At 62.5% G+C, this 57671-nt stretch carries 50 protein-coding genes (1 of these 50 running past the window's edge); 26 read left to right on the forward strand and 24 right to left on the reverse strand.

All coding sequences use genetic code 11. The features are described 5' to 3' along the window. From ACE3PP_RS13735 to ACE3PP_RS13765, 7 genes are all read right to left on the reverse strand, one after another. A partial coding sequence (locus ACE3PP_RS13735) for an SDR family NAD(P)-dependent oxidoreductase (protein WP_374383217.1) occupies window positions 1-647 on the reverse strand: 647 nt, incomplete at its 3' end. After that, window positions 644-1297, reverse strand: coding sequence for a TenA family transcriptional regulator (locus ACE3PP_RS13740; protein WP_374383219.1), 654 nt, complete (start codon window positions 1295-1297; stop codon window positions 644-646). The genes ACE3PP_RS13740 and ACE3PP_RS13735, both read right to left, overlap by 4 nt. Further along, window positions 1284-2819, reverse strand: coding sequence for an AMP-binding protein (locus ACE3PP_RS13745; RefSeq protein ID WP_374383221.1), 1536 nt, complete (start codon window positions 2817-2819; stop codon window positions 1284-1286). Before ACE3PP_RS13745 ends, ACE3PP_RS13740 begins: the two co-directional genes overlap by 14 nt. After that, a complete protein-coding gene (locus ACE3PP_RS13750) occupies window positions 2819-3442 on the reverse strand; it encodes a thermostable hemolysin (protein ID WP_374383223.1) in 624 nt (207 codons plus the stop codon). Before ACE3PP_RS13750 ends, ACE3PP_RS13745 begins: the two co-directional genes overlap by 1 nt. Before the next feature lie 232 nt (window positions 3443-3674). Then, window positions 3675-4826: an NAD(P)/FAD-dependent oxidoreductase gene (locus ACE3PP_RS13755; RefSeq protein ID WP_374383225.1), complete on the reverse strand. Its 1152-nt coding sequence runs from the start codon at window positions 4824-4826 to the stop codon at window positions 3675-3677. After that, a complete protein-coding gene (locus tag ACE3PP_RS13760) occupies window positions 4823-5497 on the reverse strand; it encodes a methyltransferase domain-containing protein (protein ID WP_374383227.1) in 675 nt (224 codons plus the stop codon). Before ACE3PP_RS13760 ends, ACE3PP_RS13755 begins: the two co-directional genes overlap by 4 nt. 41 nt (window positions 5498-5538) lie before the next feature. Then, the gene (locus tag ACE3PP_RS13765; RefSeq protein ID WP_374383229.1) at window positions 5539-6645 is read right to left on the reverse strand and encodes a type III polyketide synthase; all 1107 of its coding nucleotides are present in this window, start codon (window positions 6643-6645) and stop codon (window positions 5539-5541) included. Between the two features lie 157 nt (window positions 6646-6802). Here ACE3PP_RS13765 and ACE3PP_RS13770 point away from each other — a divergent pair, with 157 nt between their 5' ends. Next, window positions 6803-7090 carry a DUF1330 domain-containing protein gene (locus ACE3PP_RS13770; RefSeq protein ID WP_374383231.1) on the forward strand — a complete coding sequence of 96 codons (288 nt, stop codon included), beginning with the start codon at window positions 6803-6805 and terminating at the stop codon, window positions 7088-7090. Here ACE3PP_RS13770 and ACE3PP_RS13775 read toward each other — a convergent pair. After that, window positions 7087-8253: an MFS transporter gene (locus tag ACE3PP_RS13775; RefSeq protein WP_374383233.1), complete on the reverse strand. Its 1167-nt coding sequence runs from the start codon at window positions 8251-8253 to the stop codon at window positions 7087-7089. The genes ACE3PP_RS13770 and ACE3PP_RS13775 overlap by 4 nt on opposite strands. Window positions 8254-8367: 114 nt before the next feature. Here ACE3PP_RS13775 and ACE3PP_RS13780 point away from each other — a divergent pair, with 114 nt between their 5' ends. Further along, window positions 8368-8820: an Lrp/AsnC family transcriptional regulator gene (locus tag ACE3PP_RS13780; protein ID WP_374383235.1), complete on the forward strand. Its 453-nt coding sequence runs from the start codon at window positions 8368-8370 to the stop codon at window positions 8818-8820. On the opposite strand, the gene ACE3PP_RS13785 is transcribed toward ACE3PP_RS13780, so the two are convergent. Beyond that, window positions 8817-9602 (reverse strand): SDR family NAD(P)-dependent oxidoreductase, encoded by a 786-nt coding sequence (locus ACE3PP_RS13785; RefSeq protein ID WP_374383237.1) that lies wholly within the window; start codon window positions 9600-9602, stop codon window positions 8817-8819. The two genes, ACE3PP_RS13780 and ACE3PP_RS13785, sit on opposite strands and share 4 nt — an antisense overlap. Before the next feature lie 294 nt (window positions 9603-9896). Between ACE3PP_RS13785 and ACE3PP_RS13790 the strand changes: the two genes are divergently transcribed. The 5 genes from ACE3PP_RS13790 to ACE3PP_RS13810 all read left to right on the forward strand — a co-directional run bounded on the left by ACE3PP_RS13790 (window position 9897) and on the right by ACE3PP_RS13810 (window position 15018). Beyond that, the gene (locus tag ACE3PP_RS13790; RefSeq protein WP_374383239.1) at window positions 9897-10979 is read left to right on the forward strand and encodes a magnesium transporter CorA family protein; all 1083 of its coding nucleotides are present in this window, start codon (window positions 9897-9899) and stop codon (window positions 10977-10979) included. 148 nt (window positions 10980-11127) lie between these two features. Then, entirely contained in the window at window positions 11128-12492 is a 1365-nt protein-coding gene (locus ACE3PP_RS13795) for an aspartate aminotransferase family protein (RefSeq protein ID WP_374383241.1), read from the forward strand. A gap of 30 nt (window positions 12493-12522) precedes the next feature. Beyond that, complete coding sequence (locus tag ACE3PP_RS13800; RefSeq protein WP_374383243.1) at window positions 12523-13905, forward strand: glutamine synthetase family protein; 1383 nt, start codon at window positions 12523-12525, stop codon at window positions 13903-13905. Between the two features lie 203 nt (window positions 13906-14108). Next, the gene (locus ACE3PP_RS13805) at window positions 14109-14339 is read left to right on the forward strand and encodes a hypothetical protein (RefSeq protein ID WP_374383245.1); all 231 of its coding nucleotides are present in this window, start codon (window positions 14109-14111) and stop codon (window positions 14337-14339) included. A 19-nt stretch (window positions 14340-14358) separates the two neighbouring features. Beyond that, a complete protein-coding gene (locus ACE3PP_RS13810; protein ID WP_374383247.1) occupies window positions 14359-15018 on the forward strand; it encodes an O-methyltransferase in 660 nt (219 codons plus the stop codon). 12 nt (window positions 15019-15030) lie between these two features. Here the strand turns inward: ACE3PP_RS13810 and ACE3PP_RS13815 are convergent, their stop codons facing one another. After that, window positions 15031-15507 (reverse strand): DUF192 domain-containing protein, encoded by a 477-nt coding sequence (locus tag ACE3PP_RS13815; RefSeq protein WP_374383249.1) that lies wholly within the window; start codon window positions 15505-15507, stop codon window positions 15031-15033. Between the two features lie 144 nt (window positions 15508-15651). Between ACE3PP_RS13815 and ACE3PP_RS13820 the strand changes: the two genes are divergently transcribed. From ACE3PP_RS13820 to ACE3PP_RS13835, 4 genes are all read left to right on the forward strand, one after another. Further along, complete coding sequence (locus tag ACE3PP_RS13820) at window positions 15652-16296, forward strand: carbon monoxide dehydrogenase subunit G (RefSeq protein ID WP_374383251.1); 645 nt, start codon at window positions 15652-15654, stop codon at window positions 16294-16296. 293 nt (window positions 16297-16589) lie between these two features. Next, on the forward strand, window positions 16590-17069 hold the full coding sequence (locus tag ACE3PP_RS13825) for a (2Fe-2S)-binding protein (protein WP_374383253.1): 480 nt from the start codon (window positions 16590-16592) through the stop codon (window positions 17067-17069). Between the two features lie 3 nt (window positions 17070-17072). Next, complete coding sequence (locus ACE3PP_RS13830) at window positions 17073-19454, forward strand: xanthine dehydrogenase family protein molybdopterin-binding subunit (RefSeq protein ID WP_374383255.1); 2382 nt, start codon at window positions 17073-17075, stop codon at window positions 19452-19454. Between the two features lie 12 nt (window positions 19455-19466). Continuing rightward, complete coding sequence (locus tag ACE3PP_RS13835; RefSeq protein ID WP_374383256.1) at window positions 19467-20264, forward strand: xanthine dehydrogenase family protein subunit M; 798 nt, start codon at window positions 19467-19469, stop codon at window positions 20262-20264. 64 nt (window positions 20265-20328) lie between these two features. On the opposite strand, the gene ACE3PP_RS13840 is transcribed toward ACE3PP_RS13835, so the two are convergent. The 3 genes from ACE3PP_RS13840 to ACE3PP_RS13850 all read right to left on the reverse strand — a co-directional run bounded on the left by ACE3PP_RS13840 (window position 20329) and on the right by ACE3PP_RS13850 (window position 27505). After that, window positions 20329-21954 (reverse strand): bifunctional UDP-sugar hydrolase/5'-nucleotidase, encoded by a 1626-nt coding sequence (locus ACE3PP_RS13840; RefSeq protein WP_374383258.1) that lies wholly within the window; start codon window positions 21952-21954, stop codon window positions 20329-20331. A 79-nt stretch (window positions 21955-22033) separates the two neighbouring features. Next, window positions 22034-24118: a methyl-accepting chemotaxis protein gene (locus tag ACE3PP_RS13845; RefSeq protein ID WP_374383260.1), complete on the reverse strand. Its 2085-nt coding sequence runs from the start codon at window positions 24116-24118 to the stop codon at window positions 22034-22036. 150 nt (window positions 24119-24268) lie between these two features. Then, a complete protein-coding gene (locus tag ACE3PP_RS13850; protein WP_374383262.1) occupies window positions 24269-27505 on the reverse strand; it encodes an AsmA-like C-terminal domain-containing protein in 3237 nt (1078 codons plus the stop codon). 214 nt (window positions 27506-27719) lie between these two features. Between ACE3PP_RS13850 and ACE3PP_RS13855 the strand changes: the two genes are divergently transcribed. From ACE3PP_RS13855 to ACE3PP_RS13865, 3 genes are read left to right on the forward strand one after another with little or no spacing between them, the layout of a single operon-like run. After that, a complete protein-coding gene (locus tag ACE3PP_RS13855) occupies window positions 27720-30692 on the forward strand; it encodes a bifunctional [glutamine synthetase] adenylyltransferase/[glutamine synthetase]-adenylyl-L-tyrosine phosphorylase (RefSeq protein WP_374383264.1) in 2973 nt (990 codons plus the stop codon). Window position 30693: 1 nt separating this feature from the next. Beyond that, window positions 30694-31161 carry a thioredoxin-dependent thiol peroxidase gene (gene bcp / locus ACE3PP_RS13860; protein WP_374383266.1) on the forward strand — a complete coding sequence of 156 codons (468 nt, stop codon included), beginning with the start codon at window positions 30694-30696 and terminating at the stop codon, window positions 31159-31161. Beyond that, window positions 31161-31958 carry a ferritin-like domain-containing protein gene (locus tag ACE3PP_RS13865; protein ID WP_374383268.1) on the forward strand — a complete coding sequence of 266 codons (798 nt, stop codon included), beginning with the start codon at window positions 31161-31163 and terminating at the stop codon, window positions 31956-31958. The genes bcp and ACE3PP_RS13865 overlap by 1 nt, the downstream gene beginning before the upstream one ends. Here ACE3PP_RS13865 and dapB read toward each other — a convergent pair. Further along, window positions 31955-32770 carry a 4-hydroxy-tetrahydrodipicolinate reductase gene (dapB, locus tag ACE3PP_RS13870; protein WP_374383270.1) on the reverse strand — a complete coding sequence of 272 codons (816 nt, stop codon included), beginning with the start codon at window positions 32768-32770 and terminating at the stop codon, window positions 31955-31957. The two genes, ACE3PP_RS13865 and dapB, sit on opposite strands and share 4 nt — an antisense overlap. Window positions 32771-32945: 175 nt before the next feature. Here dapB and ACE3PP_RS13875 point away from each other — a divergent pair, with 175 nt between their 5' ends. The 8 genes from ACE3PP_RS13875 to ACE3PP_RS13910 all read left to right on the forward strand — a co-directional run bounded on the left by ACE3PP_RS13875 (window position 32946) and on the right by ACE3PP_RS13910 (window position 43274). After that, a complete protein-coding gene (locus ACE3PP_RS13875) occupies window positions 32946-34331 on the forward strand; it encodes an aspartate aminotransferase family protein (RefSeq protein WP_374383272.1) in 1386 nt (461 codons plus the stop codon). Window positions 34332-34338: 7 nt separating this feature from the next. Further along, window positions 34339-35556: a 5-aminolevulinate synthase gene (hemA, locus tag ACE3PP_RS13880; RefSeq protein WP_374383385.1), complete on the forward strand. Its 1218-nt coding sequence runs from the start codon at window positions 34339-34341 to the stop codon at window positions 35554-35556. A gap of 209 nt (window positions 35557-35765) precedes the next feature. After that, on the forward strand, window positions 35766-36860 hold the full coding sequence (locus ACE3PP_RS13885) for an ABC transporter ATP-binding protein (RefSeq protein ID WP_374383274.1): 1095 nt from the start codon (window positions 35766-35768) through the stop codon (window positions 36858-36860). A gap of 165 nt (window positions 36861-37025) precedes the next feature. Continuing rightward, window positions 37026-38075: an ABC transporter substrate-binding protein gene (locus ACE3PP_RS13890; protein WP_374383276.1), complete on the forward strand. Its 1050-nt coding sequence runs from the start codon at window positions 37026-37028 to the stop codon at window positions 38073-38075. Between the two features lie 100 nt (window positions 38076-38175). Further along, the gene (locus ACE3PP_RS13895; RefSeq protein WP_374383278.1) at window positions 38176-39414 is read left to right on the forward strand and encodes an ABC transporter permease; all 1239 of its coding nucleotides are present in this window, start codon (window positions 38176-38178) and stop codon (window positions 39412-39414) included. A 5-nt stretch (window positions 39415-39419) separates the two neighbouring features. Next, a complete protein-coding gene (locus ACE3PP_RS13900; RefSeq protein ID WP_374383279.1) occupies window positions 39420-40250 on the forward strand; it encodes an ABC transporter permease in 831 nt (276 codons plus the stop codon). Further along, the gene (gene ggt, locus ACE3PP_RS13905; RefSeq protein ID WP_374383281.1) at window positions 40250-42031 is read left to right on the forward strand and encodes a gamma-glutamyltransferase; all 1782 of its coding nucleotides are present in this window, start codon (window positions 40250-40252) and stop codon (window positions 42029-42031) included. The genes ACE3PP_RS13900 and ggt overlap by 1 nt, the downstream gene beginning before the upstream one ends. A 55-nt stretch (window positions 42032-42086) precedes the next feature. Further along, on the forward strand, window positions 42087-43274 hold the full coding sequence (locus ACE3PP_RS13910; RefSeq protein ID WP_374383283.1) for a class I SAM-dependent rRNA methyltransferase: 1188 nt from the start codon (window positions 42087-42089) through the stop codon (window positions 43272-43274). Here the strand turns inward: ACE3PP_RS13910 and ACE3PP_RS13915 are convergent. The 6 genes from ACE3PP_RS13915 to ACE3PP_RS13940 are packed head-to-tail and all read right to left on the reverse strand — an operon-like array spanning window position 43241 to window position 49624. After that, window positions 43241-43420, reverse strand: a complete 180-nt coding sequence (locus tag ACE3PP_RS13915; protein WP_374383285.1) for a hypothetical protein — start codon at window positions 43418-43420, stop codon at window positions 43241-43243. The two genes, ACE3PP_RS13910 and ACE3PP_RS13915, sit on opposite strands and share 34 nt — an antisense overlap. Window positions 43421-43479: 59 nt before the next feature. Continuing rightward, a complete protein-coding gene (locus tag ACE3PP_RS13920) occupies window positions 43480-44889 on the reverse strand; it encodes a sensor histidine kinase (RefSeq protein ID WP_374383287.1) in 1410 nt (469 codons plus the stop codon). Next, on the reverse strand, window positions 44886-46319 hold the full coding sequence (locus ACE3PP_RS13925; protein WP_374383289.1) for an NAD(P)/FAD-dependent oxidoreductase: 1434 nt from the start codon (window positions 46317-46319) through the stop codon (window positions 44886-44888). Before ACE3PP_RS13925 ends, ACE3PP_RS13920 begins: the two co-directional genes overlap by 4 nt. Further along, the gene (locus tag ACE3PP_RS13930; protein ID WP_374383290.1) at window positions 46306-47043 is read right to left on the reverse strand and encodes a TVP38/TMEM64 family protein; all 738 of its coding nucleotides are present in this window, start codon (window positions 47041-47043) and stop codon (window positions 46306-46308) included. Before ACE3PP_RS13930 ends, ACE3PP_RS13925 begins: the two co-directional genes overlap by 14 nt. Before the next feature lie 7 nt (window positions 47044-47050). Beyond that, on the reverse strand, window positions 47051-48988 hold the full coding sequence (locus ACE3PP_RS13935) for a CHASE2 domain-containing protein (RefSeq protein WP_374383292.1): 1938 nt from the start codon (window positions 48986-48988) through the stop codon (window positions 47051-47053). Window positions 48989-48994: 6 nt separating this feature from the next. After that, window positions 48995-49624, reverse strand: coding sequence for a FecR domain-containing protein (locus ACE3PP_RS13940; RefSeq protein ID WP_374383294.1), 630 nt, complete (start codon window positions 49622-49624; stop codon window positions 48995-48997). A 334-nt stretch (window positions 49625-49958) separates the two neighbouring features. Here ACE3PP_RS13940 and ACE3PP_RS13945 point away from each other — a divergent pair, with 334 nt between their 5' ends. Beyond that, window positions 49959-50576 (forward strand): hypothetical protein, encoded by a 618-nt coding sequence (locus ACE3PP_RS13945; protein WP_374383296.1) that lies wholly within the window; start codon window positions 49959-49961, stop codon window positions 50574-50576. A gap of 157 nt (window positions 50577-50733) precedes the next feature. Next, complete coding sequence (locus tag ACE3PP_RS13950; protein ID WP_374383298.1) at window positions 50734-51498, forward strand: hypothetical protein; 765 nt, start codon at window positions 50734-50736, stop codon at window positions 51496-51498. A gap of 104 nt (window positions 51499-51602) precedes the next feature. Here the strand turns inward: ACE3PP_RS13950 and ACE3PP_RS13955 are convergent, their stop codons facing one another. Further along, window positions 51603-52358 (reverse strand): SDR family NAD(P)-dependent oxidoreductase, encoded by a 756-nt coding sequence (locus ACE3PP_RS13955; RefSeq protein WP_374383300.1) that lies wholly within the window; start codon window positions 52356-52358, stop codon window positions 51603-51605. Window positions 52359-52451: 93 nt separating this feature from the next. On the opposite strand from ACE3PP_RS13955, the gene ACE3PP_RS13960 reads away from it, so the two are divergent. Both ACE3PP_RS13960 and gmk read left to right on the forward strand, forming a co-directional pair. Further along, on the forward strand, window positions 52452-53339 hold the full coding sequence (locus ACE3PP_RS13960; protein ID WP_374383302.1) for a YicC/YloC family endoribonuclease: 888 nt from the start codon (window positions 52452-52454) through the stop codon (window positions 53337-53339). A 66-nt stretch (window positions 53340-53405) separates the two neighbouring features. Beyond that, window positions 53406-54011 (forward strand): guanylate kinase, encoded by a 606-nt coding sequence (gene gmk, locus ACE3PP_RS13965; protein WP_374383387.1) that lies wholly within the window; start codon window positions 53406-53408, stop codon window positions 54009-54011. Here the strand turns inward: gmk and rsmA are convergent. The 3 genes in view from rsmA to ACE3PP_RS13980 are tightly spaced (at most 41 nt apart) and all read right to left on the reverse strand, a layout consistent with a single transcriptional unit that may run on beyond the window. Next, a complete protein-coding gene (gene rsmA, locus ACE3PP_RS13970) occupies window positions 53995-54882 on the reverse strand; it encodes a 16S rRNA (adenine(1518)-N(6)/adenine(1519)-N(6))-dimethyltransferase RsmA (RefSeq protein ID WP_374383304.1) in 888 nt (295 codons plus the stop codon). The genes gmk and rsmA overlap by 17 nt on opposite strands. Further along, window positions 54879-56162, reverse strand: coding sequence for a peptidylprolyl isomerase (locus ACE3PP_RS13975; RefSeq protein ID WP_374383306.1), 1284 nt, complete (start codon window positions 56160-56162; stop codon window positions 54879-54881). The genes rsmA and ACE3PP_RS13975 overlap by 4 nt, the downstream gene beginning before the upstream one ends. A gap of 41 nt (window positions 56163-56203) precedes the next feature. Next, window positions 56204-57671, reverse strand: the 3' portion of a protein-coding gene (locus ACE3PP_RS13980) for an LPS-assembly protein LptD (RefSeq protein ID WP_374383308.1). The gene runs 722 nt beyond the window's last position; only the last 1468 of its 2190 coding nucleotides appear in the window; its start codon lies beyond the right edge, outside the window — the gene reads right to left on this strand; it ends in the stop codon at window positions 56204-56206.

A 57671-nucleotide genomic window follows, 5' to 3' on the forward strand; every position in this document is an offset into this window, starting at 1 on the left:
ATGCGGGCAGCAACCGCTTCCGGCGCATCCATCTTCATGCCGGTCGCCTGCGCCATCAGATCGACCGCGCCGTTGTTGAAGGCCGTGCGCGTGTAGCGCGGCGCCACATAGACGATGTCGATATTGCTGCCCTTGAGCTCGCGCCGCAGACCTTGCGAAAAGCCGCGCAGTGCGAACTTGCTGGCGCTGTAGACCGGGAAGCCGGCGAAGGCGATGCTGCCGAAGACCGAGCCGATATTGACGATGCTCCCCTGCCCCGCCTGGCGCATATAGGGAATGACCGCGCGGCTCATATGAATGGGTGCCGCTATGTTGGTGTCGACCAACGCATCGATCTCGGCATGGGTCATCGTGGCGAAATGGCCGAACCAATTGACCGCCGCATTGTTGACGAGGATGTCGACGGCACCGGTTGCCTCGATGACGTGGCGCACGAGGGCATCGTAATCCGTGTCGCGGCCGAGCGGCATGGCGATTTCGACCACGGCCGTGCCTTGCCGGCGCAGATCGTCGGCGAGCGCCGCGAGGCGCGCGGGATCGCGGGCGACAAGGGTCAGCCGGCACCCTTCCCTGCCCAAGCGCCGACAAAGCGCCTCGCCGATGCCGCCGGTGGCCCCCGTCACCAGAACGTTGGTCGGATCGGTCATGCCGCCACCTCGTCAACGCCGCGGAAGATTTCCGCGTAGAGGCGGTAGAACATGCGCGCGGCATGGAGGATGTCGTGCCGGTCCTGCGGCGCATCCAGCCGGTTGACCAGGTTGGCGAAGGTCTTGGTGTGCTCGATGTCGAGCGAGCCGTGCGAGGTGAGATAAGTGAAGGCTTTCTGCGGCAGATCGAGCGCCGAGCGGAGAACGCCCGCCGCCTGGCTCGCCAACTGCACGCTGGTTCCTTCCAGCACATGCGCCATGCCGAAGAAGATGACCGGGTTGCGCCGCGTGATGCCGTCATAGGCATAGGCGACCATCAGCTCCGTGGCGGAAGACGGCATCCCGTCGCGGACTGACTTGGCGTTGCCGCCCGCCGCGTCGATGTCGTTCAGAATCCATTCATCGTGCCCGGCTTCCTCGTCGATATATTCGACGATCGCATCCCGCAGCCAGGACAGGCGATCCGGCATACGGGCGCCGCAGGTCATCAACAGCGGCACGGTGTGGCGCACATGATGATAGGCCTGGGTCAGGAATTCAATATAAGCGGCACGGCTGACCTCACCGCGCAGGGCTTTCTGGATGAGCGGCAACCCCAGGAGCGCGTTGCGCTCGGCCGTGGTGCCGGTGACGAGATCATCCATAAACATGCTGCTTGTCCTTTTCATAGAGCCGATCCAGCCGATCACGATAGAGCGCCTCGATTTCGCGGCGCCGCAGACGGCCGTTCCAGGTGAGAAGATTGTTGGTGGTGAGAAAGGGTTGGTCGGCGAGGATCCAACTGCGCACTCGGGCATAGTCGGGGAGCTTTGCATTCACCTCGTCGATCGCCGTGGCGATGAGGCGCCTGAAATCAACTTCCTGCTGCGCCATCAAGGCCGGACTCGGCACGATGATCGCTGCATTCCAGGGCCGCGCCTCGCCGTGAACGAAGGCCTGCGCGATGGCCGGCTGAGCCATCAGTTCGCTCTCCACCCAATCGGGCGCCACGTTGCGGCCGAAGGCGGTGATGAACATGTTCTTCTTGCGCCCGACCAAATGCAGAAAACCGTCTGCATCGATCCGACCAAGATCGCCCGTGGCGATGGCACCGTCCGGCGACAGCGTCAGCGGTTCGTCACCGCCCAGATAGCCGAGGGCCGCCGAACCGTAGACCAGCACTTCAGCATCGGGCGCCAGTTCGACCCGGCAATGCGGCAAGGGCTTGCCGACACTGTCCGGGCAATCGGCCGCGCGTGTATTGAGTGCCACCACCGAAGCGCATTCCGACAGGCCATAGCCTTCATAGGCTGGGAGGCCAAGGCTGCGCGCCTTCGCGATGGTGCCTTGGGCGAGGACGGCACCGCCCACCGCGACATGGCGCAAGTAATCCGGGCGCCATCCGGCACGCTCGGCCAGGGTCATCAGCACCGCGAGGATCTGGGGCACCGTGACGATGCTGGTCGGCCGGTAGCGATCAATCGCCGCCATCAACTGCGCCGGTTGCAGGCCAGAGGAACCCGAAAAGCCGATTTCGCCCAACGGCACCGGGTAGAACTCAGCACCGGCCAAGAGCGGAATATCGATCCCTGCGATATTCTCGAGCAAGGCCGCAAAGGGCATGATGCTGAGATGCCGGTCCGACATGGTCCCCTCAGTCGCCGCACAAAGCGCCCGCGCCACCTGATCGATGCCGGCAGCAGAGAGACACACGCCTTTCGGTCGTCCCGTTGTCCCGGATGTGAAGGTGATTTTCTGCGTGCCTTCCGGCAACGCGACCGTCGGAAGGTCCAACCGACAAAGCCGGATCGCCGCGATTTCTTCGGCCGCGCCGAGCGGAATACCGGGGCCTATTGCGAGCCGCCTTGTGCCGACATCATCGGTGATGATGGCGTCGGCGCCGGCCGTGCCCAGCGCATGCGCCATCTGTTCCGCCGAGAAGAAAAGCGGTATCGGCACGATAACTCCGCCGATACGGCGCAGTGCCAGATCGGCAGCGACCCAACCGGGGCCATTGTCGAGCAGAATCGCGCAACGCTGTACGCCGAGAGCTTCGAGCCTGGCCGCGATGTCGTCGACTACGTGGTTAAGGCGCGCATAGGTCATGGTCGTCGCGCCGCTCCGCAGCGCTACGTCATTGCCCCGCGCCGTTGCCCAATGACGCAGGGCAGCGTCTGCATTTTTCAAAATCATTATGCGGATTGCCAAGAGATGAGGTTGGCCCCATCTTCCGCCGAGAGCTTCTGGTAACCGTAGCGAATGTCACCGGCCATCACCTGGGGCATCGCGGCGAAGTAATTGCCCCATTTGACGAGATCTTCCGGCTCCAGTCGCGCCGGATCGGCTTTGGCGATGACCTGCGGCTTCAGCCCCAAGCGTGTAAAGGCGGCCCGCAACCCGGCAACACCGGTGAAGACCACCCAGTGAAAGCCTGCCTCGTATAGAAAGCGCGTCACGGTGACGATCATCGTGCGGGCATTTCCGGGAAGTGCCGCAAGATTGCCGACTTCGATCACCTTGGCCCGCTCAACCGATTCACCGGAGAGGCGCGAGATCGCCGCCTCGACCGGTTCGTCGAGATATTGTTCCATATAGAGACGATACGATGACGCCTCACACAGGCCGAAGGCACACAGCAGATCGCCGTCGCCACCGCGCAGCGTAAACAGCCGCGGCATCAATGTGTGTAGGTCGGCGCCGAAAGATTGGCGGAACCTTTCCTTGATCAAGCTTTCAGTCATGTTCCTGTCGGTCGGTAAGCATTCGTGCAGGTGCGCGTCGCGCACTGCTTCTGGCCATTTGGTCAAAACAGTCATTCCTCGCCTTCCCGTGTCAGCAGAGTCGTTTCTTTGCGCAGGCATATGAAATGTGGAATCAGCAATACCCGGCGGATGGGCAGTACCCTAAGCCCGCTCACTGACGTGGGACTGACGCGCACTGTGCGATGCAGCGTATAGAGAACCGAGATGCACGATATCTCGCGATATCACTGCTTCGTGATGGAAGCGGCGCGCTTTTCTTAATGATGCTGACGTGAAGCTGTCGCGGTCACGACGACAGAAGCGACGTGCCACTCATTCGCACCAATGACTCGCGCTGAGACAATGGCGCATTGAGACGCGTGTGTTGCATGGAGAGCCTTAGCAGAGACGGCAAGGCGTGCATTGATCGCAACAAGAGCCTCTGACCGAGAGAAGTTCGAATGAGCGAGCCGATGGCACGTCCCCAGATGAGCTGGGGCAGCAAATCGCGCCGTATCGATCGATGATAGGCAACGGCATCGCCGCCACGCAGATAAATGTCGGCGGCGCAAAAGGCGGAATGAAGCGCCACGGACATGCCGTCTCCGGAGAAGGACGGGACACAAGCCATCTGATCGCCCAGCCGGAAAATGCCATCGTCGGGCCTGGCAGCCAGGAAGCCGAAGGGCTGGCGATAGATCGCCGCCGGCTTTGCGAAGACAGGTACGGCGTCGGACAGATACTGATCGAGAAGTTCATTCTGCCGACGCAGCCCGATCATCAACGCATTCCAGTCATGATCGAATGCCGCGAAGTGATTGCGCGCGATCAGCAAGGATAGATTGGCTGCTCCGTCCCGGAGGCTCGTGAGGCCGGCATAACCACCGGCAAAGAGAAAGAGGACGATCTGGCCGTCGAGCATCTCTGCCTGTCGATCGGTCAATCTGAAATGCATCTTGAGCCCGACAAGATCTGCTCCCCTCGGCTGGGGCCGCTCGAGACCGCGAATGTCGTGCTTGCCGCTGGCGAGAAAGATCGTGTCAGCCTGCAAGACGTGCCCATCATCCATGATGAGCGCCGGTGCCGGCCCGCGCGTCACGTCGCGCACGATCCGGCCCCGCTGAACGTCCGCCCCGGTATCGATCGCAAGCTGAAGAATCGCCGCATCCAGCACGTCTCTTGAAAGACTGAGTCCGGTGAAAGGCAAGGTCGCCTCGACGTTTTCCGCCCCTCGGCCGATACGCAGGCTTCCGATTTTACTGCCACCGAGTGCCAATGGATCGAGTCCAAGACGGCCGAGATAGGCTTGGGCGGCGTGGCTCAGAAACTCGCCGCACACTTTTGGCCGCACGTTCCGCTCTCGCTCGAGCAACAAAACGGGATGGCCGGCCTGTGCCAGCAAAGCGGCCATCGTGGCACCCGCGATGCCACCGCCGACAATGATGGCCCGTTCCGTCATGCAAAGATTCCCTTGCGTCGGCCAACACCGTAGCGGAATGGGAAGTGCCACGCGATTTCGGCATCTGTTCCGGCCGCTGCCAAATAGGATTGCCAGTCTTCGCGACGGAAACTGCGGGCAATGGAAACCGGCCCATCATGCCGGACAAAACGATGCCAGCCGGCCAAGGCCGCCCAGACACGAAACACATGATAGGAAAGCGCATGGCGGTGGAGGTCGTTGATGAACCACCCGCTCGTCGCCTGCCGGTCCATGAGGCGGATGAAATCGACGATCTGGGTGTCGCTGAGATGGTGCGTGACGAGCGACGAGATGATGACGTCGAACTGCCGGTCTTTCGGCAGGGTAAAGACATCGCCGGTTCCGAAACGAATTTTCATCTGCGGCGGCGTCGCCGCCTTGGCCGCACTTTCACTCAAGGGATTGAGATCGATCCCTTCAAGCGCCACCTTGAGGCCGCGACGGTCGGCCCAGCGCCAGATGGTGCGCAGCATGTCGCCCTCGCCATAGCCGACGTCCAGCACCGAGAGAGGCCGGTTGGCCGGCCAATCGCGGGCAATCGTCTCAAGCCAAGCGAGGGTCGGGCGTGCGGCCAGGGTCAAGCGGTTGACCGAGGCAAGATCGCGGAGGCAGTGGGCAAAGTCCGCGGCACCAACGGGTTCGGTGTCCATCAGTTCAGACAAATTATTGCGCGTCACAAATTGCATGGGAGTCACGCCGCCATGCTGAAGCGCGCGGTTTCGGCGACCATGCCCGGTCCGAAGGCCATCGCCAGCCCACGCTCGCCTCCACCCCGTTCCGTTGGACGCGCGGCCCTCAGCATCCGCCCCAATACGAACATGATCGTGGCCGAAGACATGTTGCCAAAGGCCTTGAGGACAGCGCGTGAATGGTCGAGCGCCGAGGATGGCAGCGACAAGCCCGCTTCCACCGCGTCGAGGACCGACCGGCCACCGGCATGGACAGCCCAATGATCGATCGACTGCGTTCCTTCGCCATAGAGGATGCCGCCAGCATCGCTGCGCCCAGCTTCGTGCCGCAACGCCTGGGCGATCCGCCCGGGCACTTCGCCGGAAAGGAACATCTCAAATCCCTGGTCGCCAATTTTCCAGGTGATAAGGCTTTCGGTCTCCGGTATGACGACGACGCGAAAATCTTCGAGCGCAATTCCCTGTGCATCGGCTGTCACGAGCGCTGCCGTGCATCCGTCGCCGAAAAGAAGGAAAGACAGCATCGTTTCGAGATCAGCCGTTTTCTGCAGATGCAGGGAGCAGATTTCGACATTGACGACGAGGACACGCGCATGGGGATCGGAGCGAACAATATGATGCGCCGCGCGCAGGGCCGGAATGGCCGCCGAGCAGCCCATGAAACCGATCAATTGCCGCTCCACCTGCGATGGAAGGCCCAGCCGCGCCACCAGCTGCAGATCGATGCCAGGTGCGCTGAAGCCGGTGCAGGACGCGACAATGAGGTGCGTGATGCCGGAAACCGCATCACCCAAAGCAAGCTCGGCGATTGCTTTCTCGGCCAACATCAATGCCTGCGGCGCATATTGCTGCATGCGCTGAGCGGTCGACGGAAAGGCGTCATACCGATAGAAGCCGGCGGCATCGACGGCGGGAGAACCGAGCGTGGCGACCGGCAGATGCGAATAACGGTGTGCGATGCCGCTGCGCCGCGCAGCCCGGTCGAAGAGGCTTATGTCCCTGTCGCCGGAAAGCATATTGCGGGCATGGGCAATGAAGCCGTCGTGAATGTCATGCTCCGGCACAGCCATGCCGATGCGATTGATGTAAGCTTTATGAGTCCCCGTCACGCGCCGATCTCTCCTCGCACGTTTTGACCAGCAGACTGCCGGCGATTAATCTACGAGATAGACCTAATTCGCCGTGAGCGTTGAAAGTGTGACACGGTTCACAGCTTCGTGATCACGCCGTCAGGAATATGAAAGGTCCCAATTCAACGGAGGTAATATGGCCGCCTATTGCATCGTTTATGAACATGTTGACGATCCGGCGACGTTCGAGACCTACAGGTCACAGGTCATGCCGACCATTGAGGCCTTTGGTGGCAAATTCCTGGTCCGGGGCGGCAAGTTCACGACCCTGGAGGGCGAAATGCCCTTCCAGCGCATTGCCATGCTGGAATTCCCCGACCGACAAACGGCGGAGGCCTGGTATAACTCGCCGGAATATCAGCGCATCTTGCCCTATCGCCTGAAGGCGACACGCTGCCAGTTCGTCATCGCCGACGGGGTTTAAGCCGCGACGGCAACTTGACGCTTGAGCAAAAGGCCGACGATAGCGGCGGCAATCCACAACATTGCCGTCGCCGCGTAGGAAACGGCGGCAAAACCGAACTGGACATAGACGGTGCCGAAGACAGCGCCGCCCAAGCCGACGGCTACATAGGTGATGAAGGAGAAGAGCCCCATCGCCGTGCTGCGCGCGGCGGGCGGTGCCGATCCGATGAAGCTCACCAGCACATTCATGCAGAAATGGTTGGCTAGGCCCCAGAAGAAGGGGAAAGCCAAGGTCGACCACATGGCCAGGGTGGCTGTCGGCAGGATGAGATAGTTGGCGCCGACCCAGAACAGCGAGAGCGCCATGAGCCGGACCGGGCCCATGCGATCGAGCCAGGCATTGCCGAGGATGGCAGCACCAAAGCCAATGCCATAGGAACAGGCGACAGCGCCACCCAGCCACGCACCCTTATCGTGTAGATGCCGGACATGATCGCCGATGAAGGTGTAGGTCTGATAGAAGCCAATCATGTAGGCAAAGGTGGCGACAAAGCCGAGGATCATGCCGGGTACCTGCAGCACGCGGCTGTAGGGGACGCGCTCCGACGCAAGGATCGCGCTGCTGCGGGGAATGAGGCCGATCACCAGCACCATCAGGCAGCAGATCGCGGTCATGAGCGCAAAAGTGCTGCGCCATTCGATGAAATCCGACAGGAAGGCGGCGAGCGGGATGCCGGCGACCATCGCGACCGACCAACCGAAGATCACTTTGCCGATGGCGCGGGAACGCCGCTCCGGCGCCGAAAGGTCAGCCGCCAAACCGTAGGTCGCCGGCAGGATGATTCCGGCACAAAGACCGGTCACCGCCTGCCCCACCACCAGCACGCGCCAATCCCAGGCGAGACCGCAGAGACCAAGGCTTAGTGCCATCACCACAAAAGCGATGCGGATGGCGGCCGCCTTGCGCCATTGGCCAAGCTTGGGGGCCGCCAACAAAGCGGCGGTCGCGACGCCCAAACCATAGGCACCGGTCGCAAAGCCGATTTCCCGTGGCGTTGCCTGCAGATCGGCCGCGATATCGGGCAGCAGGGGCGAGAGCATGAGCGCCTGGATGCCGACGGCGGCGATCCCCGCCATGAGGATCGTAAGAGAGGTGGATTCGTTGAGGGGATGGTCAGTCATGACCTAACGCTCGCGGTAAATGGGCTTTGCATTTCGTATCAGGTTAGAAATATGATGGCAAATACCGAATTACGTTCGCCACTTTGCCTAACCTTGTTCCGTGGAGACCGGCTCATGGACGCCACCGACCGAAAGCTGTTAGCCCTCCTGGCCGAGGATGCGGAGACCGCCTATCGCGACCTCGGCGAGAAGCTCGGCCTCTCAGGCCCCACCGTGTTCGAACGGGTGAAGAAGCTCAAAGCCCAAGGGATCATCAAGCGGAACACCATCGCCATCGACGGCGAGGCGATCGGGCGGCCCTTGCTGGCCTTCGTTCATGTGAACACAGAGGGCTGGGGCAAATCGCCGGAACTGATGGCGATCGAAGACGATCCGCGCATCGAGGAAATTCATGCCGTCGCTGGCGACACCTGCCTCATCATCAAGGTTAGATGCGAAAGCACCAAGGCGCTGGAGCTGCTGTTGAAGCGCATCTATGACGTGCCGGGCGTCCAGGGCACCCGTTCGTATATCGCGCTCAACACCTATCTCGAACGCAATGCGCGGACCGAATTGGTCGAGGCCTAAGAAAGGCGGCCCTTGCCGGGCGGGCCTTTGAATTCCTGGAGCATGTTACCGCCATCCACCACCAGCGTCTGGCCGGTGATGTAGGAGGCGCCTTCGCTGGCGAGGAACGCGGCGGCGGCGGCAACCTCGTCCGGCCGACCGGGGCGTTTCGCCGGGGTATGTGCGCCGGCGATGATTTCCGCCTTCGAGGATGAGCCGGTCTCGATCCAGCCGGGGCAGACGGCGTTCACCGTCACGTTCTTCTCGGCGACCTCGATCGCGAGGGCCCGCGTGAGGCCGGTCATCGCGGCCTTCGCCGTCGAGTAGCCGGCGCTGCGCGGGTTCGTGACCATCGGCCCCGTGACCGAGGCAATGTTGACGATTCGCCCGTATTTGCGCCGAACCATCTGCGGAACGATGGCGCGGCTGACCAGGAAGCAGGTATTGAGATTGATGTCGAGGGTGCGCAGCCATTCCTCGGTCGGAATGTCCTGAAAGAGCCGCGCACGCTCCTTCTTGCCGGTCTGGATCATGCCGGCATTGTTGACGAGGATATCGATCTTGCCGAGGCGTCCATTGACCTCGGCCACCAGCTTGCCGACTGCCTTTTCGTCGGTGAGATCCGCCGCCAGCGCCATGTGACCGGCAACCTCGCCACCCAGTTCGCGCAGGCGATCCTGGATGCGCTTCGTGGTCGAGGTGATGGCCACCCTGTGACCGGCAGCCGCCAAGGCAACCGCCGTTGCAAAGCCGATCCCGTCGGCACTCCCCGCACCCGTCACCAACGCCACCCGCCCCGCCATTCTGGCCTCCCCAAACTGCCCTGTTTTGCCGGCGATACTAGCCGCACGCCTTTTCATTTGACAGGCTTCAAAGGGAGTCCTACGAACGCCCCAACCGGCCGGGCGGATGCGCCCCGCCCTTCCACAAGGAATTGTCACATGAACCGGGCACAATCCAGCTCAGCGGAGCCTCCCAGTAGGCGCTTCCGCAACGCCATTGACCCGGCTTCATCGGTAAAAGCAGGCCTTCTCTAGCCCCTGCCTTTGCCGATGCCTCCGGGTTGAACGACAACAACCGTTACCCAGGAGGCCGGCATGATCACCGCCTATTTCCACCAGGACGGCAGCTTCAAGAAAACCATCGTCAGCGGCCTCGGCACGCGCCCCGTCGTGGCCGACGTTCCAGCGGCCGAGGTATTGCCGAGCCGCATGCAGGCCGCGGCCGACCATGCCGCCGAAACCCTGCCACCCGACGCCATCTGGGTCGATCTCCTGGAGCCGACCGGCGCCGAGATCCATGCCATCGAAGCGGCTTTCGGCATCGAAGTTCCGACGCGCGAGGAGATGCACGAGATCGAGGCGTCGAGCCGACTTTATGACGAAGGCGATAGCCTGGTGATGACGGCCCCGATCCTCCACAAGGCGGCGACCGAGTATCCGGAAAGCGGTGCCGTCACCTTCATCCTGACGCCGAGTTCGCTCATCACGGTCCGCTTCGTCGACCCGTTGCCCTTCGCCGTCTTCGCCCGGCGCGCCTTGCGCCATGCGCATCTCGCCTCGGGCCCGCAGCAGATCCTGCTGGGTCTGCTTGAAGGTATTGCCGACCGTCTCGCCGACGTGCTGGAACTCGCCGCCGCTGACATGGAACAGGTGTCACGCGATATTTTCGCCAAGCAGGCACAAGCGACATCACAACGCCGCCCGCGCCGGGGTGTGGCGGGACAGAAAGGCGGCAGCCTGCAGGACGTGCTGCGCCGCATCGGCCGCAACGGCGATCTCGCCACCAAGGCGCGCGAAAGCCTGCTGGGATTGAGCCGCGTCGTACTCTTCCTCAATGCACAGAACAACATGAAGAAGGACGCCAAGCAGCGCATCAAGACGCTGTCGCGCGACATCGCCTCAATCGCGGACCATGCGACCTTTCTCGCCGGCAAGATCAACTTCCTGCTCGACGCGACCCTCGGCCTCATCAACATCGAGCAGAACGCGATCATCAAGATCTTCACCGTTGCCGCCGTCGCCTTCCTGCCGCCGACGCTGATTGCCAGCATCTACGGCATGAACTTCGAATTCATGCCTGAGCTGCACTGGCAGCACGGCTATCTGCTGGCAATCGGGATGATGGTGCTCTCCGCCGTGCTGCCTTTCTGGTATTTCCGCAAGCGCGGCTGGCTCTAAACCGCTGTTGCGGCACTGCAGCAGGTCTTTTGCCTCAAGCACTTAACGCCCGAGTTCCGGGCGCCCCTTGCGCATCCCCCAGGGCAGTCGCTATCAATGGCGCGCTTTTGCCCCGCGGGGCGCAACAAAGGAGCTGAGTGCGCGCATCATGGAATCATCGGAAGCCGGCCTGCCGAAGGCGCAGGTCGAGGCAATGACCAAGCGAGAGAAAGACCGCTACATCCAATCCAATCCCGTTTCCCAGAAGCTCGGCCAAGATGCCCGGGCGAACTGGTTGAAAGGTGTCCCGCATCACTGGATGCTGGATTGGTCGACTCCCTTCCCTCTCTTTGTCGCCGATGCCAAGGGCGCGACGCTCACCGACGCCGACGGGCACACCTACGACGATTTCTGCCTCGGCGACACGGGCTCGATGTTCGGCCATTCGCCGGAGCCGGTCGCCAAAGCGATCGCCGCGCAAGCCAGCCACGGCCTCACTTACATGCTGCCGACCGAGGATATCCTTGCCGTCGGCAAGCTGCTTGAGAACATGTTCGGCCTGCCTTTCTGGCAGGTGACGACGACCGCGACGGATTCCAACCGCTTCGTCATCCGCTGGTGTCGCGCCATCACCAAGCGCACCAAGGTGCTGGTGTTTCACGGCGCCTATCACGGAGCCGTCGACGATACGTTCGTCCGTCTCAAGGATGGCAAGGCGATCCACCGCCCGGGTCTCATCGGTCAGGTCTATGATCTCACCACCCACACCAAGGTGGTCGAGTTCAACGACGTGCCGGCACTCGAAGCGGCGCTGAAGGATGAGGACGTCGCCTGCGTCATCACGGAGCCGGCGCTGACCAACATCGGCATGGTGCTGCCGCAGCCGGGCTTCCTCGATGCGCTGCAGGCGCTGTGCAGGAAGACCGGCACGTTGCTGGTCATCGACGAGACTCACACCATCTCGACCGGCTTCGGCGGCTATACCCGCACGCACAAGCTGAAGCCGGATTTCCTGACGCTTGGGAAACCGGTCGCGGGTGGCCTGCCCACCGCCGTCTTCGGCTGCACGGCCGAGATCGCCGAGCGCATGCGCGCGGCTGAGAAGGAAGCCGGCCCCGGCTATAGCGGCATGGGCACGACCTTGTCCGCCAATGCCCTGCAGTTCAAGGCGATGCGCGCCAATCTTGAGCACGTCATGACGCCGGCCGCTTATGATCACATGTTGCCGCTTTCTGAAAAGCTCGCGCGCGGCATCGAGGGTGAGATCAAAAAGCGCAATATTCCCTGGCATGTTTCGAATGTCGGCGCCCGCGCCGAATTCGTCTGTGCGCCACAGCGGCCGCGCAACGGCACCGAAGCGCAGGCGGCGATGCATGGGCCGGTGGAACTCGCCGTCCATCTCTATTTGCTCAATCGCGGGCTGCTGATCGCACCGTTCCACAACATGACGCTGGTGAGCCCGGTCACGACCGAGGCGCAGGTTGTGCGCCTTGTCGCCACCATCGGCCAATGCCTGGATGAACTGGCTGCCTGATTGGCGCCGTCTAATGAATTGGGGGTTACCATGAGTACCAAGATTGCCAACGTCGCCGAATGCGATGCCTTCCTCGCCGCGCACCCGGAAGTGAAGTTCGTCCAGATCTTCTTCACCAACCAATCGGGCGTTCCGCGCGGCAAGAATCTTCTGCGCCACGATATCAAGCCGATCTACGAATATGCCCGCTTCCTGCCCGGCACCATGCTGGCGCTGGATATCACCGGCGAGGATGTCGAGGAATCCGGCCTGGTCTGGACCGATGGCGACGCCGATCGCCTGGGCAAGCCCGCGCCGGGCGGCCTGACGCTGGCACCCTGGCTGGGGCCGGATTTCGCACAGCTGATGCTGTCGGTCTACGAGATCGACGGCAGCCCGTGCGATGTCGACCCGCGCCATGTCCTGCAATCGGTGATCGACCGCTTCAAGGAATTCAACCTGACGCCGGTCGTCGCCTGCGAAATGGAGTTCTACCTGGTTGACCGCGAGGGCCGTCCGGGTGGCGGCAAGCAGCCGCCGGTCTCGGCCGTCACCGGCAACCGGCCCTGGGACATCCAGGTCTACGGCTTGCGTGAACTCGATGATTTCGAGCCCTTTTTCCGCGATGTCTATGCCCAGGGCGAGGCGATCGGCCTGCCGCTGGAATCCGCAATCTCGGAATATGCACCGGGACAGCTGGAACTGGGGCTGCGCCACCGCGCGGATGCTCTCCAGGCATGCGACGAGGCCGCCAAGTACAAGCGCCTGGTCAAGGGTGTCGCCGTCCGCCACGGGTTTGAGGCCACTTTCATGGCCAAGCCGCACAGTGATATTGCCGGCTCAGGCATGCACCTGCATGTGAGCCTCGCAAACCCCGACGGTTCCAACGCCTTTGCCAGCGACGATCCGGAAGGGAGCCCGCTCCTGAAGCAAGCCGTCGGCGGCATGCAGGCGCTGCTCAATGAATCGATGGCGATCTTTGCCCCGAACGCCAACTCCTACCGTCGCTTCCGCGCCAACTCCTATGCACCGGTCGCCCCCACCTGGGGTGTCAACAACCGCACGGTGAGCTTCCGCGTGCCGGCGGGGCCGGCCAAGTCGCGCCATATCGAGCACCGCATCTGCGGCGCCGATGCCAACCCTTACCTCGCCGTCGCGGCCATGCTGGCTGCGATCCACTGGGGCCTCAAGCACCGGCTCGATCCGGGTGCCGCGGTCGAAGGCAATGGCTATGCCAAGGCGCAGGAAATGGGGTTGACCTTGCCCACCAACTGGCAAGCAGCCATCGACCTGTTCGCACAGTCGGAGCGGATGAAGGATTATTTCGGGACCCGCTTCCACCATGTTTACCGCTCGGTCAAGCAGGCGGAGTATGACCGCTTCAATGCCCGCGTCACGGAACTCGATTACGCGTGGTATTTGCGCAACGCCTGAGCCGGAATAGGCGCATCGTCGCCATTGGCGCCGGCCGGTTCCGCCCAGGACCCGGCCGGGCGCGCTTGTTCGCGCCTCGTTCAGATGCTACGTTCCCGTCCCGAATCAAGGCCATAGTCGGTGCATGAGTCGGGGCTTTGTCGCCCCCCTCGACACAAAGATGACGGCCAAAATCGGATCGCTTCCAGACGAGCGTACAAGACATGGGCCTGTTCAGTTCCAAGAAAGACACAAGGGTTACGGTCGGCGCCCGCTATCGATCGGCGGACACCAACCTGATCACCTGGGAAGTGGCTTCCATATTCAACGGCATCGACGGGACCCCTTACGCCCATATTTTCTGCGTCCAGGACCAGTCCCGGCGCAAGACGGTGGCGCAAAGCTCGCTTGAGTCCGGCGTTCAGTATATCCGGCTGCCCAATCGCGGCGCCTGAAGGCGGGGGCCCCACGGCCATGAGCAAAGAGCCGCTCCAGATCACCCGCCGGCTCTATGACTATATCCTGGATGTCGGGTTTCGGGACGATCCGCTGCTGGCGGCGCTCCGCGCGGAAACGGCCAAGCTACCCAACGCAATGATGCAAATTGCCCCTGAACAGGGGCAATTCATGGCCCTCCTTGCCCAATTGACCGGGGCGCGCTGCGCCCTCGAGATCGGCACGTTTACCGGCTATTCAAGCCTGTCGGTCGCCCGCGCCTTGCCGGCGGACGGCAAGCTCATCTGCTGTGATATCAGCAAGGAATATACCGATGTCGCCCGCCGCTATTGGGCCAAGGCCGGAATCGCCGATAAGATCGATTTGCGCCTGGGACCGGCGCTTGAAACGCTGGCCGACCTCAGCCGCAGCAGTGCCGGCACGTTCGATCTAGCCTTCATCGACGCCGACAAGACCAACTATCCCAAATATTACGAAGCGGTCCTGAACCTGCTGCGGCCGGGTGGCGCCGTTCTGATCGACAATGTGCTGTGGGGCGGCGACGTCGCCGATCCGAAGGCTAAGGACGAGGAAACCACCGTCCTGCGCGATCTCAACCTGCGCATTGCCGCGGACGAGCGGGTCGACCATTGCCTGCTGCCGATCGCCGACGGGTTGACCATCGCCCGCAAGCGCTGAAAGGCCCGCAGATCAAGGCGTCGCCGGCGCCGGCTGGGCCGGCCATTCCACCTTGTCACCAGCCTCAATACCCAATTGCGCCGCCGATCCACCCAGGATCTCGAGCACCGCAATGGCCGCCCCTTTCGAACTGATCGGGCTGGTATCGAAGGGCTTCGCCATCGGCGCCACATTAAGAATGCGGCCGTCATCGGCAATGAACAGCATGTCGAGGGGAAGCGGTGTGTTTTTCATCCAGAAGGCAACGGGTTTGGCGACCGGATAGAGGAACAGCATGCCCTGATTGGGGTCGAGATGTTCGCGAAACATCAGACCCTGCTCACGCTCGGGCCCCGAATCTGCGATCTCCGCCAAGAATTTGTAGGTGCTGCCCCCGGCATGAATGAGCACGGGCACCTGGGGCGACGCCTGATCCTGTGCGGCGGCCGGCAACACAAAGAACACGGCCGCCGCCAGGGCGATCGCCCGCAACATTTGCTTGAACAACAAGATCGCCTCGCCTGCCCTTGACTTGCCCTGGAGATTGGCCACGACCATCTGGCAGCGTCAAGCGAGCCGGCGAAAATTTTCCCGCCGTTGACAAGTGCCCCTCCTCCGCCAACATTCGAGCCAATCAGTCAGGGAGAGAGCGACATGGAAATTTCCGGCGAATATCCGATCAAGGCCCCTCGCGCTGCGGTCTGGTCCGCCCTCAATGATCCCGAGATTCTGAAAAGCGCCATCGCCGGGTGCGAAGAACTGGTCCGCGACGGTGACGGCTTCACCGCGACCGTCGTCGCCAAGGTCGGCCCGGTCAAGGCCAAGTTCGGTGGCCGCATTTCCCTTTCCGACATCGACCCACCCAACGGCTATACCATCACTGGCGAGGGCCAGGGCGGTGCTGCCGGCTTCGCCAAGGGCAGCGCCAAGGTAGCCCTCGCCGATGACGGCAGTGGCGGCACGATCCTGAAATACTCCGCCGGCGCTCAGATCGGCGGCAAGCTGGCACAGATCGGTTCCCGTCTCATCGAGGGAACGGCCAAGAAGATGGCGGATGATTTCTTCAGCGCCTTTGCCGCGGCGGTCACGGCGCAGCCGAACGCCGCCATCGGCATCGAACCGGAAGCCGAGGCGCCGGGTGTCGAAGCGGTGATGGCATCGGAAAGTGCCGCCGCGGCGGCAGCCGCGCCGGTTGCCACCCCGCCTGCCACGGCACAGAAGGGCCTGCACCCAGCTGTCTGGATCACGGGACTCGTCGCCATTGTCGGCGGCGTACTCTATTTCTTTGCGCGCCGTTGAACGCACCCCACACGACCAACGTCTAATTGCATCCTTGTATTTATCTGCATGCACCGTGACGCATCGCAGCAATGAACAAAATTTGGGCAGAATTCCGGCGGCACTTCGCGACAAACAGGTGACAGCGCGCCGCGCGGCTACAGCATCCTATTCTCGCCTTGACATTCAATTGATCGGCCAAGCTTAATTCTCGCATCCATATTAGGAACGTCGGCGCCTGCATCAGGGGCAGGCCCGGTCGAACAACTAAGGCAGCCAGTGGCATCAAGCCACGGCAACTCAGGGAGGATAGAATGCCCACCGTTAAGATGACGGTGAACGGCAAGCCTGTTTCGGCGGATGTCGAAGCGCGCACTTTGCTCGTTCATTTCCTGCGCGAGACGCTGGCACTGACTGGCACGCATGTCGGCTGCGACACGGCGCAATGTGGCGCCTGCACCGTTCATGTGAACGGCAAGGCCGTCAAATCCTGCAACGTGCTGGCGGTCCAATTGGACGGTGCGCAGGTGACGACCATCGAAGGCCTCGCGACCGGCGACCAATTGCATCCGATGCAGGAAGCGTTCCGCGATCATCACGGACTTCAGTGCGGCTTCTGTACGCCCGGCATGGTGATGAGCGCCATCGATCTCGTCCAGAACAAGAGCGGCCTCAGCGAGGCTGACATTCGCGCCGGGCTCGACGGCAACATCTGCCGCTGTACCGGCTACCATAATATCGTCAAGGCTGTGAAAGCCGGCGCTGACGCAATGCAATCCGGGAAAGGGAGGTGAGTCATGGCTGGTGATTCTGGATCCCCCACGGGCATCGGCGCTTCGGTTAAGCGCAAGGAAGATTTCCGTTTCCTAACCGGCCGCGGCACCTATACCGACGATATCAACCGCCCGGGTCAGAGCTACGCCTATATTCTGCGCTCGCCCCACGCCCACGCCGAGATCGTCAAGGTCGATACGGCGGCAGCCAAAGGCATGCCGGGCGTCCTCGGCATCTTCACCGGCGCGGATTATGACAAGGGTGGCGTCCCCTGCGGCTGGCAGATCCACAGCAAGGACGGCAGCCCGATGATCGAGCCGCCGCACTTCCCGCTCTGCAAGGACCGCGTGCGCCATGTCGGCGACCAGGTGGCGATGGTTGTTGCTGAGACGCTGGCGCAGGCCCGCGATGCGGCCGAGGCTATCAACGTCACCTACAAAGAGCTGCCGGCCATCATCTCGACCGGCGATGCCGACAAGCCGGGCGCCGCACAGGTCTGGCCGGACGCCAAGAACAACACTTGCTTCGATTGGCATATCGGCGACAAAGCGGCTGTCGACGCGGCCTTTGCCAAGGCAGCCCATGTCACCAAGCTCGACCTCATCAACCAGCGGCTGGCACCCAACGCGATGGAGCCGCGCGCCGCGGTCGGCGATTATGACCGGGCGATGGGGGAATACACGCTCTATACGACCAGCCAGAACCCGCATGTCATCCGTTTGCTGATGGGCGCTTTCGTGCTGCAGATTCCCGAACACAAGCTGCGCGTCGTGGCGCCGGATGTGGGCGGCGGCTTCGGCTCGAAGATCTTCCATTATTCGGAAGAAGCGCTTGTCACCTGGGCTTCAGAGAAGGTGCGACGGCCGATCAAATGGACCTCCGACCGGTCGGAAGCCTTCATCAGCGACGCGCAGGGCCGCGACCATGTGAGCCATGCCGAATTGGCGCTCGACAAGGACGGCAAGTTCCTGGCGCTGCGCGTCAGCACGACAGCCAATATGGGCGCCTATCTTTCGACCTTCGCGCCCTGTGTTCCGACCTATCTGTCGGCGACGCTGCTTGCCGGTGTCTATACGACCCCGGCGATCTATGCCGAGGTGAAGGCCGTCTTCACCAACACCGTCGCCGTCGACGCGTATCGCGGTGCGGGCCGCCCGGAAACGACCTACCTGCTGGAGCGCCTGGTCGAAAAGGCGGCACGCGAGACGGGCATCGACCGTGTCGCCCTGCGGCGAAAGAACTTCATCCCGAAGGATGCCTTCCCCTACCAGACCCCGGTCGCGCTGCAATATGACAGCGGCGACTATGACGCGACGCTGGACCTCGCCTTGAAGATGGGCGATTGGGCTGGCTTCGAGGCACGTCGGGCGGAAGCGAAGTCGCGCGGCAAGCTGCGCGGCATCGGCATCTCGACTTATATCGAGGCCTGTGGCATCGCGCCCTCGGCCGTCGTCGGGTCGCTCGGCGCTCGCGCCGGCCTCTATGAATGCGGTTCGATTCGCGTTCATCCGACAGGCTCGGTGACGGTCTTTACCGGCACCCACAGCCACGGTCAGGGTCACGAGACGACATTCGCGCAGCTCGTTTCCGACACGCTCGGCGTTCCGTTCGAAAGCGTCGATGTCAGCCACGGCGACACCAACAAGATCCCCTTCGGCATGGGCACCTATGGTTCCCGTTCGCTTGCCGTCGGCGGTTCGGCTCTGGTGAAGGCGATGGACAAGATCATCGCCAAGGCAAAGCGCATCGCGGCTCACCTGATGGAAGCTTCGGTCGCGGATATCGACTTCAAGAACGGCGAGTTCACGGTGAAGGGCACGGACAAGAAGGTGAGTTTCGGGCAGGTCGCCCTCACCGCCTATGTCCCGCACAATTACCCGATCACGGAACTGGAGCCGGGCCTGGAAGAAACCGCCTTCTACGACCCGCTGAACTTCACCTATCCCGGCGGCACCCACATTTGCGAGGTCGAGATCGACCCCGACACGGGCACCACCAAGGTGGTGCACTTCACGGCGGTCGACGATATCGGTCGCGTCATCAATCCGATGATCGTCGAAGGCCAGGTGCATGGCGGTGTCGTCCAGGGCATCGGCCAGGCGCTGCTGGAAAACTGCGTCTATGACGCGGAGAGTGGACAGCTGCTGACCGGCTCGTACATGGATTACGCCATGCCGCGCGCCGACAATGTGCCCAGCATCAACGTGGCCACCCACAACACGATGTGCACGCACAACCCGCTTGGCTCGAAAGGCGTCGGTGAAGTGGGTGCCATCGGCTCGCCACCCGCCGTCATCAATGCGGTGCTCGACGCGCTGCGACCGGTCGGCGTTACCGATATTTCGATGCCGGCGACCCCGCACAAGGTTTGGCAGGCCATCCGGTCGGCCAAGGCCGCGGAATAAGGGAGGAGACCCATGCATAATTTCGCATTTCATCGTCCCGCTTCCGTTGCCGATGCGGCAAAGGCGCTGGGCAGCGCCGGCGACGGCAAGATCATCGCCGGCGGCCAAACCTTGCTGCCGACCCTGCGCCAACGACTGGCCCAGCCCAGCGATCTCATCGATCTCGGCGCCATTGCCGAATTGAAAGGGATCAAGGCCGAAGGCAACGGCCTCACCATCGGCGCCATGACGACCCACGCCGAGGTTGCGGCCTCTGCGATCGTGCAGGGAACCATCCCGGCCTTGGCCCATCTCGCCGGCCATATCGGCGACCGGCAGGTGCGCCATCGCGGGACCATCGGCGGATCGCTCGCCAACAACGATCCGGCGGCCGACTATCCGGCGGCGGTCCTGGGTCTCGGCGCCACGATCCGCACCAACAAGCGCGAGATCAAGGCCGACGATTACTTCCAAGGCATGTTCACGACCGCCCTGGAGGATGGCGAGATCATCACGGCGGTGCACTTCCCGAAGCCGGAAAAGGCCGGCTATGAGAAGTTCGACCAGCCAGCCTCACGCTTTGCCTTGGTCGGTGTCTTCGTGGCCAAGACGGCCGGCGGCGTGCGCGTTGCCGTCACTGGAGCGGGCCAGGAAGGCGTCTTCCGGGCCAAGGAAGTGGAAGCGGCCTTGGGCAGCAACTTCTCGGCCGATGCCGCGAAGGGCGCCACGGTTCCCTCCGGTCATCTCAACAGCGATCTGCATGGCTCGGCCGAGTATCGCGGGCACCTCATCAGTGTCATCGCCGCGCGCGCCGTTGCAGCGGCAAAATAGAATTACCTCCGACCGAACGGGGAAAGGGCGGGATTTCGGTCCCGCCCTTTTCTTTTGCGCCGACTCACCCCTTGCGGCAGATCCGGCCGGCGACATCGCCCTTCAAACCCGGCGCTGCCTCGACCAGATAGTCGCGCAGAGCATCGAGGTCACTGCCGCCCTGCACCTGATGACGCCCGTCCTTCAACACCACGAACCGGTCGCCGCCGCCGGCAAGGAAATTGTTGACGGCGATCCGGTAAGACGTAGCCGGGACGATGGGCTTGCCGTTGAGTTGCATGCTCGCAGCCAGAATGCGGTCGCCCTCCGGCCGGCTTGAATCATAGCAATAGGTGAACCCGCTGGAGATTTGCAGGATACGCGGCTTGCGATCCTCGGGCTGCCCCAGCCATTGCTGTTCCAGCAACAGCTTCAACTCAGCCCCGGTCACATCCATCGCCACCAGATTGTTGCCGAAGGGCTGCACGGCGAAGAGATCGCCCAGACTGACGCTCAACCCCTTGGCCGGATCGCTTGGCAGGTCCTGGCGGATGCCGCCGGGGTTTGTGATCGCCAGCTCGGCGCCGAGTTCACGCGCCGCCGCCAATTGTGCGTCGGCAATAACATCGCCCAAGGCGGATTCCCCGCTGTCGGCGGGCTTGCGCAACAGGGCGATTGGCAAGGTCGCCACTTTCTTGGCACGCATGGGTGCTGTCGCCGCGTCGGCTTGGCTCAATTCGGCCAGGACCTTTGCATCAGGCGTAAGGTCGCGGGTCACAGGCAGGTTCGATGCAGCCACCCCAAGGACGTCACGGCTGGCTGGGTCCAGCGTCAGGTCGATGACGCTCAGCATCCGGCCGTAATTGGCGGCCTGTGTCACCATGCGGCCATCCAGCTTGCAGGCGTAGTTCTGGTGCGTGTGCCCGGAAATGAAAAGGTCTATCGCGGGGTCCGACCGCTGCACGATATCGACCAGGGCGCCGGCGAGATCCTTGCAGTTGCTGCCATCCGTCGGCGTATCGGCACCCGGTGTCGCCCCTTCATGGATGACGGCCACGATAGCGTGAATTCCCTGCCGGGAAAGGTCGGCCGCATAGCGGTTGAGCGTTTCAGTTTCATCGAGGAAGCGAAGCCCCGTCACACCTCGCGCTGCAACGATATGGGGTGTTTCCTTGGTGACGACACCGATGAAGGCCACATCAATTCCGCCGACCTTCTTGACGACATAGGGTGGAAAGAGCGGCTGTCCGCTCGCCGTGTCGACGACATTGGCGGCGAGATAGGCGAATTGCGCCAAGCCGCTCTTGCGTACCAGCTCTTCGCTTCCGCTGTCGAACTCGTGGTTGCCGACGACATTGAGATCGAGGCCGATCCCGTTCATGACCCGGATCGTCGGCTCGTCCTTGAGCAGGCCAGAGAGCATGGGGCTCGCCCCGGTCAGATCGCCGGCGCTTACCAGCAGGGTATTCGGATGCCCCGCGCGCTCTTGCGCGATGAGCGGGGCCAGATAAGCAGCACCGCCGGCATCGACCAACTCGGTCTTGCCGTCCTTGACGATGGGGATGCGCCCAGGGCTCGGATCGGCGGACTGGATATTGCCGTGGAAATCGTTGAAGGCGAGAAGACGGAGCGAGACCGGCCCCGTTGCCCGATCCGCGCTGCAGCCCAACGCCAGCAATGCCGTTGCGATGACCCAGAACCTTCGCCGCACGGTACCAACTCCTTCTGCGAGACACCCTGATCGAAGGGTGCCTCGCAGCGGGACGTTATGCCAGTGTCAATTGCGTGGCTCAGCCGGCGCGGATCTTGGCGATGAAGGTATCGACCTCGCGCCGCAGCGCCTCGGATTGGCGCGAGAGCTCCGAAGACGCCCCCAGCACTTCGCCAGCAGCACCGCCAACCTCGTTGGCGGCCTGGTTGACGCCGCCGATATTGCGCGCCACCTCGTCAACGCCGGTCGCCGCCTGCTGGGCGTTGTTGGAAATCTCCTTGGTCGCCGCCGACTGCTCCTCGACCGCGGCGGCGATGCCGGATGCGATCTCGTTGATACGGGCGATGGTGGAACGGATGTGCCCCATGGCATCGGCGGCGGTCCTGGTCACCTGCTGCATGCCGCCGATCTGCACCGAGATATCCTCGGTAGCCTTGGCGGTCTGCGAGGCAAGGTTCTTCACCTCCGACGCCACCACGGCGAAGCCCTTGCCGGCCTCCCCTGCCCGCGCCGCCTCGATGGTGGCGTTGAGGGCGAGGAGGTTGGTCTGGCTCGCGATATCGTTGATGAGTTGCACGATGCCGCCGATGCGCTCGGCCGCTGAAGCCAAGCTCTCGACCGTTTCACCGGTCTTCGCCGCCTCATCGACCGCAGTCCGGGCGACGGTGGAACTGTCCGCCACTTGGCGGCTGATCTCGGTGATCGAGGAGGAAAGCTCCTCGGCCGCCGCCGCCACCGTGGTGACATTCGCCGAAGCCTGCGTCGTCGCCGCGGCGACAGCCGTCGACTGGCGCGTCGCTTCCTCGGCCGTGCCGGAGAGCGACGTTGCGTTCGATTGCAGTTCGGTGGCCGCCGACGAGACGCCCTGGACGACGCCCCTGATGGCGGCTTCGAAACTGTCGGCAAGGTCGAGCATCGCCTGGCGGCGTTCGGCCGTCGCGCGTTGCTCCGATTCCTTCTGCTCGGCGCGCAGGCGATCGACCTCGATCAGCTTCTCCTTGAAGAAATCGATGGCTCGCGCCATCACGCCAAGCTCATCGCGCCGGTCGGTAAGCGGCACATTGAGCGCCGTGTTGCCGCCGGCAAGCCCTTCGACCGCGCCGGTCAGGGCACCGATCGGCTTTACCGCCAGGCCACGTACCAAAAGGGCGATAATGATGCCGAGCACCAAAACGATGATCGCAGAGACCAGCAGCACGCGGTTACTGAGCGCCTTCACCGGCGCCTGCATCTTGTCCTGTGGCAGGTTGACCATCACCGACCAGCGCGACGGCGAGAGGCCCGTCGTCACCGGCATGAAGATGCGCGTCACGTTGGTCTGCAGAGACTCCGAGAAATCCTCGGCTTGGAACGTCTTTCCGTCCTTGATGGCGCCGAGCGCGTCGGCGAGGCTCTTCGTCGTTTCCTGGATCGGCTTGCCGAGTGCCTTGGCATCGCTATAAGCGGCCCAGGCACCAGCATTGGAAATGAGCGAGACCGAGCCGGTCTCGAACGGTTTCATTTCACCGAGCAGCGCGTTGAGGCCTTCGAGCAGGAGATCGATACCGGCGACGCCGATCACCTTGCCGTCCATGACGATCGGCACAGCCGCGCTGGTCATCAGCACTTCCTTGCCGTCGACGACATAAGAATAGGGCTCCAGCAGCTGTTCCTGGCCGCTATTGCGCGCCAGCAGATAATAGTCGCCGGCGACGGGCTTTTCGTAATCGGTGAGGGCCGTGAGCGGTGCGCCGCGCGCCAGATAGGGAACGAAGCGGCCGGTCGCATCATGGCCCTCGGTATTGGCAAACTCGGCATCCTTGCCGTCAAAGGCATCGGGTTCGAAGGCGACCCAGGTCGCCAGTAGATTGGGATTGTCGTCGAGCGTCTTTTGCAGCGACGCGAGCACACTGGCCCGGTCGGCCGTCTTGGTGGCGATCTGGCCAACGACATTGGCCGCCGTGGCGCGGGCCGAGGCGAAGGCCCCGGAAATCACGTTTTCCACTTTATCGGCAGCGTTGGTGGCAACTTCCTGCCCCAGATCGTTGCTGAGTGCGCCGACCGTCGACGAACTGTTCGACACGGTGATCCAGGTCGAAATTGCCAGTCCAGCGACCAATGCTACCAGGATCGGCAGCAATATCTTGACCGCGAGCGAACCACCCGCCGTTTTGCCGAATTTCATAATTTCACTCCCAGGACACTTTATTTATTGGGAGGAATATTCGGACTAGTTTCTTAACAAGTTGTGAAGGCCAATAGGAATGCGGCCATTTCGTGAGATCGCCGTGGGGCTCGGAACCCCTTCGGCCCAAGCGCGGACAACGCGGATCGATTACTTCGTGTGCTGCTCGGCCGGGGATTTCGGCTTCTGTTGCGGCTGCGGCTGCGGTTGTGTCTCTCCGTCACCGTCATCGGGCAACTCGGTCCCGTCATCGGTGAAGAGATCGCGGATGAAACCCGGGGCCAGCGCCGACCATTCGTTGACGTTGATCTTCGGATCGTCAAGGTTGCCGCTGATCGCATAGGTCGCGGCAAACAGCCCCTCGCCCTCACCGCCCTGGATGATGGCGCCGATCAAGGGAATGTTCCCCAGCACGCTGTTGATGGCATAGGCCGGAACCAGGGTCCCCTTCACATTGACCATGTTGCGGTCGAGATCGATCTGCCCTTGCGCCGTCATGCCGAAGGACGGGCCGGCGCTGCGGAACCTCTTCACCTCGATGAGACCTCGCGTCTTGGTGAAACGCCCTTCCGCGCCACCGAACAGGAAGCCTTCGCCCGTCACCGCATCGACCACCCCGGTGATGGTCGCGACCGTCAGGAAGCGTGCGACGAAGGGCGTGTTGATGACACGGAATGACGACATGGAAATCTTGCCGCGCAAGGGCCGCCAGGGCTGGTCGTCCTTGACCGTGCCGGTGATCGACAGGGTGCCGCCCTTGATCGAATTATAGAGATCGAGGATGCGCAACGCGCCGCCACCATCCTTCGTATTGATGTTGAGCGCGTGCTGCCCCGGCTTGCTGGGGCGATAGTCGAAATTGATCGGCTGACCGCTCGGCAATGTTGCCTGGAAGGCGACGACATCCCACCAATAGGGATCGTGAATGGCTTCGATCGCGGCATTGGTCAATTCGCGCCCCTCACCCAGGCGCAGATATTCAAGCCTGCCTTTGAGCGTGAAGGGCCTCTGCCGTTCCGGCCCGGTCTGGGCCAATTCCTCAGGTGTCGGCGGTGTATCGTCACTGTCGAGCCAGGCCTCGGCGTCCAGTGACCCACCCGACACGGTGACCAGCGTCCAGCCTTCCTTGAGTTCGGCGTCGAGGCCGGTGAGGTGCGATTTGCCCAGTTTGACGTCCGGCAGCGTCACGCGGGCAATGCTTCCGTCGGCCGCAAACTGCAAGGCGCCGGCCGTCACCAGATCACCGGCCGTCACCGAGAAGGACGGAATGGCCAACGGCTTGTCGTTCAGCATTTCCAGCGTCAAAGAAGCCCGCCCCGGCACGCCCGCATCCTTGCGCCACTTGGCTGCCGGCACGTCGAGGACCGCATTGGAGAGATCGAAATTCCCCTCCAAGGTCGCGCGGCCACCGGGCAGCTTGGTATAGGTGACATCGCACTGGCACGCCCCATCCACCCACGGCCGATATTCGAAGCCAAGACCCGCCAGCTGCGCCGCCGTGGCGCTGCCGTTCACATGGAGCTTTTCGTCAAAAGTCGCGTTGTCGGCGAAGGTCTGACTCCAATCCAGAATCAGCGGCATGTCGGCAAAGACCACCGGCCCGGTGATGTTCATGCCTTTTTCATCGAGATTAAGCTTCAGCACGCCCTGGGTCACGTCTTTGCCGAAGCGGATCTTGGCGACCTTCACGTCGTTCATCTCCGCCTTCACCTTCACCTTGACCTCGTCGAAGGTGAGTTTCTTGGCTGCCGGAAAGTCGAAAAAGATATTCGCGGTCGCCGTACCGCCAGCAGTTTCCGGGTCGATGCCGAGCTTCTTGGCATAGCCGAGGCGCGGATGATCAAGGAGCTCCAGCGCATCCTTCATCGGCGCTGCCACATCGCCGCCCACCTTGATGAATTGGTCCTCAACATCAAGACCGGTGATCAGCAAATCGCCCTGGGTGATCTTGATATTGCCGACCTCGCCACCCGTGATCTTGGCGGTAAAGGTCTTGGCATCGAACTCGGCCGTCGCCACCCCCTTGGTGATGGGCGGCATCGGTCGCAGATAGTGCACAGTGAGGTCACTGGTCTTCAGCAATCCCTTGACCGCTTCCACCTTGGCCCCCTCGCCGCTCAAAGGCAGACGCAGCGAAAGATCGGCGCTGGCCTCGTCGACCATGCCGTGGGGAATATTCGGAACCACCCAATTGCGCGTATCGGCGGCAACGTCTTCCGGCCAATAGGAATCAAGAAGTTCGGCGGCCAATCCGGTGACCTTCAGGCTCGCGGTGACCAGCGGAACGGCACCATCCTTGTCATGGCCACTGAAAGCCCCCTGCCAATCCGCTTTCGCCGTGATGCGTGGCCCGCCGATATCGATATCGAGGCTGCTGATCGACATGAGGTCATTGTCGCGGTCGAGACGCCCCACCACATTGAGGCTGGTGACGGGAACCGGCACCTTGGTGAAATCCGGCAGGTCGAGCGCACCGGCCCCGCTGCTGAGGCTGAAGTCAACGACGCCGATATCGCCCAGCTGCGCGTTGGCGATTTCGATCGATGTCTGCACTTTGGCCGTGACCGCAAGATCGGTCGTCGAGAGGTCAGCCAGTGCCGGTTCGATGAGCCCCAGCGACGAAAGCTGCAACGCCGCCACCGAGGCGTCGATACCGAGCTGGCGCGTGTCGCGCCGGTAGTCGATCTTGGCGCTGATGATGGCCGGATCGCCGAGCTGTGGCAGGGCAGCAAAGAGATCGCCGGAAAGCCCCCCCACCTCGCGACGCGCTTCGGCGCCGAAATTGTTCGCTTGCCAAGTTAGCCCGGTCACATTGTCGATAACCTGGAGACTGCCGTTGAGGACGGCGGCCGAGGTGAGATAGCCGGTGGGCTTGGTGCGGTCCGGGGGTTCCAGCATGTCGCTGGCCAGCAGCATCAAGGCTTCGAAGCTGCCGTTCGCATCCTTGGTCGTCGGCTCGCTGGTGACACCACCCGGCCCAAAGGCGAGCGAGCCATCCTTGTTGCGGATCAGGGTCAGCTTCGGGCCGATGATTTCGATCTTGCTGGGCGCCACCAGTCCTTTGAACATGGCCCTGGCGCTGAAGGTGATGGAGACCTCCGGCAGATTTGCCAGTTCGCGTCCATCAAGGTCGCGCACGCGCAAATTCATTGCCCGAACATCCAGGGCGCGGTCCCATCCGGCCCAAGTCAGGACCGTATCGTCAATGGCGATGCGGTAGGGCTGGTCGGACCGGATCAGGGCCTGTTCGACATAGGTGGACAGAAAGCGCAGATGGATCGGCCCTTCCTGCGTCAGGCGCCAAGTCAGGAACGCCAAGATGATTGCCGCCCCGGCAAGGGCGGCCCCCAGCAATTCCAAGGTGATGATCGTGGTACGACGTATCACGCGGGTTGCGCTCCGAACCGCCGGCTATAGCGCCGGAAATGACAATCCGTAGGAACAACACCCAGGGATATCAATGGTTTCCATTCCCGAGCAGAGCCAAATGCCGCCGCCATCTTCACGCCGGTTCTCCAATCCCATCCCGGCCGTGCATTGACTTGACCGGAACGGGCTGCTTCAGCAGTCTCTCGGTTTCCCCGCCGCCGACCAGCAGACCATGCCCAATTCGAACATCGCCACCATCGACATCGCCTCACTGCCGCGCCCGAGCGATCCGCGACAGGTTGATCTTCACCTCGAACAGCTGACGCAAACCCTTCAGGCAGATGCGCAAGCTCTTGTCAGCTCGCCACATGCCCAGGCGCTTCTTGCTGCCTTGTTCGGCAACTCTCCCTTCCTGAGCCGATGCCTCCTGGCGGAGACCGGCACTTTTCTCGAACTTTTAACGCAGGATGTCGATTCTGTCTTTAACAATGTCGTGACCGGCATCACACCCAAGGCATTGGAAAAACTGGACGAAGCGGGCCTGATGGCGGCCCTGAGGCGGGCTCGGCGACAGGTGGCGTTGATTGTCGCCACAGCCGATATCAGCGGGCTTTGGTCGCTGGAGCAGGTGACAGCTGCCCTCAGTCAGTTTGCTGACATTTGCCTGCAATCCAGCATCTCGTTCCTCTTGAGAAAGCTGGCGGAGACGGGCGAGATTGCCCTGCCCTATCCCGACGAGCCGGAGCGCGATAGCGGCCTGATCGTCCTGGGGCTTGGCAAACATGGGGCCCGCGAGCTCAACTATTCCAGCGACATCGACCTGATCCTGCTCTTCGAGCGTGAAAAGGTCCGCTATACCGGCCGCAAGACAGCGCAGGAGGCCTTTGTCCGCCTGGCGCGCAATCTGGTGATGATCCTGCAGGATGCGACGGCTGACGGCTATGTCTTCCGGATCGACTTGCGGCTGCGACCGGATCCGGCTTCCACGCCGCTGGTCATTTCAACGCTCGCCGCCGAGACCTATTACGAAGGCATGGGCCAGAACTGGGAACGCGCGGCCATGATCAAGGCGCGCGTGGTCGCGGGCGACATCGTTGCCGGCGATCTCTACCTCTATCGCCTGCGTCCGTTCATCTGGCGCAAACATCTCGACTTCGCCGCCATCCAGGACATCCATTCGATCAAGCGCCAAATTTACGCGGTGAAGGGCCACCGGCACGTGGCCGTCGCTGGTCACAACATCAAGCTCGGTCGCGGCGGCATCCGCGAGGTGGAATTCTTCGCCCAGACCCAGCAGCTGATCTGGGGACGCCGCGCCAAGGAGCTGCGCAAACGCGCAACCTGCGCGGCCATCGAAGGTCTGGTCGCGGTCGGGAAATGCAGCCGCCTCGTCGCCGACGAGTTGATTGCCGCCTATCGTTACCTGCGGCAGGTCGAACACAGGCTGCAGATGATCGAGGACCAGCAGACACAAACCCTGCCCGACTATGGCCCGGCACTCGACCGGGTGGCCATGTTCTGCGGGCATGCCGATACGACCGAGTTCGAGGCGGCGCTGCGATATCACCTCGGCCGTGTCGAAGATCATTACGCCGAACTGTTCGAAGAAGCCCCGACGCTGGGCGCCGCCGATGCCGGCGTTGCCGGCAGTCTGGTCTTCACTGGCACCGATGACGATCCCGAGACCGTCTACACGCTCGAACAGATGGGCTTTCCCAATGGCAGCGCCGTGGCGACCCAGATTCGCGCCTGGCATCACGGCCGCTACCGGGCCACACGCAGCGCCCGGGCGCGCGAATTGCTGACCGAATTGATGCCGCGCCTGCTTGGCGCGCTTGGCCGCACGTCCGATCCCGATACCGCTTTCCGCCGCTTCGATGATTTTCTGAGGGCACTGCCGGCTGGCGTTCAGGTTTTCGCCTTGCTCTATTCGAACCCGACCCTCCTCGACCTCATCGCCGAGGTGATGGGAACGGCACCCCTGCTCGCGGAACAATTGGCGCGACGACCGGCGCTCCTCGACGGGGTGCTCGCCGCCGGCCTCTATGATGCCAATGCCGACCGCGACATGCTGTCGGCGGATCTGGAGCGGCAGCTGGATCTTGCCGGCGACTTTCAGGACGCGCTCGATGTCCTGCGGCGCTGGACCAAGGATCAGCAATTCCAGATCGGCGTTCGTATTCTGCGCGGCACGCTGGACGGCGATGCGGCCGGGCCGCTTCTTGCCGATGTCGCCGATTGCGCGCTGGCGGCTCTCTTCCCGCGCGTCACGGCGGAATTCGAAGTGCAGCACGGCAAACTGCCGGGCCGCGGCATGGTGTTCCTGGCGTTGGGCAAGCTCGGCAGCCGGGAAATGACGATGACCTCCGATCTCGACCTGGTCTTCGTTTATGACATCCCGCCCGATATCGAAAATTGGGACACGACCCTTTCCAACGGACCGAAACCGCTGGCGCCCATCCAGTATTATGCGCGCCTCGCGCAGCGGCTCATCAGCGCCATCACCGCGCAGACCGAGGAAGGCCGCCTGTTCGAGGTCGACATGCGCCTGCGCCCCAGCGGCAATTCCGGACCGATCGCCAGTGGCCTGGGGCCATTCGAGAAGTATCAGCTGACCGAAGCTTGGACCTGGGAGCATATGGCGCTGACCAGAGCGCGCGTCATCGCCGGTAACGATGGCCTTGCTGCGGATACAATGGCCATGTTGGGGCGCGTCATTTGCCAGAAACGCGACAACGAAAAACTCCGCACCGATATTCTCGACATGCGCCGGCGTATGGGTACCCAATATCGCACCGACGACATGTGGGACCTGAAGCATGCCCGTGGCGGCCAGGTCGATATCGATTTCATCTCGCAATATCTGATCCTGAAGCATGCCGTCGATTTTCCCGACCTCGTTGCCGGCGATCCGGTCATCGCCCTGGGTGAGGCGCACCTTTTGGGCCTCATCGAGCCTGTCATCGGCGATCGGCTGATCGAGGCGGCGCGGCTGTGGCACAGGCTGCAGCAGGTCGTCCGCCTCATCGTCGGCGAGAAGCTGCAGGAGGCAAAGCTAGGGGAACCGGCCAGGAAACATCTGGCGCAGATCGTGAGCGAGCCTGATTTCAGCGCCCTCAAGGCTTTGATCACGCAGCAGCAGGCACTTGTCTTTGATATCTTCCAGACCATTTTTGAAATCGACCGAAATGAAGAGGAGAGCTGACATGGCACTCGAAAGCGGCAGCAAAGCCCCTGCCTTTTCCATGAAGACCGATGGCGGCGGCAAGGTGTCCTTGAGCGAACTCAAGGGCAAGAACGTCGTGCTTTATTTTTATCCCAAAGACGATACCAGCGGCTGCACCGCCGAGGCCTGCGGCTTCCGCGACAAGTTGCCGGCCTTCAAGAAACTGGATGCGGTCGTCATCGGCGTCAGCCGCGATTCCGTTGAAAGCCATGACAAGTTCAAGAAGAAGTATGACATCAACTTTACCCTGGGCTCCGACGACACCGGCAAGGTGACCGAGGCCTATGGCGTCTGGGTAGAGAAGAACATGTACGGCAAGAAATACATGGGCATTGAGCGCGCCACCTACCTCATCGACGGCAAGGGCATCATCCGCCAGGTTTGGCGCAAGGTGAAGGTGCCGGGCCATGTCGAGGAAGTCGCCAAGGCGATCAAGCAGCTCGATTGATGCAGGATCTCGCGACAGCGGCCATCGGCGTTCTGACCACGGCCGATGCGGCGGCCAAGGCCAAGGCCGCGCGCGACGCCGCTGTTGCGTGGCGTTCTGGAACACTTGCCGCCAATGGTATCAAGATGCCACCGGAACGCCCGGCACGGCCAGCGCGGCCGGAACTGCGCCGCCCTGGCGACATGCCCCGGCGCAAGGCTGGGGGCAATGCCGAGAAACGCATCGCCCTCCTCCACGCGCTCGCCCATATCGAACTCAACGCCATCGATCTCGCCTGGGACATGATCGCACGTTTCAGCACCGCCGACCTGCCGCGCGCCTTCCTGGACGATTGGGTGCGTGTCGGCGATGAGGAGGCGTTGCATTTCACCATGCTCTGCGAGCGCCTTGCTGAATTCGGCGCGGCTTATGGCGATCTCCCCGCCCATGACGGTCTATGGCTCGCCGCCGAGGAGACGGCGCATGACTTGCTGGCGCGCCTCGCCATCGTACCCTTGGTGCTGGAAGCGCGCGGGCTCGATGTGACACCGGCCACCATCGCTGATTTCAACCGTGCCGGCGATACCGCCTCGGCCGCGGCGCTCGAAGTGATCTATCGCGACGAGATCGGCCATGTCGCCACCGGAAAGCGGTGGTTCGACCATGTGGCCGGCATGCGCGGGCTCGATCCGGCAGCGACCTGGCAGGATCTGGTGCGGCGGCACTTCCGCGGGCGGTTGAAACCGCCCTTCAACCGCGTCGCGCGCGATGCCGCCGGATTTGCCGCCGATTATTACGAACCGCTCGCAACTGGCTAGTCCGGAATCGCCCCGAAAAGCAGGTTATCGAGCCCCCGAATCAACCCTTTCAGGGCGACCACCCGCCGTGCCGCGAGCAGGGTCCCGGCGACATAGGGTCCGGCCGAGCTCCCCGCATCATGCCGGATGGTGAGGCGCTCGCCCTCCTTGCCGAAGATCGTTTCGACCGCCAGCACATAGCTCGGCAACCGCACCGCATGGACGCGGCCGCCGCCGACATCGGCGCCGCGCGATTCCCTGGGTCCGATCACCTGGTCAATCGGATAGCCGGGAACGCTGGGCTGCACTGCGCCCATGCGTTCGGCAAGCTCCCGCGCCGTACCGGAGGGGACATCGGGCTTGGTCGATTTGGCATAGTCGATGATCTCGTAATCCGGCACATGCTTCGCCGCGAGCAGCGAGAAACGGGTCATGAGGCTGGCTGTGATCGAGAAATTACCACTGGCCACCACGCCGAGCCCTTGTCGTTCGGCCATTTTCGCAATCTCGGCATAGTCATCGGCACCAAGGCCCGAGGTCCCGACGACGACCGGCACGCCGAGTTCCAATGCTGTGAGCACGTTGGCCTTCACCGCGCCCGGATGAGTGTAATCGATATAGACGTCGGTCGGCTCGGCCTTAAGAGCTTCGGCGACGCTGCCGCTCACCGGCACGCCGATATGACCAATGCCGGCGACCGTTCCCGCATCTTCGCCCGCCGCTTTGCGCGCCACGGCGCCGGAGAGCGAAAGGTCCTTGGCTTCGGCGATGCCAGCGACGAGCGCCTTGCCTGTCCAACCTGTCGCACCCCCCACACAAATCCGCAGCGACATTTCCAACCCCTTTTAAATCATACGAATTTTGCCAGCAGCGAATGGCTGCCCTACGCCGGACGCAGGGCCAGCCCTTTGACTTGGCACAGGCAACGGAGGATATTGCGGGCGGTTCAATTTAACCAGCCGTCGCAGCCCGTGCGGCGGTCTTTTTATGTTTTGAATCAGGAACATCATGACCGCCAGACCCAACTCGCTCGCAGCTCGTGACGGCGCCTATCACTTCCACGGCTACACCAATGCCCTGAAGAACGAGCAGGAGGGTGGTTTCGTCGTCATGCGCGGTGACGGCCCCTTCATCTATACCGAGGAAGGCAAAGAGTATTTCGACGGTCTCTCCGGCCTGTGGTGCGCGTCGCTGGGCTTCGGCCCGCAGCCCCGCCTGGTCGAGGCGGCGAAGAAGCAGATGGAAACGCTGCCCTTCTATCACACCTTCACGCAGAAGGTGGCCTCGCCCGTGGTCGAGCTGGCCGAGAAGCTGGTGAAGCTCGCTCCCGTGCCGATGTCGAAGGCCTATTTCTGCAATTCCGGGTCCGAGGCCAACGACACTGCGGTCAAGATGATCTGGTACTTCAACAACGCGCTGGGCCGGCCGCAGAAGAAGAAGATCATCGCGCGCGTCAAAGCCTATCACGGCGTCACCGTGGCTGCGGCGTCGCTGACGGGTTTGCCCGCGCTGCACAACGAGTTCGATCTGCCGATCGCCGGCATCCTCAGGACCGATTGCCCGCATTACTATCGCTTTGGCGAGACGGGTGAGAGCGAAGAGGCATTTGCCACGCGCTGCGCCGACAATCTGGAACGCCTGATCCTCGCCGAAGGTCCTGAAACGGTGGCGGCCCTCTTCGCCGAGCCGGTACAGGGTGCGGGCGGCGTCATCATCCCGGCAAAGACCTATTGGGAAAAGATCAACGCCGTCCTCAAGAAGTACGACGTCCTCCTGGTCGCCGACGAGGTGATCTGCGGCTTCGGCCGGACCGGCAATTGGTGGGGCACCCAGACGTTTGGGCTGAAGCCCGACATCATCACGGCCGCGAAGCAGCTTTCCGCCGGCCAGTTGCCGATTGCCGCCATCCTCATCAACCAGCGCGTCTATGAGGGCCTGCGCGACAATTCCAACAAGCTTGGCGGGTTTGCCCACGGCCTCACCTATTCCGGCCACCCGGTTTCATCGGCCGTGGCGCTTGAGACGCTGAAGATCTACGAAGAGCAACGCATCATCGACCATGTTCAATCGATTGCGCCGCATTTCCAGCGTCAAATGATCGGATTTTCCGATCATCCGCTCGTGGGTGAAGTGCGCCAGGTCGGCCTGGTTGGTGCCATCGAGCTGGTGAAGAACAAAGCGACCCACGAAAGCTTCGACCCGAAGCTGGCCGTCGGTCCAACGCTTGTGAAGTTCGCTCATGAACACGGCCTGATCATCCGCCCGGTGATAGATTCGCTGTGCTTTTGCCCACCGCTGATTTCGACCGAAGCGCAGCTCACCGACATGTTCGGCCGGTTCGCCCGCGCTCTCAAGGACACGCACGATTGGCTGAAACGTGAAGGACATGCCTAAGCAAGCGATCGATTACGCCGCCATCTTCGCGGCGCGCCTAGAGGCCCTCAAATCCGAGGGCCGTTATCGGGTATTTGCGGATATCGAGCGCATTGCCGGCCGTTTCCCGCAGGCTCTTTACCGGTCGGCACCGGATGCGGCGCCGATCGAAGTCACCGTGTGGTGCAGCAACGACTATCTGGGTCAGGGCCAACACCCGGCGGTCGTGGCCGCCATGCAGGAAGTCATCGGCAAGACCGGCGCCGGTGCCGGCGGCACGCGCAACATTTCCGGCAACAGCCACGAACTTGTCGAACTGGAACGCGATCTGGCGGCCTGGCACGAAAAGGAAGCGGCCCTCACCTTCACCTCTGGCTTCGTCGCCAACGAAGCCGCCCTCAGCGTCCTGGCCCGTCAGCTGCCGGGCTGCATCGTTTTTTCCGATGCAGACAATCACGCCTCGATGATCGCAGGTATCCGCAACAGCCGGGCGGAATATCAGATCTTCCGCCACAATGACGTGGCGCATCTGCGCGAGCTGCTGGCGGCGGCACCTGCCGACCGACCCAAGCTCGTTGCCTTCGAAAGCGTCTATTCGATGGATGGCGACATCGCTCCGATTGCCGCCATTTGCGATGTGGCGGCGGAGTTCGGCGCCCTTACCTATCTGGACGAAGTCCATGCGGTTGGCCTCTACGGCCCCAAGGGCGCCGGTGTTGCCTCACGCGAAAGCCTTTCGCACCGGATCGACATCATCCAGGGCACGCTCGGCAAGGCGTTCGGCCTGATGGGCGGGTATATCGCCGGATCGGCATTGCTGGTCGATTTCGTGCGCAGTTTCGCGCCTGGATTTATCTTCACGACGGCACTGCCACCAGTAATTGCCGCCGGCGCGCGGGCGAGTCTTCAAGTTCTGATCGGCGCAGGCGCACTCCGCGCCCGACATCAAGCCAATGCGGCCCGGCTGAAGGAATTGATGGCCGAGGCTGGATTGCCCGTGATGCCCAGTGAAAGCCACATCGTCCCGTTGATGGTCGGCAACGCCGACAGCTGCCGGGAAGCTGCGCGGCGCCTGATGGAGCGGCACAGAATTTATGTCCAACCGATCAACTTTCCGACCGTACCACGCGGAACCGAGCGACTGCGCTTCACGCCGACCCCGTTCCACGACGAAAGCCTGATGCAAACGCTTGTTTCAGCGCTTTCAACTACGTGGCGCGAGCTTTTCCTGCCCCTCGCCGCCTGAACTGGCAGACGCCATTCCCACCCGCGCTTGGTGCCGTCTATGTGTGCATCAGTGTTTTGCATTTGACTCGTTAAGCTCGGTTGCTTTAAACGCGAATGGCGGAAAAACAAGCCGCTACGCCGGGCTTCTCTTTCGAAACGCCGGGCGTCGAAAAAAGTGGGATGTTGTGACCTGTCAGGGTTACACACGAGGGGCTAGGCTTAAGAACGATGGGCAAAACCAACGATCCGTTCGTTACATTCACGGATGTTCAAAAGACCTATGACGGCGAAACGCTCGTCGTCAAAAACCTGAACCTGACAATTGAGCAGGGCGAATTTCTGACGCTGCTGGGGCCCTCAGGGTCCGGCAAAACCACCACACTGATGATGCTGGCCGGCTTCGAAGTTCCGACGCATGGCAGCATCAAGATGGGCGGCGTCGAAATCAACAACATGGCCCCGCATAAGCGGAACATCGGCATGGTGTTCCAGAACTATGCCCTGTTCCCGCATATGACGGTGGAGGAGAATCTGGCCTTCCCGCTGCAAGTGCGGAAAGTGGCCAAGGATGAAATCGCCAAGAAAGTGGCGCGCGCCCTTGAGATGGTGCAGCTGCCGCAGATGGCGAAGCGCCGCCCCGGCCAATTGTCCGGCGGCCAGCAGCAGCGCGTCGCCTTGGCGCGCGCGCTGGTGTTCGATCCCAAGCTTGTGCTGATGGACGAACCGCTGGGCGCGCTCGACAAGCAGCTGCGCGAGCACATGCAGATCGAGATCAAGCACATCCACGAACGCCTTGGCGTCACCGTCGTCTATGTGACGCACGATCAATCGGAAGCCCTGACGATGTCGGACCGCGTCGCGGTCTTCAATGACGGCATCATCCAGCAGCTTGCGGTCCCGAGCGCCCTCTACGAGCAGCCGGAGAATTCGTTCGTTGCCCAATTCATCGGCGAGAACAACCGGCTTTCCGGCAAGGTCGCCTCGGTCAACGGCGGTTCCTGTGCCGTTGAAATTGCCAATTTCGGCACGGTCAGCGCCGTGCCCATCAGCGTCAAGAGCGCGGGATCTCCGACGACCCTGTCGCTGCGCCCCGAGCGGATCCGGATCAATCCGGCCGCCGGCACCTATGCCAACACGTTTGATGCCGAAGTGCAGGAGTTGATTTATCTGGGCGACCATACGCGCTGCCGCGTCTCGGTCCTCGGCAACCCCAACTTCATCATCAAGGTCGCCAACGCCGAAGGTGTTCCAAGCCTGACGCCGGGCCAGAAGGTCCGGGTCGGATGGAAACCGGAAGATTGCCGCGCGCTCGACGCCTATTAACGTGAATGTGTTTGGACGGCCGCCGCGTGCGGCCGTCATTCTTTTGGCTACCGGGCCCGAGCTCTCCGCTGCTCCGGCCGGGATCCGGTAAAAGGGAGCAGCAGGCTCAAGCAGTTCCGGGCCGCCCTGCGCGGACCGTGATAACAGGGAAGGGGTTCAACGATCATGAATAAGAAGCTTCTTACAACGGGCTTCATCGCCGCGGTTGCGACCGCCGGCGTGCTGGCCTCGGTCGCTTACGCCGCCGACGGCATCACCGTCGTCTCGTGGGGCGGTGCCTATCAGAAGGCGCAGCACGACACCATTTTCGAGCCGTACACGGCCAAGTCCGGCACGGCTGTAAAGGAAGAAGAGTATAACGGCGAAGTCGCCAAGATCCGCGCCATGGTGGAAAGCGGCACGGTGAGCTGGGACGTGATCAGCGTCGACACGCAGACGGCGCTGCAGGGCTGCGACGAAGGCGTGCTCGAGACCCTCGATTATTCGAAGGTCATCGACAAGGCGAAGGTCCTGCCGGGTGCGGCGCTCGATTGCGCCATCGGTTCGGACGTCTATGCGACGGTCTTCGCCTATGACACGTCGAAGCTGAAGGACGGTCCGACCAGCATTAAGGACCTCTTCGATCTCGCGAAGTTCCCTGGCAAGCGCGCCCTGCAGAAGAACCCGTTCGTGAACCTGGAATGGGCTCTCATCGCCGACGGCGTTGATCCGAACGAAGTCTACAACGTTCTGGGCACCCCGGAAGGCGTTGACCGCGCCTTCAAGAAGCTCGACACCATTAAGAAGGACGTGGTTTGGTGGGAAGCTGGCGCCCAGCCGCCGCAGCTGCTCGCCGATGGCGAAGTCGTCATGACCTCGGCCTGGAACGGCCGTATCGCCAACGCGATCAAGGAAGGCAAGACCTTCAAGATCGTCTGGGACGGCGAAGCGCCCGACCTCGACATGTGGGCGATTCCGAAAGGCACGCCGAACCTCGACAAGTCGTACGAGTTCCTGGCTTTCGCCAGCTCGGCCGAAGTCCAGTCGGCGTTGGCGCCGCACATCCCCTATGGCCCGACCAACCTCGACGCGGTCGCCCTGGTGGATCCGGAGCTCGCCAAGAGCCTGCCGACCCATCCGGACAACCTGAAGGCCGCCATTCCGCTCAACCCGCAATTCTGGGGTGACAATGGTGAAGAACTGCGCGCCCGCTTCAACACCTGGCTGGCGCAGTAACAGCCTCGACTGAACGAACTGGCGGGAAGCGTGCTTCCCGCCAGTATCGTTTCCGGGGGCTCCCGATCATTAACCAATAAGAAAAGCGACCACAGGCGAGATGAGCGTCACCACCGTTTCCGAAGACCGAGCCACACTGAAATCGCGGTTGCGCCGCGCCGAGCGTATGCAGCGCCTGCGCGCCCTGGGCCTGGTCCTGCCGCTGTTCCTTTTCATCCTCGTCGTCTTCGTCACGCCGATCGCCATCCTGCTGACGCGCGCTGTCGACAATCCGGAAATCGCCGACAATCTGCCGCTGACCACGACGGCCCTCAAAGATTGGAACGGGACGGACGTTCCCGATGAAGCCGTGTTTGCGGCCTTTGCCGAAGATTTGAAGGCTGCGCAGAAATCGAAGGCGACCGGCCTTCTGGGCAAGCGCCTCAATTACGAACTGCCGGGCACGCGCAGCAAGATGCTGCAAGCCGGCCGCGCCGCCGAAAGGATGACGGAAGGGCCGTTCAAGGACGCGTTCCTGAAGCTTGACCCGCTGTGGGGCAAGACCGAGACCTGGAACGTCATCGAACGCGCCAGCCATCGCACCACCAGTTTCTATCTGCTGAAAGCGCTCGATCGGCAATGGAGCCCGACGGGCTCGATCGAGCAGGTTTCCCCCGATCAGCGCCTGTTCGTCGACGTGTTCGTGCGCACGCTGGGCATCAGTGTCGGCGTGACGCTCGCCACCCTCATCCTCGGTTTTCCGCTGGCCTATATCCTGGCGACCCTGCCGCCGCGCCACAGCAATCTGCTGATGATCCTGGTTCTGCTGCCCTTCTGGACGTCGCTGCTGGTCCGCACCACAGCCTGGGTCGTCGTGCTGCAGACCGAAGGACCGGTCAATGACCTGCTGCTGTGGCTGGGCGTCACCAACGAACCGCTGCAGCTGATCTTCAGCCGTTTCGGCACCATTGTCGCCATGACGCACATCCAGCTGCCCTTCACCCTGCTGCCGATCTACAGCGTCATGAAGACGATCTCGCCCAACTATGTGCGTGCCGCGCGCTCGCTGGGTGCCGGTCCGTTCAGCGCCTTCTGGTCGATCTATTTCCCGCAGACCATGCCGGGGATCGCCGCCGGGTGCCTGCTGACCTTCATCCTGTGCCTTGGCTATTACATCACGCCGGCGCTGGTCGGTGGCCCCACGGACCAGATGATCAGCTATTTCGTGGCGCTCTACACCAACCGCGAACTGAATTGGGGACAGGCCTCGGCACTGGGTGCCATCCTCCTCGCCGCCACGTTGGTTCTTTACGCCGTCTACAACAAGCTGGTCGGCATCGACAAGATGAAGCTCGGATAACGCCCATGTTCAGCCTCCCTCCCTATGCATCACCGATCGAGCGCGTTTGGCGCGTGGCCCTGGTCGTCATCTGTGCGCTGGTTCTTTTGTTCCTGATTGCACCGATCATCGTGATCATGCCGCTGTCGTTCAATTCGGAGCCCTACTTCACCTATCCGATGCCGGGCCTTTCGATGAAATGGTACGCGGATTTCTTCCAGGATCCGCGCTGGCTCAATGCCTTGAAGGTCAGCACCATCGTCGGGCTTGCCTCGACGACATTGTCGATGACCCTCGGCACGCTGGCGGCACTCGGCCTCAGCCGCTCGAACTTCCCCTACCGCGCGGCGGTGATGGCCTTCCTCATTTCGCCGATGATCGTGCCGGTCGTCATCACGGCCGTCGGCATGTACTTCTTCTTTGCCAATCTCGGCCTTAACAACACCTATTTCGGTATTATCCTGGCGCACACAGCGCTCGCCACACCGTTCGTTGTCATCACCGTGACGGCAACCTTGACCGGCTTCGACCAGTCGCTGATCCGCGCCGGCGCCAGCCTCGGCGCCTCGCCGATGACGGTGTTCCGCAAGGTGACGTTCCCGCTCATCCTGCCCGGCATGATCTCTGGTGCCCTCTTTGCCTTCGTCACTTCGTTCGACGAAGTGGTCGTCGTGTTGTTCATCGCCAGCCCCGACCAGCGCACGCTGCCCAAGCAGATGTTCAGCGGCATCCGCGAGCAAATCAGCCCCACCATCACCGCTGCCGCGACCATGCTGGTCATCGCCGCCGGCGCGATGCTGGTGACGGTCGAATTGCTGCGCCGCCGCTCCGAACGGCTGCGCGGCGTCAGCTCATAATGATCCGGCCGCTGCGGCCGGCCATCGAGGCAACCAAGCAAGCGCGGGGGCATATCACCCTCGCGCTTTGCGCTTTCATTCTGGGTGGTTGCACATCCCCTGGCCTCGCACCAGCGCAATCAGCAACCGATGCAATCAGCCGCCAACAGGCCATCGCACAGCATGAGATGGTGGCGGTTGGGCACCCCGATGCCGCCCGGGCCGGGCTCGACATTCTGGCGCGCGGCGGTACGGCGACCGATGCCGCCATCGCCATGCAGATGGTCCTCACCCTGGTCGAGCCGCAATCCTCGGGCATCGGTGGCGGCGGCTTCCTGCTGCACTACGATGCCGGCAAGAAATCGATCGAGAGTTACGACGGGCGCGAGAAGGCACCGGCCTCGGCGACGAGCGACATGTTTCTGGGGGCGGACGGCCAGCCGCTGCCGTTCTCGGATGTGGTCCCCGGCGGCCTCTCCGTCGGCGTCCCCGGCATCTTGCGCATGCTGGAATTGGCGCACCAGGAACACGGCAAGCTGCCCTGGCGCGACCTCTTTGCACCGGCTATTCGCCTTGCCGAAGAAGGCTTCATTGTCTCACCGCGCCTCGCCCAGGAGATCGCCGAGGATGCGGCGCTGAAAACACAGCCAAGTGCGCGCGCCTATTTCTTCGATGCCGACGGCGCGCCGCTTGTGGCGGGCACGCGGCTGCGCAACCCGGCGCTCGCCCGCACGCTCCGCGCCATTGCCGATCATGGCACCGCCGCCTTTTACGAAGGCAAAGTTGCCGCCGATATCGCCCTGACCGTCAACACAGCCAAGCCGCGGCGCGGCCAGATGACCCTGGCCGACATTGCCGGCTATGCGCCTGAGAAGCGGCCTGTGCCGTGCCTCGACTACCGCAGCAGCCGGATCTGCAGCATGGGGCCGCCATCGTCGGGCGGCGTCGCCGTCCTGCAGACCCTCGGCATGCTGGAACGTTTCGATCTCGGGCGGCTGTCGCCCGACGGTATCGAGGCGGTGCACCTCATCGCCGAGGCAAGCCGCCTCGCCTTTGCCGATCGCGAACGCTATCTGGGCGATCCGGACTTTGCCCCCATCCCGGTCGACCGGCTGCTGGCACCGGAATATCTCGCCAGCCGCTCGGCGGAAATCGACCCCACGCGGTCGATGGGCGAAGCCAAGCCCGGTCGGCCCACCGATGCCGCCCTGATCGGCGCCCTACCAGCACCAATGCCGGCCGAGCCGCCGTCGACCAGCCACATGGCCGTGGTCGATCGCGATGGGAACGCGGTCAGCTTTACGACCACGATCGAAGGCGCGTTCGGCTCGCATCTCATGGTGGACGGTTTCCTGCTCAACAACGAGCTCACCGATTTCGCCTTTGCCCCCGCCGCCAAGGGGCGCGCCGCCGTGAACCGGGTGGAGCCCAGCAAGCGGCCGCGTTCCTCAATGGCCCCGGTCCTCGTCTTCGACCGCCGGAGCGGCCAACTCACGGCGGCCCTTGGTTCGCCGGGCGGGGCCAACATCATCGGCTATGTGACGCAGGCCCTGATCGGCCTCCTCGACTGGCAGCAGGATCCGCTCACAGCCATTTCGGCACCGCATTACCTCAACCGCAACGGCCCCACCATTCTGGAAGAAGGGCATGATTTCGGCACCCTGCCCGAGGCTCTGTTGGCCCGTGGCCACAAGGTCAAGGTGCAGGAACTGAATAGCGGTGCTAATGTCATCGTGCTACGCGATGGCCAGTTGATCGGCGCCAGCGACCCGAGACGCGAAGGTATCGCGCTGGGCAACTGACGGCGACAGCGCGGGTCACCCCCCGCACCCAATGCCCAACAATGGAAATCAGATCATGTCGAAGCGGCCCAATATCCACCTGAAATCGGGCGAAGAGCGCCGTGTCCTCGGCGGCCACCCCTGGGTCTATTCGAACGAATTGCAGGCGAGCCCTGAGCTGAAAGCGATCAAGCCGGGCAGCATCGTTACCCTGCGGCAGGCGGACGGACGCCCGATCGGCATCGCTTTCTTCAACCCCAAATCCCTCATCAGCGGCCGTGTCATAACCCGCAACCCGGAGACCACGATCGATGCCGGCTTCTGGCAGCGGCGGCTTGAGCGGGCGCAGCGCCTGCGCGACCGGCTGATTGGTGTGCCCTTCTATCGCCTCGCCCATGCGGAGGCGGACGGATTGCCGGGCTGCGTCATCGACCGCTATGGCGATGTCGTCGTGGTCGACGTCTCCAGTGCCGGCATGGATGCGACGATTGACGACCTCTGCACGGCGATCGATGCGGTGCTGGCGCCGCGCGTCATCCTCATCCGCGGCGATGGTCCGGCGCGGGAGCTCGAAGGGCTCGAACCGGTGAACCGCCTGTGGAAGGGCGACCTCGACGCGCCGATCGAGATCATGGAGAATGGCGCCCGCTTCCGCTGCGATCCGCGCGCCGGGCAGAAGACCGGCTGGTTCTTCGACCAGCGCGACAATCGCGCCCTCATCGCCCGCCTCGCCAAGGGCGCCAAGATGCTCGATGCCTATTGCTATATGAGCGGTTTCGGCAATCAAGCGCTGATGGCAGGCGCCGCCCAGGTAACGGCACTCGACCGCAGCGCCCCGGCGCTTGAATTTGCCAAACAGGCGGCCGAACTCAACGGTGTCGCCGACCGCTTCACAACGCGCATCGGCGATGCCTTCGATGTGCTGCCGGAAATCGCCCAAGGCGGCGGCCGCTTCGACATCGTCGTTGCCGACCCGCCGGCCTTCGTCAAATCGCGCAAGGATTTCCATCAGGGCGCCCGCGCCTATCGTAAGCTCGCGCGCCTCGCCGCCACCTGCGTTGCCTCAGAGGGCATCCTGATGCTGTGCTCCTGCTCGCACAACATGCCGGCGGACGAGCTGGTCAAGCAGGCCGCGCGCGGCATCCAGGAAGCCGGCCGCACCGCCCGCATGCTCTATCACACAGGCGCGGCACCGGATCACCCGGTGCATCCGGGACTGCCGGAGAGCGCTTACCTGAAGGCCTTGACCTTCGCGATCGAATAGAAGAGGCCACCCACGCAAACGGCGCTGAAGAGGAGGCCACCCCAATAGGGCGTCCCCTCGCTCGCGCGCGACGCCACGAAGAGGCCGGCCACGGCAAAGAGCGCCAGCACGCCCATGAACACGCTGCGCTCGATTTCCGCCTTCATGATCTTCATCCCCCGATAAATATGATCTGGCGGCAGTATCGCCCGCCCGGCGGCGCTTTTCAATGCGGCAGCGCTGCCACCGGCGGCAGGGAGAGCGCGAAGACGGCACCGTCGGCGGAACTCCGCACCAGCTTGAGATCGCCCCCCTGCCCGCGCATCAACTCGCGCGCAATCGCAAGGCCCAGCCCCGTGCCGCCGCTCCGCGCCGACCCTTTGAAAGCGACAAACAGGTTCTCCAGAGCTTTGGGAGGCAGACCTGGCCCGTCATCGGCGACTTCGATTTCGATGCCGGTCGCTGCCTCAAATGCCCGCACCTCGACCCGCTGCGCGCCCATCTGCAGCGCGTTCTCCCCCAGATTGCGGAGGATGCGATAGACCTGCCCCCGGTCAGCGCGGATACGCAGATCCGCCGCCACGCCGCTGACCCAGCTCTTCTCCGTACCGAGCAGCTTGGCAAGTCCCTCGCCCACCTCGTCGACCAATTCGGCCAGGAAAAAGGTTTCGAACTCCGGTTTGGGCGGTCCTTCGCGCGTGAAGTTCAGTGTGTCGGAGCAAAGATCGACGGCGCGGTCGAGCGAGCGCAGCAAGGCGGGTGCCGCCTTGCGTACCTCCGGATTGTCGCTCTCGGCGAGGCGGTCAGTAATGAGGCGTGCCGTCGCCAGGATGCCGCGCAGATCGTGGTTGATCTTGCTCACCGCAGTCCCAAGCGCCGCGAGGCGTGCGCGCTGCATCAAGGCTTGGCGCACCTTCTCCTGCATTTCGGCAAATTCGCGTTCGGCCAGGCCGATCTCGTCGCCACGGCTCGTCCTGCCGAAATCGCCGCTTTGATCCTCCGGCGCCTGCCGGAAATTGACCATCTCGCGCGTCAGGCGTCGCATCGGACGGATGATGAGCCATTGCAGGGCGGCAAAGAGCAAGGCTGCGGTGATCAGCGAGATCACGATGGAAAAGCCGAGGATGCGCCAGGAATAGGCCAGAAGCGCCTGCCGCAGCGGCCATTCGTCGAGTACCACGTCGACCACCACATCGGCCGCACGCGGCGAATAGCCTTTCACGCGCAGGACGCGGTTACGCGACTGCACCAGCGTGTCGAGCCCATCCTCAAACAATCGCACGAAACCGCGATCGCTGAGATCGACGGTTACGTCGACCAGAAGCGGTGGCGTGGAGCCACGCAGAATCAGGTTCTTGCCGTCGCCCGAACGCAGGCCGATCACCCTGGCACCAACATGATTGAGGAGGCGTACCTCCAATTCGGGATCGATCATGTAGTCCGGCGTCGCCTCCAGCGCCAGAATGGCAAGGTGGGCGGTGTTGAGTTTTTCCTCCAGCCAGTCCAGACGGAAACGAGCAATGCTCGGCACATAGATCAGAATGCCGCTGACCAGCACGAAGAGAATCGTCAGGATCAGCACCCGCGCCGACAGGCCACGGCCGAAGCTCGGAAGTTTGACGTCGATCTCACTCATGGCAGCTTCAGCAGCCCGCGCACCAATGCGCGGACACCGGGGCTGAACAGCCGGGGGGCGTAATAATTCCCGGCAACGCGCTTGGAAATCTCGGAGAGCGTCGGATAGGGCAGCAGCAGTCCCGCGATCGCCGACAGCTTCAACCCGCGCCCGATGGCCAGACACCAAGGCGCCAGCAATTCGCCGGCCTGCGGGCCGACGATGCCGACCCCCAGGATCTGACCGTTGGCGCGAAGAACAAGCTTGATACGACCCTCGGTGCGGCGTTCGGCTTGGGCCCGGTCATTGGCGCCAAAGTCGAGCTGCTCGATGCGCACATCCTTGAAGCGCGTGCGCGCCACCGTTTCCGAGAGCCCCACCTGCGCCAGTTCCGGATCGGTGAAGGTCACCCAGGGAATGATGTCGGGATTGATCTTCGCCGGCAGGCGGAAAAGGACGTTGCGCAGCACGATGCCACCCTGATATCCGGCGACATGGGTAAAGGCATATCCACCCGTGCAATCGCCGACAGCGTAGATCTTGCGATTGCCGGTCCGCATGCGACGGTCGACCTTGATCGCCGCCCCATCGACAGCGACACCGGCCTTTTCGAGCGCCAATCCATCGCTGTTCGGAACACGCCCTGCTGCCACCAAGACATGGCTGACCGTAACCGATTCCTGCGATCCATCATTGCGCAGCAAATGCGCTTCGATCCCGGCGTCGACCTTTTCCAACCTGACGATGCTGCTGCCCTCATGCACAACGACCCCGTCTTCGCGCAAGACTTGGCGCAGCGGCTCGACCAGATAGGCATCATCTTTCGGCAGCAAACGGGCCATCTCGACCAGAGTGACACGGGCGCCCAACCGAGCCTGTGCCTGAGCCAGCTCAACGCCGATCGGACCGCCGCCGATCACCAGCAGATGCTCGATCGGGTCAGTTGCTGCAAAAATCGTCTCATTGGTGAAATAAGGTATCTTGTCGAGGCCGACGATCGGCGGCACGGCGGGCCGCGAGCCGGTCGCGATGACGAAGCGCTTGGCTTGGATGCGCTGTACTCCGGCCACAACGCAGTCAGGCCCATCGAACACCGCACGTGCACGCAGCACGGTGACACCCATGCTCTCGAAACGCTCGACCGAATCGTGCGGCGCGATTGCCGAGATCACGCCGGCGACATGGCGTGCCACGGAGGCGCGATTGATCTTCAGTGTTCTGAAAGGAAGTCCGAGGCGACGCGCCTGCTTCGCCTGCCCGGCCGCATGCGCAGCCGCCAACAGCGCCTTCGACGGCACGCAACCGTGGTTCAGACAATCTCCACCCATTTCACCGGCTTCGATGAGAACGACACTGGCGCCCAACTGCGCCGCGCCAGCGGCGACCGTCAGACCGCCGGAACCGGCGCCGATGATGCAAATGTCGGGCGTCAGAAGTTCAGGTTCGGTCATCGGGTCGGCCGTTGCTCAGGCGCCGCTGCAGGCGCTTCCATGCGATCGGAGTTGCAGCAAGTGCGCCAAGACCGACAAGCCCCACCCATACCGATGGTGAAACGGAAAGGTTCACGCCATCGCTCGCCGCCAACGTCTCCCCCAGGCCACTGCCGATGGCGGCATAGATGAAGGTCGCCGGAATGATGCCGAAAAAGGTCGTCACGGCAAAGCAGCGCAGGGAAACACCTAGAAACGCCGGCACCAGATTGACGACAAAGAAGGGAAAGACAGGCACCAGTCGAAGGATCAACATATAACTCCAGGCGTCTCGTTCAAAACCGTCGGCCAGTCGCGAAAACCAGGGCCCTGCGCGTGCCCGGAGCAAGTCGGCCAGGGCGGACCGCGCCGCTAGGAACACCAGCACCGCACCCATCGTGGCAGCCGTCACGATGTAGCATGTGGCGGGAACGGTGCCAAATAGGAAGCCTCCGGCCAAGGTCAGCACGACGCTACCGGGAATGGAACAGGCAACCAGAGCCGTATAGGCCAGCATGAAGCCGAGCACGGCTAAGAAATAGTGGTTTGCGGCCACGGCTTGAAGATCTGCCTGGCGCGCCTTGAGAATTTCGAGATTGAGAATTTGCGTTCCGCCGAGCGCGAAAAACAGCGCGAATCCGATGCCCAGCGGCAACAGCGGCCATAGGCGGCGCCACGTTATATTGCTCGACTTTCTCCCAACCATTGGTCGCTCACGTCAATCCGGCATAATCAGCAGTCGACCAGAAGGAGATCGGTTTGTCACGGCCGCGCACCGGCTGATCGGGCGACGGCTGCAGCCCATTGATAAGATCCTCGCGCCCCAGTTGTTTCACAGCCTGAATGAGATCGTCGGACACAACCAGTACTGCGCCAACCGATTTGGCGGCTGCTTCAAGGCGGCTCGCCACATTGACCGTATCACCGGCTGCGGCGAGCTGTGCCTGATGCCGACCGCCGAGCTGCGCCATCGCAACCGGGCCGAAGTGTAGCCCAATCCGCGCCCGGTTCTCCGGCCGCCAGTGATGCAGCCTCAGCAGCATGGCGCGGGCACACGCCAATGCGTCGGCCGGATCCGAGTCATTGGGTTGCGGCAAGCCCCAAAGGATCATGGCGCCATCGCCGAGGAATTGCGCGACGATACCGCCATGAGCTGCAACCTCATCTTCTATCTGGCTGTGAAAGGCCTTGAGAAAATGGGCCGTGTCCGCAGGAGAACGAGCCTCACTGGCATGTGTGAAGCCCTGCAGGTCGATGAACATCACGGCCGCCTGCTGCTCCCGCTCATCGAAACTGGGGGTCGCGCGATCGGCCAAGGTTTCAACGAGGCTTGGCGGAACATAGCGGGCAAGGTTGCCCCGATGCCTTTCCGCCTCCCAGCGCAGGCGTCGTTCCTGCAAAGTGCGCGACAGGAGGCCGATGCCCCCGCCCAGAGCGATAGCTGTAACGGGTCCGGCAACGGCGATCAGACGATCATTCATCGTGAAGGCAAGCTGGCACAGGGCGAGCCAGCCAATCAGCAACGCCAGATTCATAAGCAAACCCCAGCGCGGGCCGCCCGCACGAAAGGCGAGGAGCCAGGCCGACAGTGCCAGCAGAACGATCATTGCCGCCTCAATAAGGCGCTGCTCCGGCGTACGGATGAGACTGTCGCCATGCAGAAGATTGGCCGTTGCGGTCGCCAGTACTTCGACACCAGGCAGGCTTAAGGCAAACGGCGTGACAAAATTATCTCCGAGGGATGTCGCCGAAACGCCGACAAGAACAATGCGCCTGTCGAGCAGCGCCGGCGGAATGCGGCCTTCGACCAGATCGAGAGCCGAATAGGTTCGAATGGTTCCCGCCGGTCCCAGATAGTTGAGACCCAGCCCATACCTGTCATCCAGTGGAAGGCGGTCCTTTCCCATGATCAGCGTGCCGGCATAGTCGAAGCCGATCGCACCCACCGGAAGATCTTTCTGCGCCGCCGCCAAGAGCAGCGGAAAGGAGGGTATTACCCAGTCGCCGTACCCCAGGACTGGATATTGCGCCCGTGTCTGGCCGACATCGAGGGATTGCTGATTGACATGTCCGACCTCGGTTCCCTGGTCGAACTCGGCCAGGGGGAGCAACAGGCTGTCCGCTTTGACAAGTCGATCGGTACCACGGTTGGCGTTCTTCACGGCTTTGAGAGAGATGGCGCGCCCATCCGATACCGGCCCACCGGACAGAGGCCCATTGTTGAAGAGCATCGCCCCAGCCAGAATTACATGCCCATGCAGGCGCAAGGCATCGGCAAGGCGCTGGTCACCTTGACCGGTTGCCTCCGGCTCACGTTCCGACAGCAGGATGTCGAGGCCAATCGTTTTGGCGCCCGCAAGACGCAGTTGATCCACCAATTGCGCCAATGTCGCCCGTGGCAGGGGCCAGCGGCCAAGCTTGGCCAGCGAGCGGTCGTCGATGACGATGATGGCGATATCGTTGGGCGACGGCAGGGATCCGCGCATCCGGAAGCGCAGATCGAGCGCCATGCCTTGGTCGATCGATTCAAACAGGCGATCGTTGGCCAGATGCAGCCAGGCGACGACCAGGCTGAGCGTCACCACCAGGGCGAGGCTTAGCCAACCACGCCGTATCTTGCCGCGAGCCGGTATGTTGAGCGATTGCGCCACCGTGGATCAGGAGAAGGTGACGCGGGCCAATGCTTCGTCACGGCGCTTCGCACCCCAACGTTTGACGACCAGCGGCGCTTTTTCGGCAGGGATGTCGACGCCCTGCCCTTCGCGCAGGATCACCGTACCTGCCCCGGCCCGGCTCGATACCGCGACACGGCCCTCGGCAACGAAGACCGCACTCTTTCCAGCCGTCGCTTCGACCAGGTAGTCGGTGCCGCGGACTGAAGCAACTGCCGTGGCGGTCCGCACCTCGAACCGGCCCCAGCCGGTCGCTTTGTTGACCGTCAGCCGAGCGATACCCGAAAAAAGGTCCAAAACGGCATTCGATTCGGCTTCTTCCGGGGCAAAATAGGAGACGGAAATGTCGCTTTCGGGGCCGACCGTCAGGATCGATCCGTCGCTGAAAGTGATCTCGGCCCGACTGTCGGCGCCACTGCGGATCTGGTCATCGACCAGCACCTCGGCGCCGATGGCGGCCGCCGTATCCATCCCGTTCCTGACAATGGTCACCGTACCAGCAAGCCGCGACACTTGGCCCACCGATCCGGCTGCGGCAACCTGCCTGGGAAAGGCCTGCGCCATGAGGGCCGCCACCGGCAGGGCCAGCAGAAATTCTCGTTTGGTCAGCGCCATCTTGATCTCCTTGCGATCTGCCCGCATTTGGCGGAGCCCTAGCTTTGCAGGCCGTGGCCGCCCCCGCAACGCCTCTGGCAGGCTCCGTGACAGTGATTTGGCCCGGGCCTGGCATGGGTGCTGTGAACTGGATCACCAAAACAAGCTGGTGCCCCAGACCGGCCTTTTGGGCCGCCAGGGCTTGAACCGGGGCGTCAATCTGGCAGCAGGCCGCATTTTTGCTGGCCGCAATGGGTACGAATCGGTCGCTCCATGCTTCTCAGCCAGGATTTGGGCGGCTAAACTGCGACAGGACCGGGCCCGATTGGCGGGCTGCGATCGGGGGAGATTGAACATGAAAGTACGCGGCCTGCTCATCTCGGGTCTGATGAGCGCCTCATTGCTGGCTGGTTGCCAAGGTGCCCTGATGCCGTGGGAAGGCGGCGCCAGCGAACCCGTGCAGCCGGTAGCCCCCGTGGCGACGCCGACGCCCCCGAGCCCGGCCCGGATGAACGTCGCCCAGCCCAACGAGATTATTGGGTCCTGGCAGCTGGTTCAGTTGCCGCCCACCTTCATCCAGCCGACCCGGCCGACGGCCCCCTTCACCAATCCGTGGCAATGGTTCATCGTCAGCCCGATGGACCAGACCGGCACGGGCCGTATCGGCTTGGTGACCCGCGCCGACCCGCCCAAGGTTCCGGTGAACGACCAGATTCTGGCCGACGCCTGGTCTGAGGCACCCATGTATGACACTTACCGCATGGCCGGCGGTGTAATGTCGATTACCCCGGTTGCGGTTACCGGCTGGTCGGCACAGGGCACGCAGACCTGGCGCCTCTATACCGTGACCAATGCCGGCCTGATGCTGGGCATGCTCGCCCAGCCCGGCGACCTGCTGATGACCCTGACCACCCCGGACAACAAGCCGCTCTATTACCGCATGCTGCGGCGCGTTCCCCGGGTCCTGCCCTGAAACACACGCCCATTTAAGAAGAATCGCCAGCTATTACAAAGCTGTGACGTCCGGCTCGGGGTGATCGCGCCCCGGAATAACCGAATTCTTTGCTTCGTTGGTTTCACGACACGCCGTCATCGCCTGACGGGTCCGTGCAAAGCAAACGGAGCAGATCATGGTTATTCCCAACAACCTATCCACCCTACGCACGCTGCTGCTGGCCAGTACACTCGTCCTGGCCAGCGCCGCCCTGACGACCCTGCCCTTTGACAATGTCGCCCATGCGAAGAACGGCAATGGTGGTGGCAATGGGGGCGGAAACGGTGGTGGGAACGGCGGCGGACATGGCGGCGGTCATGGTGCGGGACACGGCAGCGACCATAGTGGCGGAAATGGTGGTGGGAATGGGAATGGGAATGGCAACGGGAACGGCAACGGCAGCAAGAGCACCGATGCGACGACAGATCCCGATGACGACGCCGTTGCCGCCAATGCGCTTGGCAAGCTGAACGGCTTCGTCCACGCCTCGCCGAACGCCCTCGACAACGCCTCGCCCAACTCAGCACCTGGACAAATCAGCCAGACATTCCGCGACCTCCTGCACGACTATACTGAGCAACAGGCGACGACCGACGAAGGCACCACGCCGACTGACGTCGATCTAGACGATCTTGCGGAGGCGCTGGCGAATGCGACGAACAAGCCAATGTCGCCGGAAATCGTGGGCAAGATCCTCGACAAGCTGACGGACACGTATGGCGATGATTTTTCCAGCCTAGACCCGGATGAAGCCGACGACAGTGGAACCAATGATGGCACGACCAGTGACGCCGAAGATGGAACGCCGAGCGAGCCAAGCTTTGCCGAAGCGCTGTCAGAGCGCGTAAACGAAATCAAAGGCTTCGAAAATCCGGGTGATGCCGAGCAGGACAATCTGTAGCAGATCCGATATCGACGATAGGAGAGGCGCCTCGTTCACCGAGGCGCCTCTTCGCATCTAAATAGCGATGCGTTGTCGAGAGATGCTACGGCCGCCCCAACGCGTCAGCCTTTGCGCGGCGCCGCCGCCAGCAACCGATCGGTCAAAGCTGGCGAGAGGGACCCCAGCAGCCACGCCACGAAAGCGGTCGGCAAGGGAAAGGCGATACGGGCTTTGTTGCGCGCCAAGCCTCTTTGAATGATAGCGACCGCCCGTTCGACCGGCATCATGAAGGGCATGGGAAATTCGTTGACGTCTGTCATCGGCGATTTGACGAAACCGGGCATGATGACGCTGACGCCAACGCCACTCGGCGCCAGGGCGCCACGAAGCCCCTCGCCCCACACTTTCACCGCCGCCTTCGATCCACAATAGGCCGGCGCGCCGGGAAAACCGCGTTGGCCGGCCAGCGATGCCATGATGCCGATCTGTCCTCGACCAGCCGCCACCATCAGCGGAATGGCTGGGAGAACGGTATTGAGAACACCATCGACATTGGTGGCGAAGATCGCACGCACCTGCGCATCGCTCTCGATGCCGCCATGCGTGCCGCCAGAGATGCCGGCGTTGGCAACCACCAGATCAAGCGGCCGCGCCGCATGTGCGCCAGCAACCCAATCGCCGGTTGCCGCGCGATCCGTCACATCGATCGCCGCAACCGAGACATCGGCACCAAGCGCACGGCACGAACCGGCCAACTCGTGCAGGGCCTCAATCCGCCGCGCGCCTAGGAAGAGATGAACCCCGGGAGCGGCATAGGCACGGGCCAAGGCATTGCCGATGCCGGAGCTGGCCCCGGAAATCAGGATCGATTGGTACATTCCGGACACTGCATACACCCTTCTTCCGCCCATCGCGGCTTGCCAGTCGGCGCAGCATCCGGGATGATAGCGCCGATCTGCAAGGGGGATATTGTGTCAATTGCCAGTATGACCGGATTCGCCCGCACAAGCGGTGCGGTCGGGGAATTTTTATGGACCTGGGAGCTGAAGTCCGTCAACGGCCGCTCGCTGGACGTGCGCTGCCGGGTGCCGCAAGGTTTCGAGGCATTGGATGGGATCGTGCGCCAGACTGCCGCCGAATTGTTGAAGCGGGGCAATCTCACGGTCAATCTCAATGTCGACGAAGCGGCGGCCCGCGGGCGCCTCTCCGTCAATCGTGGCGCGCTCGACCAGATCATGTCGTTGATCGCGGAAATGCAGGGAAAGGTCGCCGGCAGTCCTCCCAGCATCGATGGCATTCTGGGACTGAAGGGCGTCCTCGAATTGGAAACGCCACCGGTCAGTGAAGAGGTGCTCACACAACGCCAGCAGGCGGTGGAGATCGGCCTGCGCCAGGCGATGACGGAACTGGGCGCTATGCGCCGTGTGGAAGGGACACGCCTTGCCGGCATCGTCCTTGCCCACCTTGATGAAGTCGAACGGCTGCGTGTCGCAGCTGCGGCCAGCGCAGGCGCGCAACCCGCCAATATCCGGCTGCGCCTTGAAGACCAGCTGAAGCAACTGATGCCGGAAGGCATACCGGTCGATCCCGACCGCCTGATCCAGGAACTCGCCATCATCGCCGGCCGTGCCGATGTGCGAGAGGAGATCGACAGGCTTGCAGCCCATGTCGAAGCGGCGCGCGACCTTATCAAGAAAGGCGGCGCGGTGGGACGCAAGCTCGACTTTCTCTGTCAGGAATTCAACCGGGAGGCCAATACGCTCTGCTCCAAGGCGGCGGATCTGGCCTTGACCAACCTGGGCATTGAGCTTAAGGCAGCGATCGAACAGCTGCGCGAGCAGATCCAGAACATTGAATAGAGGCGGCAGGTGTCGCACGCATCCACCAGTTCATCCGCCTTCGTCGAGGTTCGCCGCCGCGGCCTGATGTTGGTCCTTTCCTCGCCTTCAGGTGCGGGCAAGACCACGATTTCGCGCCGACTGCTCGATTTGGAGCCGCAACTGGCCTTGTCCATCTCGGCAACCACCAGACAAAAGCGCCCCGGGGAAACTGCCGGCGTTGACTACCATTTCGTCGATCCGACCGAATTCAATCTGATGATCAACCGTGGCGAGTTTCTGGAATACGCCAAGGTGTTCGACAATTACTACGGCACCCCCAAGGCGCAGGTAGCGCGTGAGATCGCCCAGGGCCGCGATATTCTGTTCGATATTGATTGGCAAGGCACACAGCAATTGGCACATAACGCGCGCGAGGATCTGGTCAGCATCTTCATTCTGCCGCCCTCGACGCGCGAACTGGAACGACGCCTACACACCCGCGCACAGGATAGTGCCGAAGTTGTCGCCAAGCGCATGGCCAAGGCCGCCGACGAGATGAGCCATTGGGCCGAATACGATTATATCGTCGTCAACCATGACGTTGATTCGAGCGTTGAAAGCGTGCGCGCGATCCTGCGTGCCGAACGCCTGCGCCGGCAACGCCAGGTGGGCCTGACCGACTTCGTGAAGGGCCTCAGAGAGGGGCAGTAGGACCGCGTCGCGCCTTGAAAGCCCGGGCCAGCGCGCAGAATTGCTCGATCGACAGCTCCTCGCCGCGGGCAGTCGGTGCGATGCCGACTTCCACCAGGATTTCCTCGGCCTGTGGTGAGACCTGGCGCAAAGATTGCCGCAGCATCTTGCGCCGCTGACCGAAAGCGGCCGCCGTCACTTTCTCCAGCACCTTGCCGTCGGCCGGATAGAGCGGCTCGGCCCGAGGCACCAATTGCACGACGGTCGATGTGACCTTGGGGGGCGGTGTGAAGGCGCGCGGCGGCACGTCGAACAGGCGCTTCACATCTGCTCGCCACTGGGCCGCGATGCTGAGCCGTCCATAATCCTTGGTGCGCGGCTTGGCCAGCAGGCGATCCGCCACTTCCTTCTGAAACATCAAGGTGAGGCTGGCGAAAGTCGTTCCGGCCTCAAGCCATGCCATCAGCAAGGGGGTCGCGACGTTGTAGGGCAAATTGGCGACGATCCGCCGGGGCCCGTCACCGAGCTTGGCAGCATCGACCTTGAGTGCATCGCCTTCAATCACCGACAGTCGACCTGGATAGGCAGCATCGATCTCAGCCAGCACCGGCAAGAAGCGACGGTCGCGCTCGATGACGATGACCTTGCGGGCGCCGTGATCGAGCAGCGCACGCGTCAGACCGCCAGGCCCTGGGCCAATCTCGATGACCGTGCCGACATCGAGAGGTGCCGCGGCACGCGCGATACGGCCTGTGAGATTGAGGTCGAACAAAAAGTTCTGCCCCAGCGCCCGGTTGGCGCTGAGACCATGCTTGGCAATGACCTCGCGCAAAGGCGGCAGCGGCAGGGCCCGCGCTTTGTCCCCGCCGTCAGTTGGATCGCCGCCGGTCATAGGCGGATGTCGATGACCGCAGCTCGGCGCAAATCCGACAGATAGCCGCGCGCCAGGGTATCCAGGCGCTGGCGCCCCAACCGATCCGCGACGCTCACCCGCGACAGAGAGGAATCGTCGCCGGAACTGCGACTGCACACGGTAAAAATGCCGATGCCGCGGTTGGTCCGGATGGGCGGCGAAGGCTCGCCAATCGGCTGGTTAAGCGCATAAGGCTGAACTTCGGGTGGCAGGTCATTGACGAGGACATTGCCGAGGCTTCGATAGACTGCCGGTTTGGCATCGGCAGCGACTGTGTTCATGTCACCGCATGACTGGATCCGCGGGATCAACGTGTTGGCTTGCGAAATCGCTTTGTTGATCTCGGACTCGGCGGCATTGGTGGGCAGGCCCCACAGAATTTGGTCTATCTCCACAGTACCGGCTGAAACGGTCCGCGCATCGATGGTCCGGGTCGCCCTCACCTCTACGATGTAATATCCACCCGCGCCGCGGATCGGTTGGCTGGCTTGGTTGGGCGGCAAGGTCTGCACGACTTGGGCAACCGGCGGATCCATCATATCGAGCCGCATCCAGCCCCAATCACCCCCGCGAATGGCTCCCTGGTCCTGCGAAAACTCCGTCGCCAGGGCGCTGAAATCGGCGCCTTGGTCGAGTTGCTCTTTGAGCCGCTGCGCCGATTGCTGGATACTGGCTTCATCGCCGCTGCCGGAAGACAAGAAGATCTGCAACAGGCGATACTCTGTCTGCCCCTGCGCCGCCTGCATCGCCGCCAACGACTGGTCGATCTCTTCATCGGAAATCTTCACCTGCGAACGCAACCGTCGCTGCACCAGACGTGCCCAGGACAAGTCGGTTCTGATCTGTTCCGCCAGCACGTCAATGAAGATGCCGTTCTGCTGCAGCGTCTGCGACAATTGCTCGGTCGTCATACCGTTGCGCTTGGCCAGTTCATCGATACGCCGCTGAACCTCGGATGTTGAAACGGGAATGTTCTGCCGCTTGGCTTCCTGCGACTTGAGCTTCTCGTCGATCATGGTGCGTAGCAAGGTCGGCAAGAGACGCTGGCGCGTTTCCGGCGTGTCATTGAGTTTCGCCGAGACCATCGCCAAGCGCATGCGCACGAAGAGGTCGAGTTCGGTGATTACGTCTTCATTGACAACCGCCACAATTTTCAAATCGCCCTGCGCGTTGGCATGCGGCGCGAAGAGGCTCAAAAGTCCTGCCACACAAAACGCCGCAATCGACATTGCGCGGATCTTGGTTGAAAACGTCGCCATCAAATCTTTACCCCAAGCACCGGCCGCGCGCAGCAGAGCCGTTAGAAGTTAGAACCGATATTGCCGAGATTGGTGAAGCGGAACTGAACCATCGCGGTAAAGTCACCACTGGTATCCTCTTCATCGCTCTCGGGCGCATATGAAGCATTGAGGAGCATGCCGAAGCATTCATCCTGATATTCGAGCAGGCCACCGACGGCGAGTAGCTCGGTATCGTGGATATCGTAGGTGCCGCTGGTGCCAATCGTCCAATACTCACCGAGCTTGGCGCGGACGCCGGCGCTGATCTGTTCTTCCTTGCCACCGTCTACGTCATTTTCCAGCTGAATGTAGTGCAAGTCGAGACGCAGTTCCTCCGGGCCGGCCGAAATGCCGAGATCCTGGCGATTCACGTCGAAATCCTCGACATCGAGGCGGAAGCGATAGTTGACGTCGAGCCAGTCGGTCGGGACAACCGCAATTCGGCCCACAAGATCGGAAAGATCATCGTCGATGCCACTGCCATCGCGCAATTCGTCGCCATCGTTCCAGAACCGCAAGCTCTGCCCCAGGAATACGTCGGCATAGCCGCCTTCCGGGAAATAGCCGGTCCATTCGACGCCGTAATTGAAGCGCGAACCCGAATCCACCCGGTCGAGACCGGAGAAGCGATCCACGTCGAAGACTTTTGTATCATCCCATTCGAAGGCGCGGCTGTCGTCGTTGGGAATCTTGCCGGTATTGCAGCAATCCGGCGCAAGGACGAGCTGCGCAATCGGCTGGAAGACCTGGGTAATGGTTTCGCCCGGCCGCACGAAGGGATAGCGCCACTTGAGGCTGGCTTCAGGAAAGAAGCGGCCGGCAACACCATCAGTGCCGCCACCGGTTACAGAATCGGAATGACGGTCGACATCGTTGACGACATAGAGGTCGCTTTGAACGGCCAGCTTCAATTCGTAAATGTCGCCGATCGAACTGGTATAGGGAAGCGTCCAGGACGGGCTCACCGAGAATCGCAGCGAGTCACGATCATCTTCGCGAATGATGTTTCGCGTGTTGAGGTTGAGCCCCCAATAGGCACCATACTGGCCGGGCTCACCAACGTAATTATAGTTGATCGAAGGCAGAACCATCGGCGCATTGTCGGAGTCAAAATCCTTGTCGGTGGACTGGAAGCCCATCGCACGCGCATCAAAATAGGAACGGCCAAAGAAGCCTTCCGCCCACAATTGGTTCTCCAGCCAATCCGGCGAACCGAAATGGTATTGGCGCAGATACGACTTATCCAAGGCGAGTTTGTTGGTGAAACCCCAGCGCCAGTCGCGATTGATCTCAAAGAGGCCATCGCCCTCGATATGGCCGCGCAATTCATTGTGCTTGACGATCGCGCTGTCTTCATTCCCGAAGCGATCTTCTTGCGTCCCCGAGAGTTCCAGACGGAACGCCCCTTCACGCACATGTTGGCGATATTCGATGTCGCCAACGGCACCCGCCGGATCGGGATCACCGCCGATGCGAACGATCGGCGTC

The sequence above is a fragment of the Dongia sp. genome (assembly GCF_041910485.1).
Lineage (GTDB): Bacteria > Pseudomonadota > Alphaproteobacteria > Dongiales > Dongiaceae > Dongia.

Bases quoted from the DNA above. Each gene is read 5' to 3' on its own strand.
- ACE3PP_RS13740 (WP_374383219.1), bottom strand. From the start codon at position 1,297: ATGTTTATGGATGATCTCGTCACCGGCACCACGGCCGAGCGCAACGCG.
- ACE3PP_RS13745 (WP_374383221.1), bottom strand. From the start codon at position 2,819: ATGATTTTGAAAAATGCAGACGCTGCCCTGCGTCATTGGGCAACGGCG.
- ACE3PP_RS13750 (WP_374383223.1), bottom strand. From the start codon at position 3,442: ATGACTGTTTTGACCAAATGGCCAGAAGCAGTGCGCGACGCGCACCTG.
- ACE3PP_RS13755 (WP_374383225.1), bottom strand. From the start codon at position 4,826: ATGACGGAACGGGCCATCATTGTCGGCGGTGGCATCGCGGGTGCCACG.
- ACE3PP_RS13760 (WP_374383227.1), bottom strand. From the start codon at position 5,497: ATGGACACCGAACCCGTTGGTGCCGCGGACTTTGCCCACTGCCTCCGC.
- ACE3PP_RS13770 (WP_374383231.1), top strand. From the start codon at position 6,803: ATGGCCGCCTATTGCATCGTTTATGAACATGTTGACGATCCGGCGACG.
- ACE3PP_RS13775 (WP_374383233.1), bottom strand. From the start codon at position 8,253: ATGACTGACCATCCCCTCAACGAATCCACCTCTCTTACGATCCTCATG.
- ACE3PP_RS13780 (WP_374383235.1), top strand. From the start codon at position 8,368: ATGGACGCCACCGACCGAAAGCTGTTAGCCCTCCTGGCCGAGGATGCG.
- ACE3PP_RS13785 (WP_374383237.1), bottom strand. From the start codon at position 9,602: ATGGCGGGGCGGGTGGCGTTGGTGACGGGTGCGGGGAGTGCCGACGGG.
- ACE3PP_RS13790 (WP_374383239.1), top strand. From the start codon at position 9,897: ATGATCACCGCCTATTTCCACCAGGACGGCAGCTTCAAGAAAACCATC.
- ACE3PP_RS13795 (WP_374383241.1), top strand. From the start codon at position 11,128: ATGGAATCATCGGAAGCCGGCCTGCCGAAGGCGCAGGTCGAGGCAATG.
- ACE3PP_RS13800 (WP_374383243.1), top strand. From the start codon at position 12,523: ATGAGTACCAAGATTGCCAACGTCGCCGAATGCGATGCCTTCCTCGCC.
- ACE3PP_RS13805 (WP_374383245.1), top strand. From the start codon at position 14,109: ATGGGCCTGTTCAGTTCCAAGAAAGACACAAGGGTTACGGTCGGCGCC.
- ACE3PP_RS13810 (WP_374383247.1), top strand. From the start codon at position 14,359: ATGAGCAAAGAGCCGCTCCAGATCACCCGCCGGCTCTATGACTATATC.
- ACE3PP_RS13820 (WP_374383251.1), top strand. From the start codon at position 15,652: ATGGAAATTTCCGGCGAATATCCGATCAAGGCCCCTCGCGCTGCGGTC.
- ACE3PP_RS13825 (WP_374383253.1), top strand. From the start codon at position 16,590: ATGCCCACCGTTAAGATGACGGTGAACGGCAAGCCTGTTTCGGCGGAT.
- ACE3PP_RS13830 (WP_374383255.1), top strand. From the start codon at position 17,073: ATGGCTGGTGATTCTGGATCCCCCACGGGCATCGGCGCTTCGGTTAAG.
- ACE3PP_RS13835 (WP_374383256.1), top strand. From the start codon at position 19,467: ATGCATAATTTCGCATTTCATCGTCCCGCTTCCGTTGCCGATGCGGCA.
- ACE3PP_RS13845 (WP_374383260.1), bottom strand. From the start codon at position 24,118: ATGAAATTCGGCAAAACGGCGGGTGGTTCGCTCGCGGTCAAGATATTG.
- ACE3PP_RS13855 (WP_374383264.1), top strand. From the start codon at position 27,720: ATGCCCAATTCGAACATCGCCACCATCGACATCGCCTCACTGCCGCGC.
- bcp (WP_374383266.1), top strand. From the start codon at position 30,694: ATGGCACTCGAAAGCGGCAGCAAAGCCCCTGCCTTTTCCATGAAGACC.
- ACE3PP_RS13865 (WP_374383268.1), top strand. From the start codon at position 31,161: ATGCAGGATCTCGCGACAGCGGCCATCGGCGTTCTGACCACGGCCGAT.
- dapB (WP_374383270.1), bottom strand. From the start codon at position 32,770: ATGTCGCTGCGGATTTGTGTGGGGGGTGCGACAGGTTGGACAGGCAAG.
- ACE3PP_RS13875 (WP_374383272.1), top strand. From the start codon at position 32,946: ATGACCGCCAGACCCAACTCGCTCGCAGCTCGTGACGGCGCCTATCAC.
- ACE3PP_RS13885 (WP_374383274.1), top strand. From the start codon at position 35,766: ATGGGCAAAACCAACGATCCGTTCGTTACATTCACGGATGTTCAAAAG.
- ACE3PP_RS13890 (WP_374383276.1), top strand. From the start codon at position 37,026: ATGAATAAGAAGCTTCTTACAACGGGCTTCATCGCCGCGGTTGCGACC.
- ACE3PP_RS13895 (WP_374383278.1), top strand. From the start codon at position 38,176: ATGAGCGTCACCACCGTTTCCGAAGACCGAGCCACACTGAAATCGCGG.
- ACE3PP_RS13900 (WP_374383279.1), top strand. From the start codon at position 39,420: ATGTTCAGCCTCCCTCCCTATGCATCACCGATCGAGCGCGTTTGGCGC.
- ggt (WP_374383281.1), top strand. From the start codon at position 40,250: ATGATCCGGCCGCTGCGGCCGGCCATCGAGGCAACCAAGCAAGCGCGG.
- ACE3PP_RS13910 (WP_374383283.1), top strand. From the start codon at position 42,087: ATGTCGAAGCGGCCCAATATCCACCTGAAATCGGGCGAAGAGCGCCGT.
- ACE3PP_RS13915 (WP_374383285.1), bottom strand. From the start codon at position 43,420: ATGAAGGCGGAAATCGAGCGCAGCGTGTTCATGGGCGTGCTGGCGCTC.
- ACE3PP_RS13920 (WP_374383287.1), bottom strand. From the start codon at position 44,889: ATGAGTGAGATCGACGTCAAACTTCCGAGCTTCGGCCGTGGCCTGTCG.
- ACE3PP_RS13925 (WP_374383289.1), bottom strand. From the start codon at position 46,319: ATGACCGAACCTGAACTTCTGACGCCCGACATTTGCATCATCGGCGCC.
- ACE3PP_RS13930 (WP_374383290.1), bottom strand. From the start codon at position 47,043: ATGGTTGGGAGAAAGTCGAGCAATATAACGTGGCGCCGCCTATGGCCG.
- ACE3PP_RS13940 (WP_374383294.1), bottom strand. From the start codon at position 49,624: ATGGCGCTGACCAAACGAGAATTTCTGCTGGCCCTGCCGGTGGCGGCC.
- ACE3PP_RS13945 (WP_374383296.1), top strand. From the start codon at position 49,959: ATGAAAGTACGCGGCCTGCTCATCTCGGGTCTGATGAGCGCCTCATTG.
- ACE3PP_RS13950 (WP_374383298.1), top strand. From the start codon at position 50,734: ATGGTTATTCCCAACAACCTATCCACCCTACGCACGCTGCTGCTGGCC.
- ACE3PP_RS13955 (WP_374383300.1), bottom strand. From the start codon at position 52,358: ATGTACCAATCGATCCTGATTTCCGGGGCCAGCTCCGGCATCGGCAAT.
- gmk (WP_374383387.1), top strand. From the start codon at position 53,406: ATGTTGGTCCTTTCCTCGCCTTCAGGTGCGGGCAAGACCACGATTTCG.
- rsmA (WP_374383304.1), bottom strand. From the start codon at position 54,882: ATGACCGGCGGCGATCCAACTGACGGCGGGGACAAAGCGCGGGCCCTG.
- ACE3PP_RS13975 (WP_374383306.1), bottom strand. From the start codon at position 56,162: ATGGCGACGTTTTCAACCAAGATCCGCGCAATGTCGATTGCGGCGTTT.